Consider the following 55,891-nt stretch of genomic DNA (forward strand, 5'->3'; position numbering starts at 1 on the left):
TACTTGTCGGTGGTGATCGTCCATTCGTATTGGGTCGGAGTTTCGTAGAGGATGCGGTAGTTTTTCAGATTGATCGTCGAAGAAGTGGTATTGTAGAGTTCTACAAACTCAAACGCATCCGGCGTACCGGTCCCGCCGCCTACCGTTTTGCTGTCGGGCGTCACCTCGGTAATCAGCAACTTCGGCACGGAATACGTGTTGGCAGAGGCCGAGTGGATCGTCGGCGTCACAAGCGGTAGGGCGAGCAGGACAGCGCAGAACCGGAACATGGATTTTGAAATGAGTTTCATATATGCTCCTCCTTTTTTTATCTATTATCGTTTGAATTGTGTAAAAATGTCAAAGGAGGAACCCCTGTGACGACTCTTCATTGGCAGGATCATCACACGCATCTCGTGCTCCCGACACCGCCGGAATTTCGTTTTTCCGCCGTTCTTGGGTACCTGACCCGTTCGACGAACGAGTGTTTGTTTCATGTGGAGGAGGAGAAGGTGTACAAACTGTTGCCGCTGGAGTCTGAGGACGTGCTGGTGGAAGTGAGCCACAGCGCGACAGACTCCGGGCTGCTCGTCCGCTTTTTACATAAGAACCCAAACGAACCGGAGCTGCGAGAGCAGACCGCTCAGTATGTACGAGAGTGGTTTGATCTGGATCGTGACCTGCAACCGTTCTACGATCTCGCGGAGGACGACCCTGTTCTGCGCGAGGTCGTGCAGGAACACTACGGGCTGCGGATCGTCGGCGTGCCGGATTTGTTTGAAGCGCTGTGTTGGGCGATCCTGGGCCAGCAGATCAACTTGGCGTTTGCCTACACGCTCAAGCGGCGTTTCGTGGAGACCTACGGGCGCAAAGTCGAGTGGGAGGGGCGGACGTATTGGCTTTTTCCAAGGCCGGCCGATGTGGCAGATTTGACGGTTGACGCACTTCGCGACTTGCAATTCACAACGAAAAAAGCGGAGTACGTCATCGGCGTCGCCCATCTGATGTCCCAAGGCACGCTCTCCAAACAACACCTCCACCAACTCGACAACCTCCGTGCCATTGAAAAAGAGCTCGTGAAAATTCGCGGAATCGGACCGTGGACCGCGCATTATGTGATCATGCGCTGTCTGCGTCTCCCCGCCGCTTTTCCCCTTGAGGATGTCGGTTTGCACAACGCCATCAAGCACGTCCTCCATCTCGACTCCAAGCCGACTCGGCAAGAACTCCTCGACCTGTCGGAAGGCTGGGGCGAGTGGAAAGCCTACGCGACGTTCTATCTGTGGCGGATGCTGTATTAGAAAAAAAAAAGCGACATTCCTCCTCGCGAGGAATGTCGCTTTTTTTATCGCAAGAGAGGAGCCCGGAGAATAGTCTAGGCACAGAGACTATTTCGAAAGGAGTGTGTCCGAATTGACTATGCGTGAGCCTATCACTTACACCGTCAAATCAGGAGACAATCTGTTCGCCCTCGCTCAGAAATACCATACAACACCCGAAGGAATCATCCGCTTGAATCGACTGAGTTCCATGAACTTGGATGTCGGGCAGAAATTGAAGATTCCCGTCTATACCGAAGCGGTCGTCACCGGAGACCATGTGAACATTCACAACGTGCCGGGCGTGAAGGGAATTGTGATGGCCCAGATGGACCGCGGGGCGCGGTTGCCTGTCACCGGGGGAGACAGCGAGTGGCTGCAAGTTCGTTTGTGGAACAATCGCATCGGGTGGATCTCCCGCGAATTCGTGACGCTCGTCCCGCACGGGGGAGAAAAACCGTTGACGGAGATTCTCGGGTTCTTCACCGAGCGGGAAGGGCCGACGCTTCCGAGTTCGGATGCAGATTTCCGAAAAAACGTAGCGCAGATGTCAGACATTGCGATGTTCCATTTCCGCATCGACCGAGAGAAGTCGACGGAGGTCGAGAAGTTCTACGAATTCACCGACGACTACATGCGCGAAGTGGTGCAGTTTGGGCATCGACACAACATTCGGATGCTCCCGATCATCCACAACCTGCTCTACGAACGCGGCAACCAGAACGTCAACAAAGACGTCATCCGCGCGATGCTCGCCACGCCGCAGACCCGCGCCGCTTTTATCAACCATGTGATTGAAGTCGTGCGGCGCTACGGCTTTGACGGGGCGCATATCGACTTTGAAGATGTGCATTACGAAGACCGCTTCAAGCTCTCGGATTTCTACCGAGAAATGGGGCGTGCCATGCACGCGCAGAAGCTGTACTTCGTCGTCTCCACGCCGTCGCGCTCGTCCGATCAGCCGACGAACCCGTTCTCCGCACCGTTTGACTATGCGGTGATCGGCGAATCGGCCGACGAGTTCGTCGCGATGCTGTACAACGAGCACGGCTGGCCGGGCAGCGGACCGGGGCCGGTGGTTTCGATCGGCTGGATGGAAACGGTCTTGCGCTACGCCAGGACCAAGATGCCTGCGCACAAAGTCACGGCGGCGGTCTCGGTGTTCGGTTTCGACTTCAACCTGACCGCCAAGCGCAACACGTACGTCACGTACGGCATGGCGATGGACCTCGCGAAGAAATACGACCAAGACATCATCTTTGACGAAAAAACGCAGACCCCGATGTTCCGCTACACCGATGCCAAGGGCGACAAGCACGAAGTCTGGTTCGAAAACGCCGCGAGCATCCGCGCCAAAGTCAATCTCGCAGACCGTCTCGGCGTGCGGGGCTTGGCGTTGTGGCGACTCGGCATGGAAGACCCCGGCATCTGGCCGATGCTGGCAGCGGACTTTGTGGTGCGCAAGAGCGTGTATTAAAAAAGGAGACTCCCACGAACGATTCGGGGAGTCTCCTTTTTGCTTGATGCGTTCCGCACCCTTAGGTTTTTTGGACTTGAGAGCGCATTGCGGCTGCGTCGAGGATGCCTGCTTGGTACCCTTTGAAAGAAGTGAGCAAGGTGTCATAGGTAACAACTTCGATTGCTTTTGAATCTACGAGAACTCGATTGCTTCTCCATTGCAATCGGGCGAGTTCGTTGGAGTCCTGAATAAATCGGTCTCGACCGATGACGAGAATTCCCTTGAGCTTTAGGTTTTGGAACTGACCGAACCATGCGTTTTTGTCGGTGGGATTCATGTATTCCACACGCCAGAACCAGTCGGTGATTTGGCTGAATCCATGATTGTAGCGGTCAGCGAAGTCACGTTCTAGTTTTTTGCCAGAAAAAATACTGGAGGGCAACGCGTCTTCGAATTCTATAAAATAGATCGTATCTCCATTGAGAACGGTAAGATCAGGCCTCATCTGCCCGTAAAGAGGCAGTTCGAATCTATATAAATAGGGCCCGGTGGCCCAGGAGTTCCATGAAGGGATTAAGCAGGACAGAAGTGGAGCCGATCTTTTGAAAAAAGGCAAGATGTCGACTTGTTCATGCAACACCCCGCCTTCGTTTTTGATAAGCAATTGCTCGTACTGTTTGATTTGGGTGTCGAGTGCGTCTATATCCAATGTGATTTTTGTATATCGGTTCGCATGTTGTTGGGTATTAGACTGCAACGACCTCATCCTCTTTTACAATTGATAGGAAATTGTATCCGCAGGGTTCTTTTCGAAAACACAGGTAGTAGCCATTGAGGTGAACTGTGATTTTTTCGGGCTGATCCAGAACCGTCCCCGTGCGGGCAGAAGAGGTGGAAATCTGTTCCGCTGGCAAGCCCAGTTCCATTTCATACACGACGTCGCGAACTGCACGTTGATCTACCTCGTTTAGAAGTCTCATTCTCGAATTGGCAAAAGCACTATAAACAATCGTCATGAGGGACACCTCCTGAGTGTATTGTACGATGGAGTTATATAGTAAAACAATATATTGCTAGGTTTAACTAGAGGGTTGCGAAGGGCTTAAAGGGGGAGCGGTAGAATACTCTACACAGAATGATATTCTTGTGAGTTACATATTGTAACATACCTCGAAAGGAAGATCCTCCATGAAAACGACGGCGTGCCGGATTTTGGACACGATGAAGATTCGCTATACGTTGCATGAATACACGGTGAACGAAGACGAACTCGATGCGGTGACCGTGGCGCACAAAGTAGGATTGCCTCCGGAGCAGGTGTACAAGACGCTGGTTCTGCGCGGGGACAAGACCGGGGTGGTCATGTGTTGCATTCCGGGCAACGGCGAGCTCGATTTGAAAGCCCTCGCGAGCGTCTCCGGCAACAAAAAAGTCGAGATGGTCCCCGTCAAGGACATCCAAGGTCTCACCGGATACATTCGCGGCGGCGTTTCGCCCTTGGGCGTGAAGAAACGCTATCCGTTCTACCTCGAAGCAGCCGCGCAAGAGCTCGACGTCCTCTCCATCTCCGCCGGCAAACGCGGTCTGCAAATCTTCCTCAGCGGCACAGACCTTTCCCGCGCGACGGATGCCAAACTCGTCAACATCACACGATAAAAGAGTCCAAGCCCACTACGCATGGGCGGACTCTTTTTTTCTTGACCCGAAATATATGTTAGGCATATAATTGTTGTGACAAGTAAAAGGAGCGACTCCAACTATGGATGCATCGATCGGCTTCCTCATCTCTCAAACGTATCGGAAAATCACCCAATTGCTCACCTTGCGCCTGCGGGAGTACGACATCACGCCGGAGCAGTTTTCGGTTTTGTTTCGCGTCTGCGAGTATGACGGTCTCAACCAAAAGGAACTCTCCCTGCGCGCCGCCAAGGATCAACCCACCACGGCCCGCATCCTCGAAGCCCTCGGCAAAAAAGACCTCATCGAAAAACAAATGAGCCCGTCCGACCGCCGCGCTTTTCTCGTTTTCGCAACCGACAAAGGAAAAGCGCTGGTTGAACTAACCGCGCCCATCGAAGCGCAAGTCATCGCCGACGCCGTGCAGGGCATCGACCCGGTACACCTCGATCTGTTCACACAATGCCTGTCCCAAATCAGACAGAACGTAGAAAAACATGAGAAAGAATAGGGTGATACCGCTTGAATGAAACTACCATAGAAACCAAACACACCGCAGAAAAACTCTGGACTTCTCCCTTCATCGTCCTCACACTTTGCAACTTGCTGCTGTTCATGAACTTGCAAATGGTCTTGCCCGCGTTGCCGTCGTATGTCAAAGGAGTCTTCCACGCAAGCGACGTGATGGCGTCTCTCGTCACGACGTTGTTTGCTCTCTCCGCCATCATCACCCGTCTGATCGCGGGCAAAGCGTTGCAACGAGGCAAGCGCAATCTCGTGCTGTTCCTCGGATTGAGTGTCGCTTTGCTTGCCACCCTGGGCTATGCTTGGTGCGGAACGCTCGCGATGTTTCTCCTCATGCGCGTCTTCTACGGAGCCGGGTTTGGGATGGCGAGCACGACGTTCCCGACGATGACTTCAAACGTCGTCCCGCTCAAACGCATGGGCGAAGGTATGGGCTACTACGGTCTCTCCACGTCGCTTGCGATGTCACTCGGGCCGTCGATCGGCCTCTCGTTGTTGGCAAGCGGTTTTGGTTCGCTGGTCACGGGGGCGACGGTGATGCTCGCTTTGATTCTGCCGATGCTGTTCCTCGTCAGATCCCAGCTCCGTCAACCGGCCGAAGTCGCACCCGCAACTCCTGAGTCGAGCAAATTGTTCGACCGCAAAATTCTGCTGCCGTTTCTCTTGAACTTTTTACTCTCCATCGTCTACGGCGGTCTGTTGAGTTTCATGGCGCTGTTCGGCAAGGAAGTGGGCATTGCGAACGTCGGGGTGTTTTTCCTCGTCAACGCCGTGTCGGTCGTGTTGGTTCGTCCGCTGTCAGGCAAGATTTTTGATAAAAAAGGCCACGGTGTGCTGATGCTCCCCGGTGCCTTGCTCGTCATCGCCGGACTGCTGATTGTGTCTTACTCCACAGGTCTGGGGATGCTCGCCGCCGCCGCTCTGCTTTTCGGCGCAGGTCTTGGCATCTTGCAACCGTCCTTCCAAGCGTGGATGATCAAAGTCGTCACTCCGGAACAACGCGGGATGGCAAACGGGATGTACTTCAACTCCATCGACCTCGGCGTGGCGCTCGGAGCCCTGTTGCTCGGAACGATCGCGATGAACACGGGGTATGCGATGATGTACCGTCTCGCCACTTTGGTCATGGTCGTGTTCATCCTCCTCTACACCGCAAGCCAAATCTCCAGAAAAAAAACCTCGCTCCGGACTTCGTAGCGAGGTTTTTTTCTGAATGACTCTTTTTTTAACAAGTCCCAGTAAATACCTGAACATATTTGCCTCAATTCTGCATTTATTCTAATTGAAGCCAATCCGCAACTACCCTATAATGGTAGTTAGTAGCATCGTTTATTAGGTTAAAACAATAGATGTGTAGCGGAGGGGTACGGGTTGAATAAGCATTGGAAAAAGTGGTTGATCACGACGATTGTTCTGACGACAGCGGTGGCACCGAATGCATATACATCTGCACATGCAAGCACGGGGGCGACTTTTGGGGACTTGCAGCAGGCGAAAGTCAACAAGCAAGAAGCGATTCAACAAGCGGCTGAACTCGGCCTGATCTCCGGCGATCCGAACGGGCAGTTCCGCCCGACCGATTCGGTGACCCGCGAAGAGTTGGCGGTGCTGATCTCTCGTGCTCTGAAATTGCAACCGGGCAAGGACGGTTCTTTTGCAGATGTGTCGAGCAATTTGTACGGACAAACGTATATCCAAGCGATGCAAGCGGCCGGACTGATGGCGGGGGACGAGGACCACAAGTTCCGTCCGAGCGATTCGATTACTCGTGAAGAACTGGCGACCGTATTGGTTCGTGTGATGGACGGTTTGAAGATCCAAGGCGGGACCGCAGGGTCTGTCTCTGACAACGGACAAGTCAGCGGCTGGGCGCAAGACTATGTAGATTCGGCTCTGCGTCTCAAACTGGTTCCGACCGACGGAGCTGCGTTCAACCCGCAAGGCAACGTGCAACGTCAAGACATCGTCGACGTCTTGCTCGACCTCTTCCAACCGAAGCAGAAAACGGCGACGATCAATTCGGTCAGCGGAGATCTCGTGACGATTGACGGCGTTCCGTACTTGGCGACGGGCTCTCTCAAGAAACTGCTCAGCGAGAACAACGCAGCGGCTTTGACGGGGGCGAAGATTCAATTCGATACGATGACCCGCGGGATCAATCAACTCGGCGAGATGTCGATTGTACAAAGCGGCGACGCAGACCATCCGCTGAACCTCGACTTGGGAGGAGCTACGCTGAACGGCCCGCTGACGATCTCGGGCGACCACGTGGCGATTACGGGAACGGCTTCGATTTCAGAGCTGGTGCTGGACGGTGCAGCCAAGTCTGTGAAAGTTGATGCCAACGTAAACAAGTTGAACGTCAAGGCAGACCATGCGGTTGATCTGCAAGGCAAGGGCAAAGTCGGCGAACTTCTCGTAAGCAACGACAAAGCATCCCTCAGCCTTGGCAAGGACGTGAAAATTGACAAGCTCACCCTGCCGGACAACACCGACCCCTCCAAAGTGATCTCGAATTACACGGACGTCGTCGGACAAATCGGCAAAGTCAACGATCACGAGCCGCCGAAACCGGAGCCCAAGCCGACGCCTGCTCCGACCCCTGTCAATCATAAACCGGTGGTCGATCAGTCTGTAGAACCGATTGAAGTCACACTGGGCGACGACTTGAACGCGATCCCGCTGAGCCAAGTGTTCTCCGACCCGGATCATGACAAGTTGACCTACGAAGTCTCGACTTCTGACGCAGATACCGTTGGATTTGAGTTGACGGGCGTCGCTCTGCATCTCTATCCGCACCAAGCAGGGACGGCGACGATCACCATCACCGCCAAAGACACGTCAGGGGCTTCTGTGCAGACGAAATTCACCGTAACGGTAAAAAATCCGGTGACCCCGCCTGTCAACAACGCTCCGACCATCGCAAACCAAATTGCGAACCAAACGGTTACGTTCGGCGAGGGTATCGCTCCGATTTCGCTGGCGACCGCTTTCCAAGATGACGAAGACGACCTGACTTTGACGGTTGATTCGGACAATCTGTCGGTTGTGAATCCGACGATTGACGCGCAGAACAACTTGATTCTCAACCCGCTCGCAGACGGCACGGCGACGATTACCATCCATGCGAACGACGGTCACAATGACCCGGTCGACATGACGTTCACGCTGACGGTCAACGCTGCGACCCCGTCCAACGTGGCACCGACGGTTGTCGGATCGTTGGTTGACAAAACCATCATGTTTGGCGATACCATTGCTCCGATTTCGGTTGCAGGTCTGTTTGCAGATGCGGACGGCGATGATCTGACGCTGACGGCTGATACGGAAGTGGCAGGAGTTGCGACTCTTTCCATCGATGCGCAAACGAATTTGCTGTCGATCACTCCGATTGCAGCGGGCACCACGAAAGTCTCTGTAACAGCAGATGACGGGCACGGACATACTGCAGAAACGAAGTTCATCTTGACGATCAACGAAGCTCCGGCAGCGAACCACGCGCCGACCACCGTCGGTTCACTGGCTGATCAAACCTACACCCTCGGCGACACGGTAGATGCGATTGAAGTTGCAGGTTACTTCCAAGACGAGGACCAAGACGTTCTGCATTATCAAGTGAATTCGGACCACCCGGAAATCGCGACGGCAACGGTCTCTGACAGCGGCCAATTGAGCATCACTCCGGTTGGCGCAGGCACAGCCACGTTTACGTTGACGGCCAGCGACGAAGTGAATGGGAATGCACCGGCGACGTTGACCTTCACCGTGACGGTTAATCCGGCTGTGACCAAGTCGGCATTCATCTCGGAAGCGAACTGGGGCGCAGATTTCAACCAAGCGTTTGAAATCTACAACCCGACGAATGCTCCGATTTCCTTTGACTCGATCCGACTCGTCTGGGACGGCGGTGAATACACGCCGGGCAGCGGCGGTGGTGGTGGCATCCCTGGCTTCGCACCTTCTTCCGTGCCTACCGAAATCCCGGCAGGCGGGACGATGGTGTTCGCCGATGCGTTGGGTGATCAATATGAGAACGCCCCGAACTTCATCCTTGCCTCCTTCGGATTCGACATCGAAACGTTGGACGCATTCCCTGTCTCCCTGTACATTGACGGAGTGCTGGTCGATACGATCTTGTACACTCCGCACCAAACGTTGAAGCGCAACACCTCCACCACACACGGCGAGACGACCTATGACAGCTCGCAATGGACTGTGGCTGGTGAGGCTGACGTTACGGATCTCGGCTCGTTCCCGACGGCACCTTAGAAAACGAAGAACTCTTCGCAGATTGCGAAGAGTTCTTTTTTTTCATAAAGCTCGACTCTTCCCAATCGTGGTATACTAAGCGGTACAAACTTGGAGGGAGTGTCCGAAGCTCGTGATTCGAATCGACTATCCGACGTTTTTGCTTCCGGCTTTGGTGCTCTGGATCTTCTGGAGGCGCAACAAGTACCACGACGTAGGGCGGGAGTTGTGGGTGAACTTGTTTTTCTTATACGGGTTGGGCGTTGCGTACGTGACGTTTTTCCCGCTTACGATTCGGGTCTCCACGCTGCGGCATGTGAACCTGATTCCGTTTGTGGAGATGAAGTGGTTGCTCTACCGCCCGATTGTCGCCGTCATGAATTTGGGCGGCAATGTCGTGATGTTCGCCCCGTTGGGCTTTTTCCTGCCTCTGTTAGGGGGACGTCGATTCCAAAGTTTCGTCAAAACAACAGGCGCGGGTCTGCTCCTCTCCGTGGGCATCGAGTTTCTGCAATACTTGACCGGAGCTCGGGAAGCGGACATCGACGATGTCATGCTGAACACGTTGGGAGCGGCGCTCGGCTATTGGCTGTATCTCCTCTGGCAGAGACGCACCACAACTCAAGAAAAGAGACCCTGACACGCGCGTGTTGCGTGCAGGGTCTTTTTTTTCGTTTACAGGGTCTTGCGCAGGACATCGAAGTCTCCCAACTCGTGCAGAGTTTCAAACCCGGCTTCGAAGTACATCGCGGGATGGCCGTGGTAGTGCTCTTGGATGGTGCCGTCTTCTTCGTGGCGCGGGTAAGCTTCGAGGTAGGTGAAGCCGTCCTGTTTCAACTGCTCGAAGGCCGCGTGCAAAATCTGCGTGGCGATGCCTTGGCGACGGTGCTCCGGCGAGACGATGAAGCACGCGATGCTCGCCGTGCGGTGCTCAGGATCGGGCTTGGCGATCTCCTCGGGGAGGTAGCCGAGCGAGAGGTTGGCTTTGTCGTTCGCATGACACCAGCCGACCGGTTCGCCGTTCAGAAATGCGAGGAAGCCGTTCAGACCTTCTGCGTCCATCCACTTCGAGCAGGCTTGACGGTTGTCGGCCGCCGTGCGGGTCTCCCACTCGCCCTCTGCCCAACTCTGGCTGTAGAAGTAGCAATAACACGAGGACCAACGCGGGTTGTCTGTGAACGCCACGTTGTCGAAAAAGTGGAAAAACGACTCTGCCAATGCGGGCGTCAATTTTTGGATGGTGAGGCTCATGGTGAATCCCTTCCTTTACAGGTTGCTACCCATCGAGTTCCCGTTCGGAGGGAGAGATTCCTGCTGGGAGAACCATCGTTTCGCAGGTTTCAGGAGGAAGACCAGAGAGAGGATGCCTGCGAGGAGGGTGATGCTTTCGAGGAGGAACACGTTGACTTCGAGTTTGCTAAGCAGCGCCACCACAAAGTCAAGCGCGGCGTGCAAGAGAATGGCATACAGCAAGAAGACTTTGCGCCCGGAACGAACGCCGTAGAGCACGACCAGCGAGAGGGCGATGTGGAACAGCACCGCCGGGATGCGTTCGAAGCCGCCGAGCAGGTAGTAGGCGAAACCGTGTTCCAAAAGACCCGACTTGATTTGTGCCAGTTGATCGGCGGGAACCTTCCCTCCCAGTTGGGACTCGAACGTCCCGGCGTTGATCATCGTCATGTACACGAGATTCGTCGCCACCATCGAGACCATGATCAACACGGCCTCGACGCCGCCGTGACCCACTCCGTAGGCGATGCCGTCGTTGTACGCACGCTTGCCTTTCAACCAATAGCGGAACCCGATCCAGCGCCCGACCTCCTCGAACACACCTGCGGCGAGACCGCCGTAGAGGGCGTAGTAGAACGGAGTTTTCAAAAGCTCCACCGTCGTCTGGTTGAACTGCAAAAAGTAGACGTGCATCGCTTTTTCCAACACTTGCGAGAACAGAATCCACACCAAAGCCCCGACGCCAATCGCTTTCCACGATATTTTCTGCGTGCGGCGGTAGTACACCAGCAGGATGATCGGGAACGCAATGCCAAGCAGAGCACCGAGCAAGATGCCGACAATCGTTGAGGTCGAAATCATGAGAGAGCCTCCTACGCATAGAATTTAGAGAATTAGATAATTAGTCATGTGTCTAAATAAAAGATACTGCCAACTCCTTCCTTTTGTCAACACGAACGAGAACGGGTCGGAGTCCACCGCAAGCAATCGGTCGTAAAAAAAGACTCTGCCACAAGCGTGGCGGAGTCTTTTTTGCTCAAACAGGCTTCGTCGGCGTCAGAGGTTGCACTGTCGAAGTTGGGCCGAAACTTCGTCGATGTCTTCGCGAATTTCACCCTCTGGTCGTCCAAAACTTTTCCCGAGGTGCGCACGGACGTGACCGTTGCGCTCATGACCTACCAATTCCCCTTCCAGACCTTCCATCTTCGCCATCAGACGATCGACCGATTCGCGGGAACAGTTGTTGGGTTGGTTCATTCGTATGACCCCCTCTTTGGAAAGTGGATGCCGCGCGAAGCCGAAGGTAGTATGTGCATTACACGTCCAGATCATTCGAGATCTCGATCAAGTTCTGATCCGGGTCGCGCAGGTACACGGAGAGAATCGGGCCGGTCGCTCCGGTGCGTTGGATCGGGCCTTCGAGGAGGGGGACTCCGCAGGATTTCAGGTGTGCGATGACGTCTGAGAGCGGTTCCGATGTGATCAGACAGAGGTCGATTGCACCGGGTGTCGGGTGCAGGGCTTTTGGTTCGAATTCGTTGCCTTTCTGGTGCAGGTTGAATTTTTGATTGCCGAACTTCAACGCTTTGCGGTCGCCGAGGAACGTTTCCACTTCCATCCCGAGTACACGAGTGTAAAACTCTACGGTCGTCGGAATATCCTGTACGGTCAACACGAGATGATCCAGCCGGTCGATTTTCATAAGCTCTCCTCCTGTGCGAAAAAGGAATTCTGCCTGCTCTCCTCGAATTGTACTAGAAGATTCTGTAAGTTTTCAATAGGGGAATCAATCTGTTTCATTTTGCTTCAGATATGAACATTCTGTGAGGGTTGGCGATATGGATTGACGTTGCCGACGGGATGACCTACGATTACAGTACACAAGTATCGTTATGGAGAGAGAGGGAGAGCCTTGAAGCCGGAAACCAAAAAAAATATTTTCGAGTGGGTCCGCACGATCGTCATCGCTGTGGTCCTGGTCTTCTTGTTCCGACACTTCGTTGCCGAAGCGTTCTACATTCCGAGCCAATCGATGGAGCCGACGCTGAAAGTGGGCGACCGCTTGTACGTCGAGAAGGTCTCCTACAAATTCGGAGATATCAAACGCGGCGACATCGTCGTGTTCACCCCGCCGCCGAGCGCGAAAGTTCCGGCGGACGAAGACCATCTGATCAAGCGCGTCATCGCTCTTCCGGGTGAGACGGTCAAAGTCGAGGACGGCATCGTCTACGTCAACGACAAAGCGCTTGACGAGCCGTATGAAGCGGAGAAACCGACGATGGAGTACAAACCGTTCACCGTTCCGGACGGTCAAATCTTCGTCATGGGCGACAACCGCAACAACTCGTACGACAGCCGCTACTGGGGCACGCTCCCGATCGAGAACGTAGTCGGCAAAGCGTTCGTGCGCTACTACCCGTTCTCCCAAATGTCCGGCCTCTACAACAAATAGACAGATGGATAAAAAGAATCCCCATTCGCCTCGGCGAGTGGGGATTTTTTTCGTGGACGTACATCTCTTTACTTCTGTCCTGCAAACAGCGCGGCGCGGTACTCATGCAGCTCGGCACTCATGACGCCAAGCTTCACCGCCGGGTCGTTTTCCATGATGGCGCGGGCTTCTTCGATGGATTCTGCCTTGAAAACGGTGATGCCCATCGTTCGATCCAGGCACGGGCCGGCGAGGAGCAAAGTGCCTTTTTCCAGCAGGTCTTTCAAGTATTCAAAGTGCTGTCCCATGACCTCCATTTCCTCAGGAAGCACCTCTTCGATAAATCCAGATCGGATTGGTCGGATTATGTACACAAATTCGGGAAGATTTGACATTTACAAGACCTCATTTCGATGTTAATATGACCTTGAAATCAAAAAGCATTAATTACGAAAGGCGGAATTTACATGAACGAATGGCTTCGTAACAGCAAAGTAGCAGCAGCATTGCTCGTACTCGTCCGCATCTATGTCGGGTGGAAGTTCCTCGACGCAGGCTGGCACAAAATCACGGGGGCCAAGGCGTTTGATGCCTCCGGTTTGTTGAAAGGCGCAGTCGCCGGCTCCACCGCGGCGAAACCGACGGTTCAAGCTTGGTACGGCAGTTTCGTCGACAGCTTTGCATTGCCCAATGTCGGTCTGTTTAACTTCCTCGTGCAATGGGGCGAACTGCTGGTCGGCATCGGCTTGATCCTCGGCGTGTTCACCACGTTTGCCGCCCTGATGGCGATGTTCATGAACTTCAACTACCTGTTCGCCGGTGCGATCTCCACCAACCCGAACTTGATCTTCTTGAGCATCTTCATCGTCGTGGCCGGTTTCAACGCAGGGAAGTTTGGCGGCGACTACTTCGTCATCCCGTTCCTGCGCGCTCAACTTCAGAAGTTGAGAGGCGAACGGCGAGTGGCAGGGATGAACGCGTAGGGTCTAAAACGGTTTGAACGGCGAAAACGGACGCTGTGCTTCTGCAAGCGAGCTCAGCGTAGCGAAATCGGCGATCTGACCCATCTCTTCCCAGAGCACTTGGACGTTCGGGTTGGAGTGTGCGAGGTCGGCCGCTTCGAGGGATGTCCACTCGAAGACTTCGATGAAGGAGCCGTCCTCGGCAACGGCGACGGTGACCGGACGGTCGGTGATCAGACCTTCTGCACGCAGGGTCGGAGCGTGCTTGCGCACGATCTCGGCGAGTCTGTCCGCTTGACCAACACGCGGGCGATAGACGGAGATTACTACAGTTGTGCTTGCATCTTTCCAATTAGACATGGAAGGCCTCCTGATTCTGGGGGGGCTTTTTTTGTTGAAGCTCTTGCGCCCACTCTTGCGTACGAGAGGGCAGGTTCAGTTGGATATGCACGTGGTGCCAGCGTTCTTCCATCTCCGGTGCATAGAGGAACGGAACGAATCGCAACTTCAAATACGTTTTGATCGCAGGCAGGCGATGGTCTTCCATGCCGGTCCAGATCGTGCGGTATCCACCGCGAATCAAACGACGCAGGGCGACGGCGGACACGAGTTCGCCGAGTTTCTTGCCTCGATGATCGGGATGCACCACCACATAGCCAATCGATCCGCCAAACGGGAACCGGAAGTGACCGCCCTGCGGGTTGTGCAACGCGGAACCGGTGGCGACGAGGGTGCCGCTCTCCCGTTCGACCACGACGAAAAGCCCGTCGGGCAAGCAGTGGTTCAGAAAATCCAGAAACTTCGCTTCCTCCAAGTTCCAGCCTTCCTCCGCCAAGAGCGTTGTCAGCGCAGAGGCGTCCTCGTCGCGGTACGGGCGCAAGAGATAACCCTGGGGCACGGATACCTCAGGCGGATACGACAAAAGCGATTCAGGAAACAACATGTAGAGCGGCTGTTTTCGTTCTGTCATGGTCACGTCTCCCTTTGGTTTGAAATCTTATCTCATTATAAAGAAAAAAGCACCGCACTGCACGCGGCGCTTTTTTCAACAGAAGCTGGGTTATTGCAGGCTTGAGCCCGGGTCCATCGGACGGTCGGTGCGCAGATCGTCGGTGCCGTCGTAGAGATGAGTCATCCCGCGGGTGAGGGTATCGTCCTCCAAATTGCTGTACAAATGGTAGCCGAGATCTTCGCGGTCGACGAGGACTTCCTCCAAGACTTGCACGGTGCCGTGGTCGCCGAGCTCCTGCGCACGAGTAATTTGTTGGCGAAGCATCTGCTGGATTTTCAACTCGTGTTCGAGGTCGTTGCGCAAGTAATCGCGCATCGTGTAGCGGCCTTCCACTTCGTGCTTGATGTACGACAATTCATGTTGTGTGACCGGGTGGGCCGTCGGAACACCGCCCAGTCGTGCAACGCGCTCTCCGATGTCGTCGATGTGCTTGTTGGTTTTCTCGATATGCTCGTTGAGCAGTTCGTGGAGCGAGAGGAACGCTTCTGCGCCCTCGGTTAACCAATGGTGCTTGGTATATTGATTGCGCGCAACGCTCAGGGCGCACTGGTGGTCATCGAGCATGAGCGCCATTTCCAGACGCACTTCATAAGGAAGCGAGATGCCGGCGCCGATTTGCTTCACGGTGCGCGGCGGTTGACGGAGCACCATCTGGTCGAGGTGGTTGGTGGAATGCCCCGGCATGTTCGGGTCGAAGCCGGACTTCTCTAAATTGAAACGACCTTCGAAGTTGTTGACGTTGGCAAAGACCACTTGAAGGTCGGAGGCCGGTTGGTGAGCAGACGGCGGCAAGTTCAACGGATTGTTCATGTCCAAAGTGGGTACACGCTCCTTCATTTGCATTTCCGTTGAGTAGTATGCCCGCTTCGGCAAAGAATATCTGGCAGTGGAGTTCCTTTTTGTGTATCATGGTTGTAAAATGATTGTATAACTCGAAAGGGAAAGACGTGGGATCATGTATAACATAAAATCGGTCTCCAAATTGCTCGACATGCCGCCTGTGACGATCCGAGCGTGGGAGCGGCGGTACAACGTCGTCTCACCGATTCGGTCGGAATCGGGACATCGGCTGTACACGGAACAGGACATCGAAGACCTGCGCTGGTTGAAAGTGCAGACGGAGGAGAAGGGCGTCAACATCTCGCAAGCGGTGAAGTTGCTGGAGAAGATCCGGGAGCAACGCCAAGGAGTTCCCAAGGAGCCCGAGCACGGCGAATTTCGTGTCGGCGAGAGTTACGAGTCCCTTCGCGAGCGGTTGTACGAAGCGTTGACGACGTTTGACGTCGAGCGGGCCAACCAGTTGATGAGCTTGGCGTTTTCGATGTTTCATTTTGAAGATGTGTTTCACGATGTGCTGGCACCGCTGCTTCATCGGATCGGCGATGAGTGGGAGAATCACAAAGTCACGGTGGCTCAGGAGCACTTTGCGAGCTTGTTCGTGAAGCAGAAGTTCTCGCAGTTTTTCAACGTGTTCGGAGTGAATCCCGCCATGCCGAAAGTGTTGGCGTTCTGCCCGTCGGGGGAGCAGCATGAGATCGGGCTGTTGTTGTTCACGCTGTTTTTGCGACGACACGGGGTGGAGGTTATTTATTTAGGAACGAACACGCCCAACGAAGGGTTGGAGTTGTTGATTGAACGTCACCACATCGAGTATGCGTCCCTGTCGCTGACAGACCCGAAGTTGTTGCCGGGTGTGGAAACGATGATCGCCACCTTGCAAGGGGTCTTCCCGCAACTCCAATTCGTGCTCGGCGGGCCGGGTTTCCAAGAGGTGAGCGAAGCGTTTCGACCCTTGCTCCTCGGCGGTGAGTTGGGGACGTGGAACTCTTGGTTCAAATCTCTCGTGAAGCGGGGGGAGAATGCCTAGATGAAGATCGCAGATGCTGCATTCCGGCAACGCCTCGAAATCCGTCGTGCGCAGGTTCTCCAAGACCTGCGCACTCTCCAAGCCGGAGCCGATACGGTCACGAGGTTAGAAGAACTCTGGTACACTTGCAAATTCGTCGTCCTCGAAGGCGACCCGGCGTCGTACTTCCGAATCCGCGAGCTGTTCAACCGCTACCGCAAGCACGAGATGGAGTTTGCCGAGTTAAAAGACGGCGTGTTTCACGCCTTTTTCACCGCGCTTACCTGTGAGATTGAGGAGACCAATCTCGTCAACTTGCTCACCCACATCTGGGGCTTTCTCAAGAAGCACGTCGACGGAGAAGGAGACCGGGCACAGGCGCTCGACCTCATCGGAACGCTCTCGGCGGGCGATCTATCGGTCGTTCCCACCCTGTATGAACACTTGGATTCTCTGCACTTTAAATACGGAAAAACGAACTTACTTAACCCTAAACTTCAGTAAAAGTCAAAAAGAGGTCCCTTTTTTTCAAAGGGGCCTTTTTTGTTGCAGGAAATTGTCGAGAATTGGCGAATTTTTCGGCTAGAATGGGGTTGTTTCAACAAGATAGAGGAGGACAACAAAGTGTGGAAATGGGTGAAAGAACGCTGTTTTTCGGGTCTTGAACAAATTGAACGACGCAACAGTTTGTTAATGTTCATCATTTGGTTCAGCTATGCGTTGGGGATTGTGGAAATCGCGATGACGGCACCGAATTCGGTGTTTGACATGCCGTATCCGATCTATCTGATCGGTGGGTTTGTGTTGACCGTAACAGGGTCGGTGTTCTCGAATATTAAAAAACTGAGGGATGCATTTAAGTATGTGATCATGACTCTGCTCGTGGGGATGGCAGGGCTGTTGTTCTTCCTGTTCAACCACCATGCGCCGATTTTTCAAATCTTGTATTTCATCCTCGGCGTTTCGGTCCTGTACCTGAACGGCCGAGTGGTTTGGTACACATGGGGGCTCTCGACGCTGTTGACGGTGCTTGGCTACACGGTTGGCAAAGGCATCCTGTTCACGACGAGCTCGATGAACGACCTGCCGACTCAACTCTTGCTCTTGCTGATCACCACGCTTGCACTGTGGGGCGTGGCATCGATTGGACATACGTTGATGGGTCGCTTGGCTTTGGAAGCGGAAGCGACGAAGGAACAAGCGGAGGAACTCAAAGTCACGCAGCAATTGATCGTGGAAACGGTGCAAGAATTGCAAGCGAACTTCTCTCTGCTCCTGCACAACATGACTACCTCGCGCGAATCGTCCGCCGAAATTCGCAACGCGTTCCAAGAAGTCGCCGCCGGCGCGCAATCGCAAGCGGAGAGCATGAACCACTCCATGTTTGAATTGCAGTCGATGGAAGTGGCGATGAAGGAACTCGTCGGGCAAGTGCAAGACGCGGCGGTCAACGTCACGGAAAGCCATGCTCTGTCGCAGGAGAGCCGCCAGACGATCGAGCAGTTCGGCAAGCACATGCGGACGTTGGACGTTGTGATGGCCCAGTCGGTCTCCGTCATTCGCGAGTTGCGCGAACAAGCCAATCACATCAACGAGATCGTGGAAGCGATTACGGGAATTTCCAACCAGACCTCGTTGCTCGCATTGAATGCAAACATCGAAGCGGCTCGTGCGGGGGAGCATGGCCGCGGGTTTGCGATCGTCGCGGACGAAGTGCGCAAGTTGGCCGATCAGTCGCAAACGTCGGCGAAGCGCATCCAAGACATTCTCGCCCGCATCTACGAGCAAGCGGTCACCGTCGAGGAGCAAGTTCTGCGCGGGGAGAGTGTCCAGATCGAGAACGGGACTCGACTCGGGGTCGTCTTGGGTAACGTCAACAATCTCGGCGAGTTCATCACGTCGATCGATACGTTGATGAAGCAATTGCTGCAACGCCAAACGCAGTTCGCGTCCCAAGCGTTGCAAGTCGTCGAGGAAGTCACCACCGCTTCCTCCGTCACCGAACAGACGTCGGCCGCGACGCAAGAAGTGCTGGCTTCCGTCGAGGACGAAGCGATGCGTTTGCACGAATCGATGAAAGCGCTCGACAACGTACAGAAGCAAGTCGAGCGACTGGCTGAGATTCTCAAACACTAGGGGTTTTCACAAAAAGAGACCGTGTTCGCCGGGGGGCGAACACGGTCTTTTTTTCTTACCACGTTTCATGGTGGATCAGGGAATCGAAGTTGGTGCGCTTGGCCCAGCCTGACTCTTCGAGGATCGGACGCTTGGGGTAGTGGTCCGTGTAGCCGAAGGAAAGCAGGGCAACCGGTTCGACGTGCGGCGGGATCGCGAGGATGCGGCGGACGTCGCTTTTTTTGTAAAAAGAGACCCAGCCCATCGCGATGCCCTCGGCGTAGGCGGCGAGCCACATGTTCTGGATCGCGCAGGCGACGGAGAGGATGTCGGTCTCGGGGATCGAGTTTCGGCCGAGCACATGGTCACCGCCTCGTGTCGGATCGCAGGTGATGCAGACGGTCAGCGGCGCTTCGCGCAAGCCTTCGACTTTGAGTTGCAGGAACTTGTCATCGCGTCCTTCGGCGGCGAAGTGGATGGCGAGTGCCCGGCGTTCTTTGTCGGCGGCGAGGGCGAGGGCTTCCTTTTGACTTGACGACGAGATGAGGATGAAGTCCCAGGGTTGCATGAAGCCGACGGACGGCGCATGATGTCCGGCGAGCAGGATGCGTTGGACTTTGTCTTCCTCAAGTTCCGTGGGGGAAAATTTGCGAATGTCGCGGCGGTTGTGGATCGCTTCGTAAACGGCGGCGCGTTGTTCGGGTGTGAAGTTCATGGGAATGATACCTCCTGTTCCCTTGATCTTACCAGATTGTACGCGCGACCCTTTACTTTTTGTGCACGGTCAAATTGCCGGAGACCGTTTCGACGTTGACGGCCGTTGCGCCGGAACCGACGGTGCCTTTGTGCTCGTGGTTGGTATTCGTCATGTTGTTCATGGCAAAGTTGGAGTTGAAATCACCCGACGCGGATTTGTGGTGCAAGTCGAACGACGAATCGTTCGGCAAGTCTACGTTGACATCGCCGGAAGCGGTGTAGGCGGTAAGCGTTGCGCTCAATTTGTCGTAGTCGAGGTTAATGTTGCCCGACATGACGCGGGTTTTGATTTCTCCGGTCAGGCCGCCGAGGTTGATGTCGCCGGATGCGCAGTCCGCGCTGATTTTTTTCCCTGTCAAGCGGTGGCCGGTGATGTTGCCCGATGCCGTTTTCAGATCGAGGGTGGCGGAGGTGTTCTCGACGTTCAAATCACCGGACGCTGTGTCGAGGGCGAGGGTGTCGGATTGGACGTTGGAGACGTCTTGGTTGCCGGAGCCGGTCGAGGAGAGCAAGGCTTTGGCTTTGAGGTCTTGGAGATGGATGTCGCCCGAGGCGGTGTTCACGGTCAGTCGGTCAAAGTCTCTCTGCGGGATCACGACATCGAGAGTTAGGGAATTGGAGCCGAAGTTCCACTGCTGGTCGGGATGGTCGATGAGGATGTGCAGCGTGTCTCCGTTGGTTTGCATCTTGAGACTGTACACATCGGAGCGGCCGTAACCGTGAAAATGTGCCGTCGCTTGGGAGTCCGGTCCGGGGGTGACGTTGACGTTGGCGGCGTATCCCTCGATGTCGATGATTTGGATGCCGGATGTTTCAGTCGATTTGGTTTCCTCGTAGTTCTGGCTGGACATCGTGGGGAGGGCGTAGAAGCCTGCCGCCCCGATGCCAACGACGAGAACGCCCAGCAGGGCGAGGTTGCGTTTCCATTCTTTCATCGCCGATCGCTTCCTCTCAGGGGAGATTGTTGCTGTTATAGACGAGAGGTTGAGGGGGAACCCTTCAAACTTTTTTGACAAAATTTTCGAGGGGGCTTAGAATGGGGGCACAATAGGTGCCTCGTCTGACGAGGTGAAAAGGGAAGCGTGAGACGCGCGGGCCCGCCACTGTGGTCGGGGACTGTCCGAAGCCACTGGCCTTTTTTTCGAGGGCTGGGAAGGCGAGGAATTAGGGATGATCCGACGAGCCAGGAAACCTGCCTATTGGGGAAGAACCTTATTTTGGGTCTGGACAATCCAAGCTTCTTTGCGGAGCTTGGATTTTTTTGCTTGTCCGGGCGAAATTCATTTCGGGGAGAGGATGAGAGAGATGTTGAAAACTGTTGAGGTACAAGTACGAGGTCTGGATGTCGAGGTCATGGAAGAGGCGCGCGGTCGGTGGGATCAATTGACGAAACCGTTGGGCAGTCTCGGAAAATTGGAGGAGATCGGCATCCGGCTTGCAGGTATACAAGGCACGGTGTTGCCGTCCGTTGAACGTCGGGCGGTGGTGGTGATGTGCGGAGACCACGGGGTGACGGCGGAGGGAGTTTCGGCGTATCCATCGGCCGTTACGGGATTGATGATGCAGAATTTCTCGAACGGGCGAGCGGCGGTGAATGTGCTGGCGCGGCAGATGGGCGCAGACGTTCATGTCGTGGATATCGGGAGTGCTTGTGAAGACGACATTCCAAACATCGTGCGGGAAAAAGTGAAACCGGGCACCGACAATATGGCGGTGGGTCCGGCGATGACGCGCGAAGAAGCGGTGCGTGCTCTGGAAGTGGGCATGGGCTTTGCTCGAAAGTTGAGCTCCGAGGGCGTGCAGGTGATTGCGCTCGGCGAGATGGGAATTGGGAACACGACTCCGAGCAGCGCGATTGCCTCTGTGCTGACGAGCCACCCTCTGGCCGAATTGGTCGGGCGCGGGACGGGGATTGAAGAGTCTGTTCTCCCGCACAAGGGCCACGTGATTCAGCGGGCGTTGGAGGTAAACCAACCGAACCCGGACGATGCGGTTGATGTGCTGGCGAAAGTCGGCGGTTTGGAAATCGCCGGGCTTGCGGGCGTGGTGTTGGGAGCTGCATCGGAGGGAGTGGCCGTGCTCGTGGACGGGGTGATTGCAGCGGCGGCGGCGTTGGTTGCGTATCGAGTGGAGCCGAAAGTCGGTCCCTATCTGTTCGCATCGCATCTGTCGCAGGAGCCTGCGCATCGAATTCTCTTGGAGGCGATGGAGTTGTCGCCGATGTTGCATCTTGAGATGCGTTTGGGCGAGGGAACGGGAGCCGTTCTGGCCATGCCGTTGCTTCAATCGGCAACTCGTTTGGTGCAGGAGATGGCGACATTTGCAGACTTGGGTCTGTAGACAGCTAGATTTATTTGGTATATAGTTTTGGAAGACTTCATAGAATTGAATAACAACAAACCACAAGGTGCTCGCGAGAGCTGAAAAGGGAAGCCGGTTAGAGTCCGGCACGGTCCCGCCACTGTATGTGAGGAGCGACCTCCAAGTTGCCACTGTACCCCGTTTTTGGGGAATGGGAAGGCGGAGGAAGCGTTGATTCACAAGTCAGGAGACCTGCCTCTGTGTGTATGTCCATCACTTCTTACGGGAGATAGGAGGTATGGCGGTCACGTGACTTTTGGTTGTTCGTGCGCAGGCTTTGGTGCTGTGTGCGGATGTAGAGAGGATAACGGAGGCGCCTTCCTATCGGGGAAGGCGCCTTTTTTTGTTGCGTTGGTTTGGTTTTTTTGGAGAGGAGAGACGGGATGACGACGAGAGGGAAGTTGCTGGTTATCGGTTTTGGGCCGGGGAGTTTCGATCATATCACCGACCGGGCACGGACGGCGATTCAGGAGTCGGATGTGATCATCGGGTACAACACGTACGTCGATTTGATTCGCGGGCTGTTGACCCATCAAGAAATTGTGCGCACGGGGATGACGGAGGAAGTCTCTCGGGCGATTGAAGCGGTTCGCCAAGCCGAGTTGGGGAAAAAAGTCGCGGTGATCTCTTCGGGAGATGCCGGGGTGTACGGGATGGCCGGGTTGGTGTATGAAGTGTTGATCGAGCAGGGCTGGACGGAAGCGACAGGTGTGGAGGTTGAGGTCATTCCGGGGATTTCGGCGATCAACTCCTGCGCGTCGTTGCTGGGAGCGCCGGTGATGCACGATGCGTGTACGATTTCGCTGAGCGACCATCTGACTCCGTGGGAAGTGATTGCAAAACGAGTGGAGGCCGCCGGGATGGGGGACTTCATCGTGGCGTTGTACAATCCGCGGTCGGGTCGCAGAACGCGGCAGATCGTGGAGACGCAACGGATTCTGTTGAAGTACCGTCCGGCCGAGACGCCGGTGGGCTTGGTGAAAAGTGCGTATCGTGCGAGTCAGCAAGTGGTGCTGACGACGCTCGGCGAGATGTTGGAGCATGACATCGGGATGCTGACGACGGTCATCATCGGGAACACGAGTACGAAAGTGTACGACGGCAAGATGATTACTCCACGGGGTTATCAGCGGAAGTACACGCTGGATCGCGCCGAGCAGCCGATTCGCATGAACGAGCGGTTGAAAGAAGAGCACGAGCCGTGGGCGTTGCACGGCGGGGTTTCGGAGGTGCGCGGGAACAAGCAGGCGGAGAGCATTGTGACTGCGGGTGTTGCAATGACCTCGGGAGTTGCAGTGCCTTCGAGCGCGGTGGCTTTGGCAGAAGCTCCGGTTTCGCGGAGCTCGGCAGCTTTGGCGATGGAGGCTGTGTCGCTTTTGGTGAATCGCGGGGTCTTGGAGACGTCTGTGGTGGAGCGCGACGCACGCGTGCAAGGGGCGCTTTTTTCCCAGCCGTTGATCTTGGAAATTGCGGTGTCGCCGGGCGTCGGCAACAAAAAACTGACGCCTAAGCAAATGGCAGTGATGTTAGACGTGGTCGGGGAGGACGGCGAAGTCGAGTACACCCCGCACCATTACGTGATTCTGCGCGTGCCGACCCGCGACCCGGAGTTCGTCTCCGAAGTACTGACCCACGCCGGCATGATCGTCCAACCCATCGGCGACGTCGTCCAACTTAAAGCCTGCGACTTCTGCAACTTGGAAAAAACGGAGTCCCTCCCGCAAGCGGAAGAACTCCTGCAACGCTTCGGCGGCCTCTCCGTGCCCAAAGAGCTGAAAATCGGCTTCGCAGGTTGCGGCATGGCCTGCTACGGTTCGGTCAACGAAGACATCGCGATGGTCTACCGCCGAGGCAAGTTCGACCTCTTTCTCGGAGGCAAAGCGATCGGACGCAACGCCCACCCGGCGCAACGAGTGGCAGAAGGCTTGGAACCGTCCGAACTGCTCTCCGCCGTCGAAGAGATTCTCGCCACGTACAAAGCCAAGGGACATCCCGACGAGCGCTTCCATAAATTCTTCAAACGGGTCGGTGACGTCGCAGGCTTCCACCACGAAGACTACCAAGCACCGCTCGTCATCGAATCCATCTGCGGAGATTGAGAAAGGGGACGGACTTCATGAGTCATGCAATTCTATTGGTCGGACACGGCAGCCGTGTGCAGGAGGGCAACTCCGAGTTGCTCGCTTTTGCCGGTCGCGTACAGGGTCGTCTCGGGGAGAAGTACCCAATTATCGAGACATGCTTTCTGGAATTGACCACGCCGACGATTCCGCAGGGGATTGCCGCCTGTGTCGAGCGCGGAGCAACACGGGTGACGCTGGTGCCGATCATTTTGTTTGGCGCAGGGCACTCCAAAATTCACATCCCGCATGCGATTGACAACGCACGCGAGCTCTACCCGCACGTTGAATTCTCGTATGGAAAACCGATTGGCGTGCATCCGAAAGCGTTGGACATCTTGACAACGCGTGTAGAAGAAGCGGGGTTGGAGCGGGGTCGTCGTGAGGGCGAGCCGCGGACGGACGAAGCGATTCTCATCGTCGGGCGCGGGAGCAGCGATCCCGATGCGAACAGCGACCTTTTTAAAGTGTCGAGGTTGTTGTGGGAACGGACGCCTGTGAAGCACGTGGAGACTTGCTATATCGGCGTGACCGACCCGAACTTTGAAGACGGGTTGAAACGGTGCTTGGCGTTGGGAGCGAAGCGGGTGTATGTGTTGCCGTACTTCCTCTTTACAGGTGTATTGATCAAGCGAATTGAGGATTTCATGGATGTGTTTCGGACGACGTATCCGCAGGTGGAGTTGCGATTGGCGGAATACTTCGGCTTCCACGACGCGTTGATCGATCTGGTGCAAGAGCGGGCCGAAGAAGCGGCGCAGGGCGATGTGAAGATGAACTGCGACCACTGCCAGTTCAGGCTGATGGCGATGGATGAACATCACCACCATCACGACCATGATCATGAGCACGGACATCACCACCATCATGAGCATGAACACGATCATGACCATCACGATCACGAACCTATTCACGCTCATGAGGAGGCCGTAAAATGATCCTCCATCTCGCCGGAACCTCCGACGCCCGCGAACTCGCGGTCCAATTGCGCGAGTCGGGATTTGACTTGACCGCCTCGGTCGTCACCGACAGCGCGGCTCAATCTCTTCAGGAAGCAGGCGTCCCTGTCCGCGTCGGCCGCTTAACCTCCGACGAAATGGTCGCCTACATCCACGAGCACAAAATCCGTGCCGTCGTCGACGCCGCCCACCCGTTCGCAGAGGAAGCTCACAAAAACGCGATGATCGCCACCGAAACGTGCGGCATCCCCTACCTTCGCTTCGAACGCGAAGCACTCACATTCGCCGACAACCCCCTGCTCCACTACGTCGACGACTACGCCCAAGCAGCAGAAAAAGCGGCTGAACTCGGTGGCAACGTCCTGCTCACCACCGGCAGCAAAACCCTGCAAATCTTCACCCAACGCTTGCTCGGCACCCCCGGCGTGACCCTCTACGCCCGGATGTTGCCCCGCCTCGACAACATGGAAAAATGCGCCGAACTCGGCGTCGAACAAAAACACATCATCGCCATGCAAGGCCCTTTTTCAAAGGAACTCAACATCGCCCTCTACCGCAACTTCGCCATCGACGTCGTGGTGACCAAAGAGAGCGGCAAAGTCGGCGCCGTCGATGACAAAGTGGAATCCGCCCTCGAACTCGGACTCCACATCATCCTCATCGGTCGCCCCGGACTTGCGTACGGCACCGTCTACTCGGACTTCGAACCCCTGCTCCACCATCTAACCCACCTGCGAGGAGAGCTGACTCATGGAATTTAACACCGACTTCAAACCGTTGACCGTCCAACCGCAAGAGATCGAGAGCTTGAGTTTTGAAATCATCACCTCGGAGATCGGCGAGCACCCGTTCACCGACGAGCAATACCCCGTCGTCCAACGCGTCATCCATGCTTCTGCCGACTTCGATCTCGGCCGCAGCCTCGTGTTCCACCGCGAAGCGATCACGGCAGGGATTGCGGCGATTCGAGCGGGCAAGCCCGTTTTTGCAGACGTGCAGATGATTCAATCGGGCATCTCCAAACCGCGCATCGAAAAATTTGGAGGCAAGGTCGAAGTCTACATCTCCGACGCAGACGTTGCCGCCGAAGCGAAAAAACACAACCTCACCCGCGCCATCATCGCCACCCGCAAAGCGGTCGCCGAATGTCCGGACGGGATCTTCGTCATCGGCAACGCGCCGACCGCCCTCTTGGAACTGATCCGTTTGGTAAAAACGGGAGAGGCACGCCCCTCGCTTGTCATCGGCATGCCGGTTGGCTTCGTCTCGGCGGCTGAATCCAAAGAAGAACTCGCGAAACTGATCGACGGCGACGTGCCGTTCATCACCAACATCGGACGCAAGGGCGGCTCCCCCGTCTCTGTCGCCGCTCTGAACGCGCTCTCCCTCCTCGCCGAACGAGCATGACCATGAAAGACCCGGAAAAAGACCCGTCGCAGATGCGGCGCGGCTACACCACGGGAGCCAATGCAACCGCTGCGACGAAAGCCGCGTTGCTCGCTCTGATCACACAGGAGCCGGTGCTCTCTGTCGAAATTCTCCTGCCCATCGGCGAGAGAATCGAATTTCAGATGGTGAGCTGCGGCGTAGAAGAACAACGCGTCGTCTGCGGTGTCATCAAAGACGCAGGGGACGACCCGGACGCAACGCATCGCGCGCTCATCCTCGCCGAAGTCTCGTGGGCAGACGGCCACGGCGAAATCGACCTCGACGGGGGGATCGGTGTCGGGCGTGTCACCAAGCCCGGTTTGCCGGTCCCCGTCGGAGAAGCGGCGATCAACCCCGTTCCTCGGCGCATGATTCGCAAAGTGGCCGCCGATCTGCTCAACGAGTACGGCATCACCCGAAGTGTACGCATCGTGATCTCCGTCCCTCAGGGCGTGGAGATCGCCAAAAAAACGCTCAACGAACGCCTCGGCATCGTGGGCGGTATTTCCATTCTCGGCACGAAAGGGATCGTCGTGCCTTTTTCCACAGCGGCGTATCAAGCGTCTGTCGTGCAAGCGATCAAAGTGGCACGGGCGAGCGGTTGCGACCATCTCGTACTCACGACGGGCGGCAGTTCGGAGAAGTACGCGATGAAGCTCTACCCCGAACTCCCGCAGGAGGCGTTCATCCAGATGGGCGACTTCGTCGGCTTCTCCCTCCGTCATGCAAAAAGGCAGGGTGCCGCGCACATCTCGCTCGTCGGTATGATGGGCAAGTTCTCCAAAATCGCCCAAGGCGTGATGATGGTGCATTCCAAATCGGCGCCCGTGGATTTTGACTTCCTCGCAAGCATTGCCGAGAGTTGCGGCGCAACGCCTGAGCTTCTGGATGAGGTCCGTGGGGCGAACACCGCGTCTCTCGTCGGGGACCTCATGCTGGCGGCGGGCCACGAAGATTTTTTTGAAAAACTGTGTCGCCACGCCTCGCGTCACAGTCTCGACGAGGTCGGCGGCGGCCTCCTGGTGGAGACGGTGCTGACGACGATGAAAGGCGAACTGTTAGGAAGGGGTGGCATTGATGAACGAGATTCATGTGATCGGAATCGGGGATGACGGCGCGGCCGGCCTGTTCCCGGCACAGCGAGAGTTGGTCGAGAAGGCCGGTTTGTTGATCGGAGGGGCACGGCACCTCCGTTTTTTCCCGGAGTTTGCGGGGGAGACCTACATCATTACCGGCAAACTGACCGAACTGGTGGACGTCCTCCACGAAAAACGCGCGCAGAACATCGTCGTGCTCGCATCCGGCGACCCGATGTTCTACGGAATCGGAGCGTACTTGAGCAAAAAAGTGCCGGGCCTCACCGTCCACCCGCACTTGTCTTCGATCCAATTGGCCTTCGCCCGTGCAGGTCTCGGTTGGCAAGACGCGCACATCGACTCCCTGCATGGAAAAAGCATCAAGGGCCTCGCCCAACGTCTCGACGGCAAGCCGAAGGTGGCGCTTTTGACAGATGACACCAACACGCCCGCGACGATTGCGTGGTACTTGCAACATTACGGGATGACGGAGTACGAGATGGTCGTCGCCGAGAACTTGGGTAGTGGCGACGATCGAGTGCGCACATTCAAGGACCTGCACGAAGTCGAAGGGCAGGAGTTCTCACCGCTGAACGTCGTCCTCTTGCTGCACAAGCGGGAAGCCCGCGTCCCGCGCTGGACGCTTGGCATCGAAGACGAAGACTTCGCCCAGCGAAAACCGGACAAAGGGCTGATCACCAAGCGCGAAGTCCGCGTGCTCTCGCTGTCTGAACTCAACCTCCGCCCCGACAGCATCGTCTGGGACATCGGCACCTGCACGGCATCCGTTGCCATCGAAGCGGCCAAACTTGCGAATCTCGGTCGCGTCTACGCCATTGAGAAAAACGAAGCCGACCTTGAAAACGCCGAACAGAACGCCCAAAAGTTCCGCACCGATTTGCACCTCTACCACGGAAAAGCGCCGGAGTTTCTCGATACGTGGCCTGACCCGGATGCTGTATTTATCGGTGGCAGCGGCGGCGAAATGTCGGAAGTGCTCCGTCTCGCCTCGGAGCGTTTGCGTCCGCAGGGTCGCATCGTTCTGAACGCCGCGACGATTGAGACTCTCTACGACGCCACGCAGACGTTTGCCAAACTTGGCATGACATTCCGCGTTACACTTTTACAGACGGCGAGAAGCAAGCCGATTCTCAACATGACCCGATTTGAAGGGCTGAACCCGATCTACATCATCACCGCTTGGCAGACTGAAGTTCAAGAGAAGGAGGGAGACGCATGACCGGCACGACGACTGCAACCAAACTCGGCCGCCTCTACGGTCTCGGCGTGGGCCCCGGCGACCCGGAATTGATCACCGTCAAAGCGTTCCGTTTAATGAAGGAAGTCGACGTAATCGCCTACCCCAAGAAACGCATGGGCAGCAAAAGCTACGCGCATCAGATCATGGAAACGTACATCCAACCGGGGGAGAAGGAATTGCTTGGACTCGTCTTCCCCATGACCAAGGACGAGGATGTCCTGAAAGCAAGTTGGGAGAAAACCGCGACGACGATTTGGGAGCATCTCGCCCTTGGCCGTGACGTTGCGTTCGTTACAGAGGGCGATCCGAATCTCTACTCAACTTGGATTCACATGGCGCGCACGATGAAGTCTCTGCATCCCGAAGTGGAGATTCACTCCGTGCCGGGCATCTCGTCCGCACTGGGAGCTGCGTCGCGACTTGGACTGTACCTCGCAGACGGTGACGAGCATTTTGCGATCATCCCCGCCACGGAAGACCGAGAGACGATGCGTCGAGCGCTTGAGAATCACGACACCGTCGTTTTTATCAAAGTGGCGAAAGTCATCGACCTCATGATCGACCTGCTCTCCGAACTGAACCTTGATAGAAACGCCTCCGTCGTCACCAAAGTGACGTCCGGCGAAGAACAAGTCTGGTTGGACATCCACGAGTTGAAAGGGCAGGAGTTGAACTATCTCACCCTGTTGGTGGTGCGCAAATGACCCTCGAACCGAAAGTGTACATCGTAGGAGCAGGTCCCGGCGATCCTGATCTGATCACCGTGAAGGGCTTGAACATCCTGCAAAATGCCGATGTCGTCCTCTACACCGACTCCCTCGTCAACGACGAACTGATCGCCCGCGCCAAACCGAGCGCCGAAGTGTTGAAAAGCGCCGGCATGGACCTCGACGAAATGGTCGCCCTGATGATCGACCGCGTGCAGCAGGGCAAAAGCGTTGCTCGCGTCCATACGGGGGACCCGGCGATCTACGGCGCGATCATGGAGCAGATGAGTTTGTTGAAGGGGGCGGGGGTGTCGTATGAGATCATTCCGGGCGTCTCTTCCGTCTTCGCATCGGCGGCCGCGTTGCAAGCGGAGTTGACGATTCCCGAACTGACCCAGACGCTGATCCTCACCCGTGCAGAGGGACGGACTCCCGTGCCGGACTTGGAAAAACTCACCGACCTTGCCAAGCACAACTGCACCATCGCGTTGTACCTCAGTGCGACGCTGACGAAAAAAGTCATGGGCGAGCTCTTCGAGGCCGGTTGGACGGCAGACACGCCGATCGCGGTCGTGCAACGAGCGACTTGGCCGGATCAAAAAATCGTCCGCACGACGCTCGGCGAACTCGACAATGCGATGCGCGAACACAACATTCGCTCGCACGCGATGATCTTGATGGGCTGGGCGCTCGACCCGACGCTGGTCGATCAAGGCGGACACCGCTCCAAACTGTATGACAAGGAGTTCACCCACCGCTTCCGCAAAGGGGTGTCGTCCAATGTCTAACCCCTACGCCATCGTCGCCATCACCAAGCACGGGGTGGAAGCGGCACGCAAGTTGCAGGAGAAGTTGCCCGGTTCGGACCTCTATTATATGAAGAAATTCGAACAGGGCGATGAGGGGGAGCGTGGCATTCAGCTCTTCGAAGGTTCGGTGCGGCTGATCTTGCCCGACCTGTTTCAGCGGTACACGGGGATCATTCAATTCATCTCGCTCGGGGCTGTCGTTCGGATGATCGCCCCGATCTTGCAAGATAAAAAAACGGACCCCGGCGTCGTGGTCGTCGACGACCGCGCGCAATTCGCCATCTCCGTTCTCTCGGGGCATCTCGGCGGAGCGAACGAATTGACGCGCATCGTGGCAGACTTGCTCGGAGCAACTCCTGTCGTCACCACAGCGTCCGACGTGCAGAAGACGATCCCCGTCGATCTCTTCGGTCGGCAGTTCGGGTGGCAGATTGAGAGCTTTGAGCGAGCGACCCCCGTTTCGGCAGCGGTGGTCAATGAGGAGCCCGTTGTGATCGTGCAAGAGTCGGGGGAGGAGAATTGGTGGAGTTTTGACAAGCCGCTGCCTGACCATTTCCGAGTCGTAGGCTCGGCAGACGAAGCGCTTGAACTTCGCACAGAATGGCCGTGGAACGCGGCGTTGGTCGTGACACATCGCCTGCTTTCCACCGAGCAAGAGTTGGCACTGCTCGCAAACGGCGTCCTCTACCGCCCGAAGAACATCGTCCTCGGCATCGGTTGCAACCGTGGCACGTCGCTGGAAGAGATCGAGTCTGTCATCACCGACACGCTCCAAGAACTGAACTTCTCCCCAAAAAGTGTCCGCAACATCGCGTCCATCGATCTGAAAAAAGACGAGCAAGGACTCCTCGATCTCTGCGCCAAATACGGCTGGGGCTTCGACACGTACACGCCCGCTGAGCTAAATGAAGTTCCACTGGCGAACCCGTCAGATACGGTTTTCAAATTCACGGGAGCTTACGGAGTCAGCGAACCTGCGGCACGCCTGTCCTCAGGCGCTTCGGAGTGGGTGCTTGAAAAACGGAAGTCGGGCAACGTCACCATTTCTGTAGCCATCGTGCCAAGCAGTCCGATTACCTCGCAACTCGCAGGAGGTGTCGCCACGTCATGACGCAAACTCAACTTCACCACCGTCCGCGTCTCGTCATCGGCGGCACGGGCAGCGGGGTCGGCAAAACGACCGTCACACTCGGCCTGCTCGCCGCTTTTAAGAGACGGGGTCTCCACGTCCAAGGCTTCAAATGCGGCCCCGACTACATCGATCCGAGCTACCACACCGCCGTCACAGGCCGCCCGTCGAGAAACCTCGATACGTGGATGACGACGCCTTCGATCATGCGCGAAGTGTTTCTGCGCGGTTCCCAAGACGCCGACCTCTCGATCATCGAAGGCGTCATGGGCTACTACGACGGCAAAGACCCGCGCACCAACCAAGGCAGCACCGCTGAAATCTCCATGCTTCTCCAGGCCCCGACGATTCTGCTCGTCAACATCGCGAGCATGGCACGCTCCGCCGCCGCCATCGTCAAAGGCTTCTGCACCCTGACCGAAGGCGCACCCATCGCAGGGATCATCGCCAACCAAGCGGGCAGCACCGGACACATTTCGCTCGTGCGCACCGCCATCGAGCAAGAATGCGGCATCCCCCTGCTGGGAGGCTTCACGAGAACGCCGGGCATCGAAATCCCGGAACGACATCTCGGTCTCATCCCCGCCGTGGAGCGCGGCGAACTGGAGCCGCTTTTTCAAAAACTGGCCGACCTCGTCGAAGAGCATCTCGACCTCGACCGAATTCTCACCATCGCCCAAAGCGCACCGCCGCTTGCTGAACCGGAGGCTCCGCACCTCTTCACAACGCCCGCCGCGAGCACGGTAAAAATCGCCGTCGCCCGCGACGCCGCGTTTAACTTCTACTACGCGGAGAACTTGGAGTTGTTGGAGCAGTTGGGAGCACAGCTTCACTTTTTCTCCCCGCTTGCCGGAGAAAAAGTTCCCGCGGACGCCGATGCTCTCTATCTGGGCGGAGGCTTCCCCGAGGAATTTGCCCGCGAGTTGCACCACCACGCAGAGGTTCGTGCCGACCTCTACACCCGAATTTCAGACGGACTCCCGACCCTCGCCGAGTGCGGAGGCTACATGTATCTCTGCAACTCGATCACCGACCGCGCGGGAGAATCCTACGAAATGGTCGGCCTGATCCCGTCCGACGTGCAGATGCAAGACCGTCTCGCCGCACTCGGGTATCGAGAAGCGGCGGCCGCCACGCAGCACTTTTTATTGGAAGCGGGGGAGCAGGTGCGTGGACATGAGTTCCACTACTCCACCTCGACCGAATCGGCACCCAAAGCCTACGTCACCAAAGGCATGCGCGGACAAAAAGAGGAGGGCTACACCACTGCCAACCTCGTCGCCGGCTACACGCACCTCTACTTCCCGTCGAACCCCGGCGTCCCGCGACGCTTCGTAGAAGCCGCGACCACGTACCAAACAAGGAGGGCCTAACCGCATGGATCGCACTCGACGACGGGGCATGACCCTCGTCTACACAGGAGATGGCAAAGGAAAAACCACCGCCGCCCTCGGTCTCTGCCTCCGAGCTGTCGGACGGGGCTACAAAGTGCTCGTCCTGCAATTCATCAAAGGCCCGCAACGCACCTACGGGGAAAAAGAAGCCCTCGCCGCCCTCGGCGTTGACATGCGCCAACTCGGCATCGGCTTCACTTGGACGAAAACGCCGGAGGAGCACCGAACCGCGCTGGCGGAGGCTTGGCGAATCGTGCAAGCGGAAGTCCGTTCCGGCGACTACGACGTGGTGGTGCTCGACGAACTGAACAACGCGCTCGCCATCACGAAGTTTCCCATCGACGACGTGCTCCCGCTCCACGAAGTTCTCGACCTGATCCGCACCCGCCCGTCCTACACGCATCTGGTGATCACGGGACGCGATGCAAAACCCGAAGTGAAAGAACTGGCCGACTTGGTCACGGAGATGCAACCGCTCAAACATTACTACGACGAGGGCATCCCTGCGGTGTACGGAGTCGAGTTTTAAGTGAAGAGGAGGAGAAACGAAGCGTGACCCAGTCTGAACCCATCGAAACATTCGGCCACGGCGGCGACCTCTGGACGGCCGAGAAGCGCTTGGGCGTGCCGCGTGAGAAGTTGTTGGATTTCAGCGCCAACATCAACCCGCTCGGCCCGCCACCCTCGGTCTGGCAAGCGATCCACGACAACCTCGCCACGATCACAGCCTACCCCGACGCCAAATCCCGCGAACTCAAGTCGGCCCTCGCCGCCCGCTACCACCAATCTGTGAAAAAAATCTCGGTCGGCAACGGCGCCGCCGAGATTCTCTATGGCATCCTCCGTACCTTGCTCCCGAAAACGGTAGGGTTGGTCTATCCCTGCTTTTCCGAATATGCAGAGTCGGCCGCTGTCGTCGGAGCGAAGTTGCACGGCGTGTATGCCCGCGAGGAGGATGATTTCGTCCCTTCACGGACGGAATTGCTGGCAGCGTGTGAGGAAGTGGACGTGTTCATCGTGGGACATCCGAACAACCCGAACGGTCGATTGGTGCCGATGGAGTGGCTCCGGGAGATGGCGGTGCGATTGCGGGAGCGGGAGCGTTTTTTGCTGGTGGATGAAGCGTTTCTCGATTTTGTACCGGAGGCTCCGACTCTGTTGCAGGAGTTGGAGGAGTTTCCGAATGTGATCTTGTTGCGCTCGATGACGAAGTTTTTCTCGATTCCGGGTCTGCGGCTTGGATTTGCTTTTGCATCGCCTGAGCTGACGGAGCGCATCGAGCGGGAACTGCCTCCTTGGCGTGTGAATGCTCTCGCGCAGGGAGTTGGCATTGCGGGAGTGCAGGACCATGACTTTGAAGCGAGGACGGTCGAGTGGTTGCGCGAGGAACGGCCATTTTTACGAAATGAGTTGGAGGCGTTGCCGGGCGTGAAGACCTACGGAGGTCTGGTGAACTTCGTGCTGTTTCGCTGTGAGACGCCGGATTTGCAAGAGAAAGTCGGGCGGCTCGGCGTGCTGATCCGCAATTGCGCGGGGTATCCGGGGCTTGGCTCGGGGTATTATCGAGTGGCGGTGCGGTCGCGCGAGGAGAATTTGCGCTTGTTGACCGCTTTGCAGCAGGCAATGCTGGAGGAGGTTCCGACATGCCCTACACCCTAATCACAGGCGGCGTTCGTTCTGGAAAAAGCGCCTTTGCCGAACGTCTGGCAGGCTTGTCACGACGGGTGCTCTACGTCGCCACGGGTCAAGTCTGGGACGGGGAGATGGAGAAGCGTATCGACTTGCATCGAGAGCGGCGTCCGGAAATTTGGGGGTTGCTTGAAGTGCAGGAGTCTCTGGTGGAGCCTGTGCTGGCAGAAGTGGAGGCGGGCCGGTGGGAAGCGGTGCTCGTCGACGACCTCTCCACATGGGTGAGCACGATCTTGCTCAACTTGCCGGAGGAGGAGTGGCGGTCGGAAGCGACTCGGGAACGCCTATTTAATGAAGCGCGACGATTGGCAGAGGCGTTACAGGCAAGTTCTGTCCTTACTGTGCTCGTCACCAGTGAGACGGGGTTGGGTGGAGTGGCCCTGACTCCGCTGGGTCGTGCCTTTCAAGACTTGCTTGGCGAGGTCAACCAGATCGTGGCGGCGAAGGCAGAGGACGTCTATTTCGTCATTTCTGGACGACCGTTGAAGCTCCCGCAGTTGGAAGAGGCGGTGGAGCATCGTTCCTCGGGCGGGGGGTCGGTCGTATGAATGCCTTTTTTCATGCAGTCGGCTTTCTCACACGATTGCCTGTCCCGAAGAACCTCAAAACGGAAGCGTGGAGCAAGAGTCCACCGTGGTATCCCTTCGTTGGGCTGATCATCGGGAGTTTGCTTGCTTGTATCAGCTACTACCTTCCCTTCATCGCTCCGCCCGCCGTGACCGCGTTGTTGCTCCTCTCACTCTGGGTGTTTCTCACAGGAGGCTTGCATCTCGACGGATTGATGGACACGGCGGACGGGTTTGGCAGTTATCGGAGCAAGGAACGAATTCTCGAGATCATGAAGGATTCGCGAGTCGGGGGAATGGGCGTGCTCGCCGCGATCTTGGTGCTCGGCAACAAGGCAGCGGCGCTTTTTGCTCTGCAAGGGCAGGGTCAGTTCCTCGTCATCGCGTTGGTGGCGGCTCCGCTGATGGGACGGTTAGTGATGATGATGGCGTTGTACGGATTCAAGTACGCTCGTGAAGACGGCTTGGCGCAAAGTTTGCGGACGGAGTCGCGGGTGGAGGGTTGGGTGGTTTTCTTTTTCACACTGATCGTGTGCTTGCTGGTCGGAGGTTGGGCAGCCCTGCTCGTGTGTGCGGTGACTGCAAGTGCCTGCGGACTTCTGATTTCTTCCTCTCTTCGCAAGATCGGGGGACTTACGGGAGATGTATACGGGGCTCTGTGTGAAGTGACGGAAACGGTCGTCCTGCTCACCCTCTCCGTTGTGGGGCACTGGACATGACGCACGTACTTTTCGTCCGCCACGGTGAAACGGACGGCAACGCCCGCCGTCAGTACATCGGGCGTACAGACCTGCCGCTGAATGAGAAGGGCGTTGAGCAGATTCAACGTCTGCAAGAGAAGCTGTCGTTGGAACTTCGCGAGGTGGCTCAAGTGTTTCACAGTCCTTTGATGCGCACGACGCAGACAGCGGCGCTTTTACTCGGGAACGACTTGCTTGCTCATGCAGACCCTCGACTGGCAGAACTCGACTTCGGGGAGTGGGAAGCGAAGTCCTACAACGACCTCGAAGCTGAGTACCATGACCACCTCTGGCGCTGGTACGACGATCCTTGGAACGTCGCCCCGCCGAATGGCGAAACTTTGCAAGACCTTGACGCCCGACTGACTGCTTGGCATGAATCCATCGTTCGCTCCATCGGCACAACGCTCGTCGTCTCGCACGGCGGACCGATTCGCTTGTGGTATGCGAAGTACGTTTTGCAAGAGTTGACCCGCTTTCACTCCCTGCACCTCCCGCCGGGCGGTTTCGTACACGTGCGCCGCACGGGGGATGGATGGCAGCTCGTACAAGGAGAGATCACGGCCCCATGAAACAAATTCAAGCACTCATGATCCAAGGCACCTCGTCGGACGCCGGCAAATCCCTGCTCTGCACGGGATTGTGCCGCATTTTAAAGGAAGACGGGCACAACGTCGCCCCCTTCAAATCGCAAAACATGGCGCTCAACTCCTACATCACCTCCGACGGCGGCGAAATCGGGCGGGCGCAAGGTGTGCAAGCGGAAGCGTGCGGGTTGGAAGCGACGGTGGATATGAACCCGATTCTGCTCAAACCCAAAGCGGAGATGACGTCCGAAGTCATCGTACACGGCAAGCACTTCGCCGATCTCGAAGCGTTCACGTACCGCAACGAGTACGTCCCGCGCGTGCTCCCGAAAGTGCAAGAGTCGATCGACCGGCTCGCCGCGCAATTCGACGTGCTCATCGTCGAAGGAGCGGGCTCCCCCGCCGAAATCAACCTCAAAGACCGCGACATCGCCAACATGCGCATCGCCGACATGCTGGACTGCCCGGTTTTGTTGGTGGCCGACATTGAGCGCGGGGGTGTTTTTGCTTCGTTGGTCGGGACGCTGGAATTGCTCGACCCGCACGAACGAGCTCGCGTGAAGGGCTTTCTCATCAATAAATTCCGGGGGCGCAAGGAACTGCTCGACTCCGGTCTGGAGTGGTTGGAACAACGCACAGGCATTCCCGTTCTCGGCGTAATTCCGCACTTTGATCATGGCATCGACCCGGAAGACTCGCTCGCTCTGGAATCCTTGCGACTCAAAGCGCGAGACCGCACAGATGCCGACCTCGACATCGCGGTGATCAAACTCCCGCGCATCTCGAACTTCACCGACGTCGCCCCGTTGCAAGAGGAACCGGGTGTCAACGTCCGTTTCGTCTCGTCGGCCCGCTCCCTCGGCAAGCCGGACTTGATCCTCCTCCCCGGAAGCAAGAACACGGTGGAAGACTTGCTCTGGCTCCGACACACAGGTCTCGCCGATGAGATTCTCTCGCGTCGCAAGGCAAGCGTCGTCGGCATCTGCGGTGGATTCCAGATGCTCGGTGAAGTTCTGCATGACCCGGAAGGCGTGGAGTCTGTGCATGCGCAAGTGCCGGGACTCGGCTTGTTGCCTCTGGAAACCACCTTTCTCGCGGAAAAAAAGACGATCCGCAACAGCGGTCGCCTTTTAGCAAAAGCCTTCTCCGAGCACGAGGTGGAGGGCTACGAAATCCATCTCGGTCGCACGTATCGCAAATCGGGGGAGCCGTTCTTGCAATTCCAATCGGGCGAGTACGACGGCGCGGTTTCTACAGACGGTCGCGTGGTTGGCACCTACTTGCACGGTCTCTTCCAAAACCGCGCTTTCACCCGCGACTACCTCAACCACCTGCGCGTGAAAAAAGGTCTCGCCCCGCTCCTCGGAGCTGTCGAGACCGAATCCCAGCGTCGGGAAAAAAGCTACGCGGCCCTCGCCGCGCATCTTCGCAAGCATGTGGACCTGGAGCGGATCTACGAGATCATCGGAGGTGCGCATGTCTTGGATTGATCGAACGGTGAAGGACGGTGCGCTGATTCTCAGCGGACAGCGGCCTTTTTACACGCTGAGTTCGTCGTTGCTCGGCGGGGGGCTGAGGGAGAAACGGTATCTGCTGAATGTGCAAGTGCCGCACGGGTACATGTCGGACGATCCGTGGTTGGATTTGCAAGGCAAGGTGGAGGGATTGGGATTGCCACTGGAAGAAACCGTCGCGATGATGACCGCGGCGGATGTGGATCAGGTCGTGGAGTGTTTCGCGGTGGGGTCGGAGTTTCAAGTGCGGGTCTTCGTCACGGCGGGAGTTGGCAATGCGGCACGGGCCGGGGTGAAGCGCAAGACGTATCCCGGCTACCGTGCGGGGACTATCAACATCATCGTCGCGATGGACGCCCGACTGACAGACGCCGCGCTGGTGAATGGCCTGATCACCACCACAGAAGCCAAAGCGGCGGCCCTGCAAGACCTCGGAGTCACCGACCCTCAGGGAAACATTGCGACCGGCACGACGACAGATTCAGTCATTCTCGCGACGACGCAAAACCCTGAGTATAACGGCATCCACCAATACGCCGGCGTCGCAACCGAACTTGGCAACGCCATCGCCGTCTGCGTCTACGATGCGCTGACCGCCTGCCTCTCGCCAAGAGGGGAGTCAGTCGAATGAGCACCACGGTTCTTTTTTCTAGAAGGGAGGAGGTCCGATGAGTACCACTGTCCTTTTTCCTATCGTGATTCTAGGTCTTGCCTATCTCGTTGACCTTCTGGTGGGCGACCCTGGTTGGTTTCCGCATCCGGTTGTGATCATTGGGAAGTTCATCTCTCGCCTCGACCGCTTGCTGCGACGTTCGTCTGACAGCAAACTCATCGCCCGGCTCAAGGGCTGCCTGTTCCCGCTCTTGATCGTCGGCGGCACGTACTTCATCACGTACGAACTGCTTCATCTCGCCGCACTTCTCTCCAAGTGGCTTGCCTACGCGTTGGAAGTCTGGTTGATTTCCACCACCATCGCCACCAAAGGTCTCGCTGCAGCAGGACGGGGCGTGTACGAAGCATTGAAATCGGGCGACCTGCCCTTGGCACGCCAACGACTTTCTTGGATCGTCGGTCGCGACACCGAGCACCTCGACGAGGGCGAAATCTCACGCGGAGGCATCGAAACCGTCGCCGAAAACATCGTAGACGCCGTGACCTCCCCGCTTTTCTACGCATTTCTCGGCGGGGCTCCGCTGGCGATGGCGTATCGAGCTGTCAACACCCTCGACTCCATGGTCGGCTACAAAAACGAAAAATACCTCCATCTCGGCTGGGCCTCCGCCCGCCTCGACGACCTGGCCAATTATCTCCCGGCGAGGCTGACGCTCCCGTTTCTCGTTGCCTCCTCTCTTATTCTGAAGTATAATGGTAGGAATACTTGGTTTATAACGTTGCGCGACGCAGCCAAGCATCCCTCCCCGAACAGCGGAATCGCAGAAGCGGCCGTCGCAGGTGCTTTGGATATACAGCTTGGCGGACACAACACATACGGAGGTGTCACTTCGTTTCGGGCCAATATGGGAGACCGAACGGTTGACATCGCGCCCACACATATCTTGCAGACCATTCGTCTGCTCTACCTCACGACGGCGTTGTACCTCATCGTGTTGCTGGCGGTGAAGGGGCTCCTCTGGTAGACCGAGATGAACAGGAGTATAGGAGGAGGAATCCCAATGGCAGGAAAAGTCTACTTGGTAGGCGCAGGACCCGGTGACCCGAAACTGATCACCGTGCGCGGCATGGAATGCATCCGAGAAGCGGACGTGATCGCCTACGACCGACTGGCGAATCCGAAACTTTTAGAATACGCAAGACCCGACGCCGAAGTGATCTACGTCGGCAAACTGCCCGACCGCCACTCGCTCCCCCAAGAGGAAATCAACGCCCTGCTCGTGAAAAAAGCGCTCGACGGCAAAATCGTCACGCGCCTCAAGGGCGGAGACCCGTTCGTTTTCGGACGCGGCGGCGAGGAAGCGACGGAACTCGCAGAGAACGGCATCCCGTTTGAAGTCGTTCCCGGCGTCACAGCGGGAATTGCAGCGCCTGCCTATGCCGGAATTCCGGTTACGCAACGCCATGTGGCGTCCTCCTTTGCAGTCGTTGCCGGACACGAATGCCCGGGCAAGGAGCAATCGAGCATCCGCTGGGACAAAATCGCGACGGCGGTCGACACGCTCGCTTTTTACCTCGGGATCAAAAATCTGCCGCTGATCTGCGAGCAGTTGATCACCCACGGACGCGACCCGGAGACGCCGGTTGCGATCATCCACTGGGGCACGATGCCGGAGCAACGCACGGTCGTCGGGACGTTGACGACCATCGTGGACATCGCACGTGACCAACAAATTGAGAACCCCTCGATCATCCTCGTCGGCGAAGTCGTGAACGTCCGCGAGAAGATTCGCTGGTTTGACACGAACTAATTTTTAAAATACCAAGCTCAGCGCAGAGTTGCGCTGAGCTTTTTTTCAATACCCGCATACACTGAAGAGAACATGTGAGGTGTATGCCTATGCAATTTACGATCATCCCCGACAATCTCTACGGGGCAACGGCGAGGGTCAATGGGAAGTGGTTGGGCCTCGTGGACGCACGCCCGATTACATTCACCATGCCGGACCAGGGCGAGTTTTACCTGCTGCTGGAACTCACTCCGCTCCAACCCGACCCGTCCGGCGACGTCTTCGTTCTGCCCATCACACGTGTCGTCCACATTCGCGACGGTGAACTGCTTGCACCTGCCACCGAGCCCGACGGCTATCTGCACTTGCGCCGCACCGCCAAGGGCACCGAAATTCACTACATCTACCCCAAACTCGACGCCCCTCTGCGCAATCTCGAAACCCTCCCGCGACCTGTGCAGATCGAATCGATCGACCTCGACCATGACGCCCGTCTCGACGCCGTCGAAATCTACGCCACCAACCGAAGCGGCCACATCCGCATCCGACTTGCCGACGGACAACTTCTGTACGAAGACGTTGTGCCCGATCCGAAACTGCGCGTCGAACTCGCCGATCTCAACCGCGACGGACGACCGGATGTGCTGATGTTCTGGACCGACCCGGAGGAGCAAGACCCGCTCCTCGCTCCCAAACTCCAGCTGTGGGAATCGCCGGAGGGGAGCCTCGACATTTTTACCGGATTCACGGGCGTGAAGCGGATTGGCGGGGGAGACGTCCTGTTGGAACGTACTCGCACGACGCCATTTCTCGCAGTCACCGACCTGATGCGCTACACCCGCCAACCAACAGAATCGGCGCACTTCGTCCCCGTCCGCCGCGAAGAGCAATGCCTGCAACGCGCCACTTCTATAGAAGAAACTGCCGAAGCCTACCTCACCGCCCTCGAACTCCAAGACGAGATCGGTGCCGAACACTACCTTTCCCACGGCACCAAACCGAAACTTCACCCCTTCTACGCCCACCACATCGACGGCGTCAAACACTCCACCCTCCAAGCCACCCTCTACCACTGGATCTACCCCAACTTCTACGACGGGGAAAAAAAGCTCCACTTCGAGTTCGCCCACCATCCCGACAAATGGAGCGACTGGAAAATCACCCGCGTCGTATCAAGCACATAGAAAAAAAGGTCCTCTCCACGAATGGAGAGGACCTTCTTTTTTACAGCCTGTCCCTTACGGAGCCGAGATGAGCGCCGGAATGAAGAGGTTTGCTTTCGGCGTGCCGTTCCCGGTGACGAGGTCGTAGCCGACCAGCGCCGGGTTGCCGTTGGAGCCGGTGGTGACGTCGTTGTAGTTTGCAGCGCCGATCGTGTACAGGTCGGTGATCGCTTGCGTGTTGGACAACTTGTTCGTGCGGGATTGGTCAGCCAGCGCGATCAGAGCGGAAACCATCGGAGCGGACAGCGAGGTGCCGCCGACTTGGAACCAGCCGCTTTGACCTTGGTCGCGAGTGGAGGAGTAGACTGCTGCACCGGAGTTCGGGTCAGCATCCATGCCGATATCCGGAATCCCGCGTTGGGTGCCGACGACGCCCGTTACGTTGGATTGGTAAGACGGACGAGCTACGTATTGAGAAAGGCCGCCGCCGGAGGAAGTCCAAGCGGATTCGCCGAGGTAGTTGCCTGCGGTGTCGTAGGAGAGCTTGGTGCCGCCGACCGACATGATATACGGGGAAGCAGCCGGCCATTCGCGTTGACCGCCGGTGTCACCGGCAGATGCTACGTAGACGACGCCGTTTGCTTGGAAGTGCGAATCATAAGAAGCTTGCGTGGAGAACTCGGAAGAACCCCAAGAGTTCGAAACGACGACAGCGCCGTGTTGGGTTGCATAGTCTTCTGCAGCGATCAGGTCGGTGAGGGAAGCGGACTTCGCTTCAACCAACATGATGTTTGCTTTCGGAGCCAGAGCGTGAGCCCACTCGACGTCGAGTGCGGTTTCCAGCGCCCAGCCGCCGTCCGTTTTCGCTACGCCCATGTCCACCACGTTCACGGTGGAGGAAGCGATGCCGAATTGTTGGGAGAATACGTTCAAGTCGTTTTGAATGGTCGGAGAACCATATGCATCCACGATTGCGATCGTTTGACCGGAACCGTCGTTTGCGAGCTGGTCAATGCCATATGCATGACGCATTTGTTGCGGAGTAACGCCGGATGTGTAAGTCGAAGATGCGTTGTCTTTGATCTTGATGTTGGTGTGAGCCAGAACCATCGGTGCGAGGGTCTTGGATGCATCGACAACCGGAGCAGCGCCGGCCATCAGCGGCAACATCGACAGGGCAGTTGCACTCATTGCGACATTTGCGAGAAGCTTTTTCATTACGGTAGAACCTCCCTTTATTTATGAGAATTTCGGGACGCGTCATTAATTTCATTACATCGCGTCCTTGAACTCATAATAGCAAGGAGTTATGAGGAAGTCAAGAATTATTCTGAAAATTTTTTAATTAAAGTTCTCTTTTTGTTTAATATACGTTTTTGTATTCCTAAAAAAACAGCTCGACGTTTCGGTCGAATGAGTGCGTGTTTTCTTTCCTTCATTGGTGGTAAAAATGGGATTGTGATATAATTGCTAGATATCAATAGAATGAGTTGCCTTTTTAGAAAAGGGTTTTCATAAATGGAGGTGTTCTCATGAGCATCACAGTGAAAGAAGTTGAACATATCGCCCATCTGTCCCGTCTGGCGCTCACGGATGAAGAGAAAGTCAAGATGGCGGACACGCTTGGCAAGATTCTCAACTTTGCCAACGAATTGCAAGAATTGGACGTTGAAAACGTGGCTCCGACGACACACACGCTTCCTTTGAAAAACGTCCTGCGCGAAGACGAAGCGCGCACGTGGATGACACAGGAACAAGCACTGTCTCACGCACCTGATCAAGAACACGGTCAATTCAAGGTTCCGGCCGTGATGGAGGGTTGATGATGTCACTTCTAAACGCTTCGATTCGCGACTTACATAAGAAGATTCAAGACCGTGAAATCAAACCGTCCGAGCTGGTCAGCGCTTCTCTTGAGCGCATCTCGGCGACCGACGTGAAAGTCCGCGCGTTTCTCTCCGTTCATGGAGACGTTGCACTTCAACGTGCCACGCAACTCGATGAGGTTCCGGTCGATGCAGGTCTGCTCTATGGCATTCCGAGCGCAATCAAAGACAACATGAACACCAAGGGCTTGCCGACGACCTGCGGGTCGAAGATCTTGGAGAACTACGAGTCTGCGTATGACGCGACCGTCATTTCCAAATTGAACGACCACGGTTCGGTGGTTGTCGGCAAAGCGAACATGGACGAGTTCGCGATGGGGTCGTCCGGCGAAAACTCCGGCTTCTACCCGACGCACAACCCGTGGGACCTCTCCCGCGTGCCGGGCGGGTCTTCCTCCGGTTCGGCTGCAGCTGTGGCGGCGGGACAAGTTCTTTTTTCGCTGGGTTCTGATACGGGCGGCTCGATTCGTCAGCCGGCTTCGTATTGCGGGGTGGTCGGTCTCAAGCCGACGTATGGCCTCGTGTCTCGATTCGGCCTCGTTTCGTATGCGTCTTCGTTCGACCAGATCGGCCCGTTGACGCAGAACGTCGAGGACAACGCGATCGTTCTCCAAGCCATCGCGGGTCATGACAGCTACGATTCGACGTCTGCAAACGTCTCGATCCCGGACTACCTCGCCGCTTTGACGGGCGACATCAAAGGTCTGCGCATCGCGCTCCCGCAGGAATACTTCGGAGAAGGCATGGACGCAGGCGTTCGAGAGCAAGTGGAAAAAGCGATCAAAACCCTCGAAGGACTCGGGGCAACCGTGGGCACCGTCTCACTGCCGCATTCCAAGTACGCCGTTGCGGCTTACTACTTGCTCGCACCGGCGGAAGCATCTTCGAACCTCGCCCGTTTTGACGGAGTTCGCTATGGGCTGCGCGTGGAAGGCGAGAACTTGATCGACATGTACAAGCGCACCCGTGCGGAAGGCTTCGGCGAAGAAGTGAAAAACCGCATCATGCTCGGCACCTATGCGCTGTCTTCGGGCTATTACGACGCGTACTACCTGCGCGCCCAGAAAGTTCGTACCTTGATCAAACAAGACTTCGACCAAGTCTTTGAAAACTATGACGTCATCCTCTCCCCGACGGCGCCGACCACGGCGTTCCCTCTGGGTGTGAAAAATGACGACCCGGTAACGATCTACCTCAACGACATCTACACCATCCCGGTCAACTTGGCGGGCATCCCGGCGATTTCGGTTCCGTGCGGGTTGGCGGACGGTCTTCCGGTTGGTGTGCAATTGATCGGCAAAGCGTTTGACGAATCCACGCTGCTGCGCGTCGCCCATGCTTTCGAGCAAGTGGCCGGCTTCACGGCACGTGCGAGCTTGTAAGGAGGGAAGCGACCTATGACGACCACCACGTCGAAGTACGAAACCATTATCGGTTTGGAAGTTCACGTCGAGATGAACACGAAGTCGAAGATTTTCTGCGGTTGCTCGGCGGAATTCGGCGCACCTCCGAACACCAACGTCTGCCCGATTTGCCTCGGGTATCCGGGCGTGCTCCCGGTGCTCAACCGCGAAGTGTTGAACAAAGCGATGAAAGCCTCGCTTGCTCTGAACTGCACGATCACCCCGGATTCGAAGTTCGACCGCAAAAACTACTTCTACCCGGACTCTCCGGATGCGTATCAGATTTCGCAATTCGATAAGCCGATCGGTCAACACGGTTGGGTGGAGATCGAAGTGGACGGGTATACCAAACGTATCGGCATCAACCGCGTTCACATGGAGGAAGATGCAGGCAAGTCCACGCATGCTCAGGATGGACTCTCCACGCTCGTCGACTTCAACCGCGCCGGTGTTCCGCTGATCGAGATCGTCTCGGAGCCGGACATCCGCACGCCGGGGGAAGCCAAAGCGTATCTGGAAAAACTCAAAGCGATCATGCAATACTGCGAGATCTCCGACTGCAAGATGGAGGAAGGCTCGCTTCGTTGCGATGCCAACATCTCGTTGCGCCCGTGGGGGCAGGAGAAATTCGGCACCAAGCGCGAGTTGAAGAACATGAACTCCTTCAACAACGTCAAAAAAGCGCTGGAGTACGAACAAGCCGCGCAGGAAGAAATCATCGAGTCGGGCGTCCTCATTGAACAAGCGACGCTTCGTTGGGACGATGCTGCCAACAAAACGCACGTCATGCGTTCCAAGGAAGACGCGCACGACTACCGCTACTTCCCGGAGCCGGACCTCGTGCAATTGGAAATTGACGAGGCTTGGATTGCCTCTGTGCGTGCGACGATCCCGGAACTTCCGGCTGAGCGTAAGGAACGCTACCAGAGCGAGTTCGGGTTGCCGTCCCACGATGCGGAAGTCCTGACCGCGTCCAAGCGTGTCGCGGACTTTTTTGAAGCCACGGTTTCCAAGGGTGTGGAAGCGAAGACCGTGTCGAACTGGATCATGGGCGACTTGCTTGGCTATTTGAACTCGAACAACTTGGAGCTCACCGAAGTGCCGCTCAAACCGGAACAGCTCGGTGCGATGATCAAGATGATCGAGGGCGGGCAGATCTCGACCAAGATCGCGAAGGACGTATTCAAAGACATGCTCCAAACGGGCAAGGACCCGGACGTCATCGTGCAGGAAAAAGGCCTCGTGCAGATTTCCGACGAGGGCGAGCTGCTCAAGATCGTGGACGAAGTGCTCGCCAACAACCCGAAAATCGTCGAGGACTTCAAGGCCGGCAAGGAAAAAGCGCTCGGTGCGCTCGTCGGCCAAACGATGAAAGCCACCAAAGGCAAGGGCAACCCGGGCCTGCTCAACAAGCTGATCCTCGAACGTCTGAACGCGTAACCGCATGACCGAAAAAACCCCAAGCCCGGCTTGGGGTTTTGTTACGGTAAGTCACAGGAGGTGTCGCACCATGCGACCACGTGCACGATTAATATACAACCCGTCGGCAGGCAAAGAAGCCCTGCTCCATTCGGTTCCTCACATCTTGGATTATCTCGAGCAGGGGGGACTTGAAGTCTCAACTTCTATGACGCACGGACCCAACGACGGCGTGGCGGCGGCGAAGCAAGCGTGTGAGGAAGGATTCGATCTCGTGATCGCGGCCGGTGGAGACGGCACGATCAACGAAGTGATCAACGGACTGTCCCAGATGGAGAAACGCCCGACGCTTGGCATCTTGCCGGGCGGGACCACCAACGACTTGGCGCGTGCCTTGCGTTTGCCGCGCGACTTGCGCAGTGCGTGTGAGATTATCTTGCAAGGCCATCGCGTGCCGCTCGACGTCGGTCGAGTGGGGGATGGTTTTTTTATCAACATCGCAGGTTGCGGGCGCTTGACGGAGATCACGTATGAAGTGCCAAGCAAGCTCAAGACGCACTTGGGGCAGTTGGCGTACTATGTGAAGGGCTTGGAGAAGTTGCCGTTTCTGAAACCGATTGAGATCGACATCGACTCGCCGGACTTTGCGTATGAGGGCAAAGCGATGCTCTGCCTGATTGCGAACTCGAATTCGATCGGCGGATTTGAGAAGTTGGCGCCCAATGCGAGCTTGCACGACGGCGTTTTTGACGTAATCATCGTGAAGCCGTGCAAGATGCCGGAGTTGATTCGCCTCGCGACACTCGCACTGCGGGGAGAGCATCTGAACAGCGACCGTGTGATCTACTTCCACACAGACCGCTTGACGGTGTCTTCGCCGGAGGAAGTGGAGTTGAACTTGGACGGGGAGTACGGCGGCCCGTTGCCGCAGGAATTCGCCTGTCTGAAACACCACTTGGAAGTGCTGGTCGCCAAGCCGGAACTGGAGGCGTAGAAGGATGAGTGAACAACCTCGTTCCCGCGCAGGTCGTTTCGTCGACGAACCGTTCCCCGAGCTCTGCGATTGGGTGGCACATCCCGATGTGCCGAGCCCGGCCGGTGGCACGGTGACAGCTTGTTGCGCCGCGCTTGCCGCTTCCTTGGCAGAACTCATCGCCCGCGTGACTCGGAATCGTCTGGCACGTCAGGGACAAACTGATACAGAGATGGAAAAAATCCTCGCCGAAGCCAACAGCTTGCGTTCGAAGTTGTTGGAGTACGGCGAAGGGGACGTCTATGCGGCTGCGAAGATTATCAAAGGAGACCTCGCAGCTTGCGTGCGCAAGGACGTTGGCAGCCCCGCGAAGATCGCCGGCACGACCGTGAAGTTGTTGCGGTTGCTGGATGGCTTGGGGCTGAAAGTCCCGAAGCACTTGCACAGTGATTTACGAGTGGTGATGTTTCTGTCGCATGCCTGTGTGTTTGCGATCTGCGAAATTGCAGAGGCGAACATCAGGATGGCAGGCGGGGCGGACGACGCCCTGCAGGAACGAATCGACCGCTGGCGTCAAGAAGCGAACGACTATCGAGACCGCGTTCTCGCGCAAACATAAGGAGACCGACACATGGCCAAACCGAAAACTCCCGTACCCGTTCAGAAAAACGAATACTACGAGATCGACATCACCGGGCTCGGACACGAAGGAGAGGGCGTCGGGAAAGTCGATGGCTTCACCGTTTTTGTCCCGAAAGCGTTGCCGGGTGAGCGGGTGAAAGCAAAGATTACGAAGGTGCAGAAGACTTATTCGTACGGGCGTTTGATTGAGACTTTAGTTTCGACGCCGGACCGCGAAGAGCCGCCGTGCCCGATTTACCACCGTTGCGGTGGGTGCCAGCTTCAACATCTGTCGTATGAGGCGCAACTGCGTCACAAGCGGCAGACGGTTGTGGATGCACTGACCCGGATTGGGAAGTTGGAGGGTGTGACGGTTCACGAGACCCTGGGGATGAGCGATCCGTGGGCGTATCGGAATAAAGCGCAGGTGCCGCTGGGTGAGATTGACGGGCGTCTTGCGGTGGGGTTCTACGCGCCGCGTACGCATGAGATTATCGAGATGCAGGGGTGTGGGATTCAGCATCCTTATAATGATGAGATTGTACATACGACGAAAGAGATTTTGCAGGATCTGGGGATTACGCATTACGACGAGCAGACGCATACGGGGCTTGTCCGTCATATCATCGGGCGCGTCGGGTTCAATACCGGCGAGACGATGGTCGTGCTGGTGACCAACGGCCGCAAGATCCCGCAGGTGGAGACGCTGGTGGCGAAGATTCGCGAGCGCATTCCGCATGTGGTGAGCATCGTCCAGAACGTGAACAAACAGCAGACGAATGTGATTTTCGGCCGCGAGACTGTGACTCTGTGGGGGAGCGATACGATTACGGACACGATCGGGGATATCAAGTTCGATATCTCGGCGAGGTCGTTCTTCCAGGTCAATCCGGTGCAGACGGAAGTGCTGTATGGCAAGACGTTGGAGTACGCGCAGTTGGATGGCAGCGAGACGGTGCTGGATGCGTACTGCGGGATTGGGACGATTTCGCTGTTCCTCGCGCAGAAAGCGAAGGCTGTGTATGGGGTAGAGGTTGTGCCCGAGGCCATTGAAGACGCGAAGAAGAACGCGGCGCTGAATGGGTTGGAGAATGCGCACTTTGAGGTCGGTGGGGCGGAGGTTGTGATCCCGCGCTGGCATGAAGAGGGCGTGAAGGCTGATGTCATCGTCGTCGACCCGCCGCGCAAGGGCTGTGAGGAAGAACTGCTGGCTGCGATCGCGGAGATGAAGCCGGAGCGGGTGGTGTATGTGAGCTGCAACCCGGGGACGTTGGCGCGGGATCTTCGTTATTTGGAAGACCACGGGTTCCGCACGGTGGAAGTTCAGCCGGTGGATATGTTCCCGCATACGTTCCATGTGGAGTGCTGTGTGTTGCTCATTAGGAAGTAGCCTTTAATGCCGCGTTCACCGGTACCGTGGTCATGCCGCGATCACCACAATGGAGCAGAATTTAAGATCAAGGATTTCGCGGATTCATGGTTTTTCCGAATGGACAGACGGCATCGCGGCGAGAATGATAGTACAGCCGCGGTGAGTAGATGTAAGACCGGTGGAAAGGCAGATGAAGAAGATGACTCAGAAAACATTGAGCGGAGTATATGCCTTGGTTAGCGGAGCCTCAAGCGGGCTGGGCTATGCCATGTCGGAGGCTTTGCTGGAAGCTGGAGCTTCCGTTGCGTTAGCCTCCCGAAAAGGGCCGCTGCTGGAACAAGCGGTAGCCGGTTTTCAGAAGCGAGGCTTCGACGCGCACGCCCTGCCGATGGATGTCCGTTCCGAGGAATCTGTGAATCAGGCAGTTGAATGGGTAGAAAGGGTATGGGGCCGGCTTGATGTATTGGTCAACAATGCCGGAATCGGGATGAGGACAGTGAACCCCGAATTTTTGACTGAGCCTCAGCCCTTTTACCAGGTAACGCCGGAAGGATTCCGCGAATTGATCGATACCAATTTAACCGGATACTTTCTTGTGGCGAGAGGCTTCGCCCCCATGATGGTTCGGCGGGGCAAAGGAAGGATTATTAATATTTCGATGAATCACGAAACGATGAAACGAAAAGGATTCGTTCCGTACGGCCCGTCCCGTGCCGCCACCGAGTCTCTCTCTTACATTATGGCCGAAGATCTGAAAGATCATGGAGTGACCGTGAATATGCTGCTTCCGGGCGGAGCGACCGTGACCGGAATGATTCCCGATGAGTTCAGGAGGAAAATCGAATCGAGTGGATCCCTGCTGGACCCGCGGATCATGGCGGAACCGATCGTGTACCTTGCCTCAAAGGAGGCGGAAGGAATTACCGGTCAGCGCATTGTTGCCGCCGAATTTCACAAATGGCTTGCCGACCGTCGCCTTTTGCCGAATACCTAAAAACTCATCTCACATGAAAAAGACACGGTGCCAGGCACCGTGTCTTTTTCTCTTAGACGACTTTGGCCCCGGGGTCCCAGGTGGTGTAAAAATACTACGATTTAACAAAGAAAGATCCACTGTAGTGTAAAAAAAAAATCCTATTGACTGAATTAACGGAATCTAATATAGTATAAGTAACAACACCACTTGATTAAAAACGATAACTTTATCAATTGTCCACTTGGATGGAGAGTGGCTCCGTGAGCTTCAAGAATCGCAACTTCGTTTGGATCTTTCTAGCGGGCTTCGTTTCGGCCTTGGGCGACACGTTCTATTTTTTGACCCTGTCCTGGTTGGTGGTCGACCGGTTTCACTCGGGAACGCTGATGGGAACCATTATGCTGATCGTGGGCACCATTCGCTTTCTCTTCGGGATGCTTGGGGGAGGCATCGTGGATCTTATTGGACCCAAGCGGGTGCTGATTCTCTCCAACGTGTTTCGGGCCGGCGTGATGGCCGCGATGTTTGCGGCGCTGACGATCGGGGAAGTCGAGGTCTGGTATCTGCTGGTGCTGGGCGTGCTGTTTGGATTCGTCGACTCGCTCTACTGGCCGGCGTCCAGCGCGTTGCAGCAACGGGTGCTCCTGACGTTCGGCGAGTTGAATCAGGCGAACAGCATGCTGTATACGATTTCGCGGTTGCTGACTCTGTTCGGTCCGGCGCTGGGTGCCTACCTGTTGCTGGTGGCTTCCTACTCCACGATCATGCTGGTGATCGGCGCGGCGTTTCTCGGATCGGCGTTGCTCATTTCCTTCATTACGGTGCGGGAGGATCAGCCCGAGCCCACGCCCCGGCCGCAGAGCAAGTCCGCCGATAATCCTTTGAAAACGCTTCGCTCCAACCTGCGCGAGGGATACGGGTTTCTGCTGACGAACCGCGTGTTGCTCACGATGGTGCTGACGATTTTCTTTGCGAACATCGGGGCCAACGGCGTGATGGTGCTGTTTCCCTTTCTCGTCAACGATCTCGGCTGGGGAGGTAACGGTCTGGGGATCTTGCAGGTTTCGACGGCGGCGGGTTCGATTCTTTGCGGGTTCGTTTTCTCCGTGCGTCCCTTCAAGACCGCTTCGATCTACATCCCGATGATCGGATTCTTCGGGCAAGGCGCCATGCTGGTGGTGATCGCGCTCCAGCATCATCTCGGCGGCGTGTCGGCGTCGCTTTTCGTGCAAGGGATGTTCACGGCGCTGATCGGTGTCATGATCCCGACGATCGTTCAAACGTTGGTGCCCAAGCACATGATGGGACAAGTCGGCGGGATCATGATGACGATTTCGATGGCGAGCACGCCTTTTTCCCAATTCTTGTTTGGGACGTTGACCGACTCGTTTGGTTCCCAGTCCATGTTTTGGATCGCCGGGTGTTTGGAAGTGGCGACGGCGATGGCGGCGATCCTGTTTTTGAAAAAGTTGAGAATCCCGTATTCGTTGCAAGTCAGTTCTGAAGGAGTGTCACAATGAAGCTGTTGATTGGAGTCACCGGGTCTTCCGGCGTGATGGAAATTCCGCTGTACCTGCGGGTCTTCCGCGAGAAGCTGAATGCGCAGATCAAACTCGTTGTCTCGCCCAGCGTGAAAAATTTCGTCAATCCGAACTTTCTCGCCAAGTATGTAAACGGAGAACTCTACGAAGACATGCACGTTGGACACGGCGACATCATCACGCCGCACTCCGATCTGTCAAACTGGGCGGATCTCTACATCGTCTTGCCCTGCACGGCGAACACGTTGTCAAAAGCCGCCGCAGGGGCGGCCAGTGACCTGATCTCCATGCTGATTCTCGTCTACCGGAAGCCGGTCGTCTTTTTCCCGAACATGAGCCCTTGGATGTGGGAGAAAGCCTCGACGCAACGCAATGTCAAAACGCTGCTCGAAGACGGGCACCGAGTGGTGCAACCCAGCGGCAACGGGTGGATCACGGCGACAGGGATTCCGCAAGAGAGCGGCCATATGCCGCCGCCGCAAGCCACGGCTGAGTATCTCCTGAAATATTTTGAGGCTCTGCAAGCCCGGGAGAATTCGTAGTAGAAACGAAAGATGAAAGGAGGTGAGCCCAATGGAAAAAATGATCGATCTCGCTCCGACGCTTGATGTGTTGGACGGCAACCTCGATGATCTCTTGAGCCTTTCGGATGTGGATAACGAAAACGGCAACTGCCACATTTGCTAATCGTGGACGGAGGGGAATATCCCCTCCCTGTTTTCTCACCATGCCCGGTGGAGGAGGGGAATCAATGGAACCGTTTATCAAGTTGGAGCAAGAGGAGAAGCAGTTGGTCACCAACCGGTACAAAGCTTCGCGTTTCAATATGCTGGCCACGGAGGATGACGGCAGCCTGTATCTCTCGAATACGATGACGGGCTCGTTTATCGCTGTTCCGGCTGAGACCGTCCCCGAAGTGAAATCGCTTTTGCGACTCGGATATGAAGGTGAAGCGGAGGGGCTGGTCCAACAGTTGGTCGACCGTGGTTTTATGGTCAAAGAAGAAGTCAATGAGTTGTTCCGCGCCCGGATGCTGCACGAAATCGTCGGCCGTCGCTCGGACACGTTGCAATTGATTTTCTTGACCTCGGAGCAGTGCAATTTCCGCTGTGTGTATTGCTATGAGAAGTTTGAAAAAGGCAATATGCAACCGGAAGTTCGGGAGGCTGTGAAAAAGTATGTGCAAAAGCAAGCACGTTTCTTGAACTCCTTGAACATTCATTGGTTTGGCGGCGAACCATTGCTGGCTTTGGACACCATCGAAGATTTGTCCCAGGAATTCTTGCGGATCTGCGGGGAGCAGGGCATTCGCTACCACTCTGCGATGACCACGAACGGGTACTTGTTGACACCGGACGTCGCGACCCGCGTGCTGGACTTGGGTGTGAAGACCTTCCAGATCACGCTCGACAGCGATGCCGAGCAGCATGACAAACACCGGCACTTGGCCGGCGGGCAACCGACTTTCCAGAAGATCTGGAACAACCTGCTGGAGTTGAAAAAACTGGATCGGCAGTTCTTGTGCCGGATCCGCGTCAATTTCGACCAAGCGAATTTGCCGAACATCCCGAATTTTATTGAGACGCTCAGTGAACATTTTGGGAAGGACCCGCGCTTTTCGGTGAATTTTTTCCCGATTGGCCAGTGGGGCGGCCCCAATGACGATGAACTTCCGGTACTGTCGGAAAAACAAGCGTTTACACAAGCCCTCAGTCTGTGCGAAACGGCGATGGACAAAGACTTGAACAACGCGCTGGAAAACCGCTTGAAACCGGGTGGCTACGTCTGCTACGCGGCGCGTTCAAACTCTTTTGTCATCGGTTCCGACGGGATTCTCTATAAATGCACCGTTGCGCTCTACAACGAGAAAAACATCGTCGGCAAACTGCAACCGGACGGCACCATGAAGCTGAACAAAGACAACCTCGCGCTCTGGATCATGAACGACGAATCGGAGGACACCGGTTGCAAAACCTGCTTCTTCCGCCCCGCTTGTCAAGGGGCCTCGTGTCCGTTGGTTCGGATTGAGTCGGGCAAGGCCCCGTGTCCCCCGGAGAAGAAGAACATCCAGAAGGTGATCCGCATCGTGGGGAGAGAGATGAAGAAAAGGTATTTGGCGACGAACAGGTCATGAAAAAAGGACGGTGCCGGAAGGGTCGGCACCGTCCTTTTTTGTGCGCGGGACGTTTTTCGCCTAAAATGGTGTCATACGAACAGCAAGGAGGCAACACATGTCCAATCAATGGGAAGTCTATCTCACCCGCTTTGACGACCACGTGGCGTCGGTGAGGGTCAATATGGCACATACCAATCCGGAATTCCGTCCGGACTTTCTCAATACGCTGCTCTACGTCTGGGTCAAACTGCAAACTCCGACGGCGGACGGGTTGACGACGGACGAGGAGGCACAGCGCCTCTATCAGATCGAAGACCGCCTCGACGAGTTTCTCGGTGCGGAGTATGGCGCGGTTCCGGTGGGGATGGTGACGACCGAGGGACGGAGGGAGTTTTACTTCTATGCGGAGTCGGGCGATCACTTGCATGAGGAGTTGGAGCCGGTCTTGGCTGAATTCCCGGACTATGCGTTCCAATTCGGGGACAAGTCGGACCCGGAATGGCAACACTATTTCGGCTATCTCTTCCCCTCGCCGACAGAATTGCAGTGGATGCAAGACCTCAAAACCGTCACCCAATTGGAAGAACACGGAGACCCGCTCACTCCGCGACCTGTGCAACATTGGTTCTACTTCCGCACGGCAGAGTCCCGCGACCACGTCAAAGCCCTCCTCATCGTGGAAGGTTTCGAAGTCGACCACGAACCAGATGTCGAAAACGCTTTCGGTCTCGTTCTCCTGCGCACAGATGCCGTCGACCTCGACTCTATCCACAGAGTCACCGCGCCGCTGACCCGACTCGCGATGGAGCATGACGGCCAATACGACGGTTGGGAGACGATGGTGATCCAAAAGTAGCCGACTTTCCAGTATAATAGAGGGCGTCTTCATCATCGATTCGGGAGGAACCTCTGTGAAAGCCCGTCGCTTTTTTACGTACTTTATGATCTTTCTCGCGTCAACGTGGACGCTGCATACGATTACGAACAACTTGATCGTAGATCCGCATCTGGACAAGTTCCTCGTGCATAAGTCGCTTGGCGAGGCGTTCAACCAATCGCTGTGGCTCGTGTTTTTACGTGTTCACATCGTCACCGCGTGCCTCGTTCTCGTCACCGGCCTGCTCGGTTTTTCCGGTCGGATCTTGAAAAATAACCGTCGCTTCCATCGTCGCAATGGACAAGTCTACATGGTCTCGGTTCTGCTGAGTGCTCTGACGTCGATCTATCTGATCAAGGATGCAACCGGTGGCGTCATTTCGAGCCTCTCGTTCTCCTTGCTCGAAGTCGTCTGGCTCTTCGCGACGTGGCAAGCCTATCGCACGATTCGCCGCAAAGACCTCGTCGGGCACCGTGCGTGGATGATTCGCAGTTTCGCGCTGGCATTTTCCAATACGACGATCCACCTCTACACGCTGCTCATGAACTCCGTGTTCGGCATCGACTACACGCTCGCCTACACCATCGCCGTCTGGGCGAGTTGGACAATCAACACGTGCATTGGGGAACTCGTCGTGCGCAACCCCAACCTGTTTCAGCAAAAAGCGGGTGTGCCCGCATGATTCGCCTCGGCCTCACGGGGTGGAACGGGCACCGCGGGTTGGACGGTCTGCAAGGATACTCCGCGCAGTTTTCCATCGTGGAAGTGGACTCTTCGTTCTACGCCATGCAACCCGCCCGCAATTATGAAAAATGGGCTCGCAACACCCCCGACGATTTCGGATTCGTCGTGAAAGCCTACCAAGGCATGACCGGACACCAACGCGGAGACGTGCCGTTCGCCAGCAAACGCGAGATGTTCGCGGCGTTTCTGAACTCGATCCAACCGGTACGAGATGCGGGCAAGCTCAAAATGGTGCTGTTCCAATACCCGCCGTGGTTCGACTGCACTCGCCCGCACGTCGACGTCCTGCGCTACACCAAGGAAAAAATGGGCGACCTCCCGCTCGCCCTCGAATTCCGCCACCAGTCGTGGTTTTCGCCTGAGATGCAGGAGCGGACGCTCTCGTTCATGAAGCAAGAAGGCTGGATTCACAGCATCGTCGACGAGCCGCAAGTCAATCCGGGGTCTGTGCCGATCGTCTTGCAACCGACAGACCCGCAGTTGACGTTGATTCGCTTTC

At 56.4% G+C, this 55,891-nt stretch carries 60 protein-coding genes and 2 riboswitches (2 of these 62 running past the window's edge); of the genes, 46 read left to right on the plus strand and 14 right to left on the minus strand.

Annotated elements, in window-relative coordinates; translation table 11 throughout:
* Positions 1–290, minus strand: partial view of a lamin tail domain-containing protein gene (locus JJB07_RS03885; protein WP_201631279.1) — the start only. The gene continues 1,594 nt to the left of window position 1, outside the view; 290 of the gene's 1,884 nt are visible here — the first part of the coding sequence; it begins with the start codon at positions 288–290; the stop codon falls past the left edge of the window.
* 66 nt (positions 291–356) lie between these two features.
* Here JJB07_RS03885 and JJB07_RS03890 point away from each other — a divergent pair, with 66 nt between their 5' ends.
* Together JJB07_RS03890 and JJB07_RS03895 are read left to right on the plus strand one after the other, a co-directional pair.
* A complete protein-coding gene (locus JJB07_RS03890; protein WP_201631281.1) occupies positions 357–1,280 on the plus strand; it encodes a DNA glycosylase in 924 nt (307 codons plus the stop codon).
* Positions 1,281–1,398: 118 nt separating this feature from the next.
* Positions 1,399–2,775, plus strand: a complete 1,377-nt coding sequence (locus JJB07_RS03895) for a glycosyl hydrolase family 18 protein (RefSeq protein ID WP_201632717.1) — start codon at positions 1,399–1,401, stop codon at positions 2,773–2,775.
* Between the two features lie 61 nt (positions 2,776–2,836).
* Here the strand turns inward: JJB07_RS03895 and JJB07_RS03900 are convergent, their stop codons facing one another.
* The gene (locus JJB07_RS03900; RefSeq protein WP_201631283.1) at positions 2,837–3,514 is read right to left on the minus strand and encodes a Shedu anti-phage system protein SduA domain-containing protein; all 678 of its coding nucleotides are present in this window, start codon (positions 3,512–3,514) and stop codon (positions 2,837–2,839) included.
* Complete coding sequence (locus tag JJB07_RS03905; RefSeq protein ID WP_201631284.1) at positions 3,504–3,773, minus strand: hypothetical protein; 270 nt, start codon at positions 3,771–3,773, stop codon at positions 3,504–3,506. The genes JJB07_RS03900 and JJB07_RS03905 overlap by 11 nt, the downstream gene beginning before the upstream one ends.
* Positions 3,774–3,945: 172 nt before the next feature.
* Here JJB07_RS03905 and ybaK point away from each other — a divergent pair, with 172 nt between their 5' ends.
* The 5 genes from ybaK (at position 3,946) to JJB07_RS03930 (ending at position 9,847) form a co-directional block, all read left to right on the plus strand.
* Positions 3,946–4,413 carry a Cys-tRNA(Pro) deacylase gene (gene ybaK, locus JJB07_RS03910; RefSeq protein WP_201631286.1) on the plus strand — a complete coding sequence of 156 codons (468 nt, stop codon included), beginning with the start codon at positions 3,946–3,948 and terminating at the stop codon, positions 4,411–4,413.
* 103 nt (positions 4,414–4,516) lie between these two features.
* The gene (locus tag JJB07_RS03915; RefSeq protein WP_201631288.1) at positions 4,517–4,945 is read left to right on the plus strand and encodes a MarR family winged helix-turn-helix transcriptional regulator; all 429 of its coding nucleotides are present in this window, start codon (positions 4,517–4,519) and stop codon (positions 4,943–4,945) included.
* Positions 4,946–4,956: 11 nt separating this feature from the next.
* Positions 4,957–6,156 (plus strand): MFS transporter, encoded by a 1,200-nt coding sequence (locus JJB07_RS03920; RefSeq protein WP_236587594.1) that lies wholly within the window; start codon positions 4,957–4,959, stop codon positions 6,154–6,156.
* 174 nt (positions 6,157–6,330) lie between these two features.
* Positions 6,331–9,228: an S-layer homology domain-containing protein gene (locus JJB07_RS03925; protein ID WP_201631290.1), complete on the plus strand. Its 2,898-nt coding sequence runs from the start codon at positions 6,331–6,333 to the stop codon at positions 9,226–9,228.
* A gap of 112 nt (positions 9,229–9,340) precedes the next feature.
* Complete coding sequence (locus JJB07_RS03930; RefSeq protein ID WP_201631292.1) at positions 9,341–9,847, plus strand: VanZ family protein; 507 nt, start codon at positions 9,341–9,343, stop codon at positions 9,845–9,847.
* Between the two features lie 35 nt (positions 9,848–9,882).
* Here the strand turns inward: JJB07_RS03930 and JJB07_RS03935 are convergent, their stop codons facing one another.
* From JJB07_RS03935 to JJB07_RS03950, 4 genes are all read right to left on the minus strand, one after another.
* On the minus strand, positions 9,883–10,458 hold the full coding sequence (locus tag JJB07_RS03935) for a GNAT family N-acetyltransferase (protein WP_201631293.1): 576 nt from the start codon (positions 10,456–10,458) through the stop codon (positions 9,883–9,885).
* Positions 10,459–10,473: 15 nt separating this feature from the next.
* Positions 10,474–11,298 (minus strand): YhfC family intramembrane metalloprotease, encoded by an 825-nt coding sequence (locus JJB07_RS03940; protein WP_201631294.1) that lies wholly within the window; start codon positions 11,296–11,298, stop codon positions 10,474–10,476.
* A 195-nt stretch (positions 11,299–11,493) separates the two neighbouring features.
* A complete protein-coding gene (locus tag JJB07_RS03945; RefSeq protein WP_201631295.1) occupies positions 11,494–11,694 on the minus strand; it encodes a hypothetical protein in 201 nt (66 codons plus the stop codon).
* Positions 11,695–11,752: 58 nt separating this feature from the next.
* Entirely contained in the window at positions 11,753–12,139 is a 387-nt protein-coding gene (locus tag JJB07_RS03950) for a VOC family protein (protein WP_201631296.1), read from the minus strand.
* A 210-nt stretch (positions 12,140–12,349) separates the two neighbouring features.
* Here JJB07_RS03950 and lepB point away from each other — a divergent pair, with 210 nt between their 5' ends.
* A complete protein-coding gene (lepB, locus tag JJB07_RS03955; protein WP_201631297.1) occupies positions 12,350–12,889 on the plus strand; it encodes a signal peptidase I in 540 nt (179 codons plus the stop codon).
* A 68-nt stretch (positions 12,890–12,957) separates the two neighbouring features.
* On the opposite strand, the gene JJB07_RS03960 is transcribed toward lepB, so the two are convergent.
* Positions 12,958–13,263, minus strand: coding sequence for a YciI family protein (locus JJB07_RS03960; RefSeq protein WP_283809041.1), 306 nt, complete (start codon positions 13,261–13,263; stop codon positions 12,958–12,960).
* 72 nt (positions 13,264–13,335) lie between these two features.
* On the opposite strand from JJB07_RS03960, the gene JJB07_RS03965 reads away from it, so the two are divergent.
* Entirely contained in the window at positions 13,336–13,851 is a 516-nt protein-coding gene (locus tag JJB07_RS03965) for a DoxX family protein (protein ID WP_201631299.1), read from the plus strand.
* A gap of 3 nt (positions 13,852–13,854) precedes the next feature.
* On the opposite strand, the gene JJB07_RS03970 is transcribed toward JJB07_RS03965, so the two are convergent.
* The 3 genes from JJB07_RS03970 to JJB07_RS03980 all read right to left on the minus strand — a co-directional run bounded on the left by JJB07_RS03970 (position 13,855) and on the right by JJB07_RS03980 (position 15,652).
* Positions 13,855–14,190: a hypothetical protein gene (locus JJB07_RS03970; RefSeq protein ID WP_201631300.1), complete on the minus strand. Its 336-nt coding sequence runs from the start codon at positions 14,188–14,190 to the stop codon at positions 13,855–13,857.
* A complete protein-coding gene (locus tag JJB07_RS03975) occupies positions 14,183–14,800 on the minus strand; it encodes a GNAT family N-acetyltransferase (RefSeq protein WP_201631302.1) in 618 nt (205 codons plus the stop codon). The genes JJB07_RS03970 and JJB07_RS03975 overlap by 8 nt, the downstream gene beginning before the upstream one ends.
* A 90-nt stretch (positions 14,801–14,890) precedes the next feature.
* Complete coding sequence (locus tag JJB07_RS03980; RefSeq protein ID WP_201632722.1) at positions 14,891–15,652, minus strand: ferritin-like domain-containing protein; 762 nt, start codon at positions 15,650–15,652, stop codon at positions 14,891–14,893.
* A 145-nt stretch (positions 15,653–15,797) separates the two neighbouring features.
* Between JJB07_RS03980 and JJB07_RS03985 the strand changes: the two genes are divergently transcribed.
* The 3 genes from JJB07_RS03985 to JJB07_RS03995 all read left to right on the plus strand — a co-directional run bounded on the left by JJB07_RS03985 (position 15,798) and on the right by JJB07_RS03995 (position 18,824).
* Complete coding sequence (locus JJB07_RS03985; protein WP_201631304.1) at positions 15,798–16,709, plus strand: MerR family transcriptional regulator; 912 nt, start codon at positions 15,798–15,800, stop codon at positions 16,707–16,709.
* Positions 16,710–17,192, plus strand: coding sequence for a DUF1722 domain-containing protein (locus JJB07_RS03990; RefSeq protein ID WP_201631306.1), 483 nt, complete (start codon positions 16,710–16,712; stop codon positions 17,190–17,192).
* A 120-nt stretch (positions 17,193–17,312) separates the two neighbouring features.
* Positions 17,313–18,824 carry a DUF4077 domain-containing protein gene (locus JJB07_RS03995; protein ID WP_201631308.1) on the plus strand — a complete coding sequence of 504 codons (1,512 nt, stop codon included), beginning with the start codon at positions 17,313–17,315 and terminating at the stop codon, positions 18,822–18,824.
* Positions 18,825–18,879: 55 nt separating this feature from the next.
* Here the strand turns inward: JJB07_RS03995 and bluB are convergent, their stop codons facing one another.
* Both bluB and JJB07_RS04005 read right to left on the minus strand, forming a co-directional pair.
* A complete protein-coding gene (gene bluB, locus JJB07_RS04000) occupies positions 18,880–19,518 on the minus strand; it encodes a 5,6-dimethylbenzimidazole synthase (protein ID WP_201631310.1) in 639 nt (212 codons plus the stop codon).
* Positions 19,519–19,570: 52 nt separating this feature from the next.
* Positions 19,571–20,494: a DUF4097 family beta strand repeat-containing protein gene (locus JJB07_RS04005; RefSeq protein WP_201631312.1), complete on the minus strand. Its 924-nt coding sequence runs from the start codon at positions 20,492–20,494 to the stop codon at positions 19,571–19,573.
* Positions 20,495–20,591: 97 nt separating this feature from the next.
* Positions 20,592–20,773, plus strand: a riboswitch (cobalamin riboswitch).
* A 91-nt stretch (positions 20,774–20,864) separates the two neighbouring features.
* Between JJB07_RS04005 and cobT the strand changes: the two genes are divergently transcribed.
* From cobT to JJB07_RS04110, 21 genes are all read left to right on the plus strand, one after another.
* Complete coding sequence (gene cobT / locus JJB07_RS04010; protein ID WP_236587596.1) at positions 20,865–21,899, plus strand: nicotinate-nucleotide--dimethylbenzimidazole phosphoribosyltransferase; 1,035 nt, start codon at positions 20,865–20,867, stop codon at positions 21,897–21,899.
* Positions 21,900–21,947: 48 nt separating this feature from the next.
* Positions 21,948–22,135, plus strand: a riboswitch (cobalamin riboswitch).
* A gap of 168 nt (positions 22,136–22,303) precedes the next feature.
* Entirely contained in the window at positions 22,304–24,019 is a 1,716-nt protein-coding gene (cobJ, locus tag JJB07_RS04015) for a precorrin-3B C(17)-methyltransferase (protein ID WP_201631316.1), read from the plus strand.
* A 17-nt stretch (positions 24,020–24,036) separates the two neighbouring features.
* The gene (locus JJB07_RS04020; protein WP_201631318.1) at positions 24,037–24,978 is read left to right on the plus strand and encodes a sirohydrochlorin chelatase; all 942 of its coding nucleotides are present in this window, start codon (positions 24,037–24,039) and stop codon (positions 24,976–24,978) included.
* Complete coding sequence (cobK, locus tag JJB07_RS04025; RefSeq protein WP_201631320.1) at positions 24,975–25,760, plus strand: precorrin-6A reductase; 786 nt, start codon at positions 24,975–24,977, stop codon at positions 25,758–25,760. The genes JJB07_RS04020 and cobK overlap by 4 nt, the downstream gene beginning before the upstream one ends.
* Positions 25,750–26,406 (plus strand): precorrin-8X methylmutase, encoded by a 657-nt coding sequence (locus tag JJB07_RS04030; protein WP_201631322.1) that lies wholly within the window; start codon positions 25,750–25,752, stop codon positions 26,404–26,406. The genes cobK and JJB07_RS04030 overlap by 11 nt, the downstream gene beginning before the upstream one ends.
* Positions 26,407–26,408: 2 nt before the next feature.
* Complete coding sequence (locus JJB07_RS04035; RefSeq protein WP_201632725.1) at positions 26,409–27,539, plus strand: cobalt-precorrin-5B (C(1))-methyltransferase; 1,131 nt, start codon at positions 26,409–26,411, stop codon at positions 27,537–27,539.
* A complete protein-coding gene (gene cbiE, locus JJB07_RS04040) occupies positions 27,505–28,743 on the plus strand; it encodes a precorrin-6y C5,15-methyltransferase (decarboxylating) subunit CbiE (RefSeq protein ID WP_201631324.1) in 1,239 nt (412 codons plus the stop codon). The genes JJB07_RS04035 and cbiE overlap by 35 nt, the downstream gene beginning before the upstream one ends.
* A complete protein-coding gene (cobI, locus tag JJB07_RS04045; RefSeq protein WP_201631326.1) occupies positions 28,740–29,468 on the plus strand; it encodes a precorrin-2 C(20)-methyltransferase in 729 nt (242 codons plus the stop codon). Before cbiE ends, cobI begins: the two co-directional genes overlap by 4 nt.
* The gene (gene cobM / locus JJB07_RS04050; RefSeq protein ID WP_201631328.1) at positions 29,465–30,259 is read left to right on the plus strand and encodes a precorrin-4 C(11)-methyltransferase; all 795 of its coding nucleotides are present in this window, start codon (positions 29,465–29,467) and stop codon (positions 30,257–30,259) included. Before cobI ends, cobM begins: the two co-directional genes overlap by 4 nt.
* On the plus strand, positions 30,252–31,391 hold the full coding sequence (locus JJB07_RS04055; RefSeq protein WP_201631330.1) for a cobalt-precorrin 5A hydrolase: 1,140 nt from the start codon (positions 30,252–30,254) through the stop codon (positions 31,389–31,391). The genes cobM and JJB07_RS04055 overlap by 8 nt, the downstream gene beginning before the upstream one ends.
* Positions 31,388–32,782, plus strand: coding sequence for a cobyrinic acid a,c-diamide synthase CobB (locus JJB07_RS04060; protein WP_201631332.1), 1,395 nt, complete (start codon positions 31,388–31,390; stop codon positions 32,780–32,782). The genes JJB07_RS04055 and JJB07_RS04060 overlap by 4 nt, the downstream gene beginning before the upstream one ends.
* 4 nt (positions 32,783–32,786) lie before the next feature.
* Positions 32,787–33,332 carry a cob(I)yrinic acid a,c-diamide adenosyltransferase gene (cobO, locus tag JJB07_RS04065; protein ID WP_201631333.1) on the plus strand — a complete coding sequence of 182 codons (546 nt, stop codon included), beginning with the start codon at positions 32,787–32,789 and terminating at the stop codon, positions 33,330–33,332.
* 23 nt (positions 33,333–33,355) lie between these two features.
* On the plus strand, positions 33,356–34,462 hold the full coding sequence (cobD, locus tag JJB07_RS04070; protein WP_201631335.1) for a threonine-phosphate decarboxylase CobD: 1,107 nt from the start codon (positions 33,356–33,358) through the stop codon (positions 34,460–34,462).
* Positions 34,447–35,040 (plus strand): bifunctional adenosylcobinamide kinase/adenosylcobinamide-phosphate guanylyltransferase, encoded by a 594-nt coding sequence (locus JJB07_RS04075; RefSeq protein ID WP_201631337.1) that lies wholly within the window; start codon positions 34,447–34,449, stop codon positions 35,038–35,040. The genes cobD and JJB07_RS04075 overlap by 16 nt, the downstream gene beginning before the upstream one ends.
* Positions 35,037–35,777, plus strand: a complete 741-nt coding sequence (cobS, locus tag JJB07_RS04080) for an adenosylcobinamide-GDP ribazoletransferase (RefSeq protein WP_201631339.1) — start codon at positions 35,037–35,039, stop codon at positions 35,775–35,777. The genes JJB07_RS04075 and cobS overlap by 4 nt, the downstream gene beginning before the upstream one ends.
* The gene (locus JJB07_RS04085; protein WP_201631341.1) at positions 35,774–36,370 is read left to right on the plus strand and encodes a histidine phosphatase family protein; all 597 of its coding nucleotides are present in this window, start codon (positions 35,774–35,776) and stop codon (positions 36,368–36,370) included. Before cobS ends, JJB07_RS04085 begins: the two co-directional genes overlap by 4 nt.
* Complete coding sequence (locus tag JJB07_RS04090; RefSeq protein ID WP_201631343.1) at positions 36,367–37,875, plus strand: cobyric acid synthase; 1,509 nt, start codon at positions 36,367–36,369, stop codon at positions 37,873–37,875. Before JJB07_RS04085 ends, JJB07_RS04090 begins: the two co-directional genes overlap by 4 nt.
* Entirely contained in the window at positions 37,862–38,530 is a 669-nt protein-coding gene (locus JJB07_RS04095; RefSeq protein ID WP_201631345.1) for an adenosylcobinamide amidohydrolase, read from the plus strand. The genes JJB07_RS04090 and JJB07_RS04095 overlap by 14 nt, the downstream gene beginning before the upstream one ends.
* 37 nt (positions 38,531–38,567) lie before the next feature.
* Complete coding sequence (gene cbiB, locus JJB07_RS04100; protein ID WP_201631347.1) at positions 38,568–39,536, plus strand: adenosylcobinamide-phosphate synthase CbiB; 969 nt, start codon at positions 38,568–38,570, stop codon at positions 39,534–39,536.
* A gap of 36 nt (positions 39,537–39,572) precedes the next feature.
* Complete coding sequence (gene cobA, locus JJB07_RS04105; protein ID WP_201631349.1) at positions 39,573–40,322, plus strand: uroporphyrinogen-III C-methyltransferase; 750 nt, start codon at positions 39,573–39,575, stop codon at positions 40,320–40,322.
* A gap of 89 nt (positions 40,323–40,411) precedes the next feature.
* Positions 40,412–41,485 (plus strand): FG-GAP repeat domain-containing protein, encoded by a 1,074-nt coding sequence (locus tag JJB07_RS04110; protein ID WP_201631351.1) that lies wholly within the window; start codon positions 40,412–40,414, stop codon positions 41,483–41,485.
* A 54-nt stretch (positions 41,486–41,539) separates the two neighbouring features.
* Here JJB07_RS04110 and JJB07_RS04115 read toward each other — a convergent pair whose 3' ends face one another.
* Entirely contained in the window at positions 41,540–42,682 is a 1,143-nt protein-coding gene (locus JJB07_RS04115) for a S53 family peptidase (RefSeq protein WP_201631353.1), read from the minus strand.
* Between the two features lie 314 nt (positions 42,683–42,996).
* Here JJB07_RS04115 and gatC point away from each other — a divergent pair, with 314 nt between their 5' ends.
* The 13 genes from gatC to JJB07_RS04180 form a co-directional block, all read left to right on the plus strand.
* Positions 42,997–43,287, plus strand: a complete 291-nt coding sequence (gene gatC, locus JJB07_RS04120) for an Asp-tRNA(Asn)/Glu-tRNA(Gln) amidotransferase subunit GatC (protein WP_201631355.1) — start codon at positions 42,997–42,999, stop codon at positions 43,285–43,287.
* A 2-nt stretch (positions 43,288–43,289) separates the two neighbouring features.
* Positions 43,290–44,732, plus strand: coding sequence for an Asp-tRNA(Asn)/Glu-tRNA(Gln) amidotransferase subunit GatA (gatA, locus tag JJB07_RS04125; RefSeq protein ID WP_201631357.1), 1,443 nt, complete (start codon positions 43,290–43,292; stop codon positions 44,730–44,732).
* A 15-nt stretch (positions 44,733–44,747) separates the two neighbouring features.
* Positions 44,748–46,193 carry an Asp-tRNA(Asn)/Glu-tRNA(Gln) amidotransferase subunit GatB gene (gatB, locus tag JJB07_RS04130; RefSeq protein ID WP_201631359.1) on the plus strand — a complete coding sequence of 482 codons (1,446 nt, stop codon included), beginning with the start codon at positions 44,748–44,750 and terminating at the stop codon, positions 46,191–46,193.
* Positions 46,194–46,263: 70 nt separating this feature from the next.
* Positions 46,264–47,166, plus strand: coding sequence for a diacylglycerol kinase (locus tag JJB07_RS04135; protein ID WP_201631361.1), 903 nt, complete (start codon positions 46,264–46,266; stop codon positions 47,164–47,166).
* Between the two features lie 4 nt (positions 47,167–47,170).
* Positions 47,171–47,764 carry a cyclodeaminase/cyclohydrolase family protein gene (locus JJB07_RS04140; RefSeq protein WP_201631363.1) on the plus strand — a complete coding sequence of 198 codons (594 nt, stop codon included), beginning with the start codon at positions 47,171–47,173 and terminating at the stop codon, positions 47,762–47,764.
* 12 nt (positions 47,765–47,776) lie between these two features.
* Positions 47,777–49,156: a 23S rRNA (uracil(1939)-C(5))-methyltransferase RlmD gene (rlmD, locus tag JJB07_RS04145; protein WP_201631365.1), complete on the plus strand. Its 1,380-nt coding sequence runs from the start codon at positions 47,777–47,779 to the stop codon at positions 49,154–49,156.
* A gap of 172 nt (positions 49,157–49,328) precedes the next feature.
* The gene (locus JJB07_RS04150) at positions 49,329–50,132 is read left to right on the plus strand and encodes an SDR family NAD(P)-dependent oxidoreductase (protein WP_236587598.1); all 804 of its coding nucleotides are present in this window, start codon (positions 49,329–49,331) and stop codon (positions 50,130–50,132) included.
* 242 nt (positions 50,133–50,374) lie between these two features.
* Complete coding sequence (locus JJB07_RS04155; protein WP_201631367.1) at positions 50,375–51,634, plus strand: MFS transporter; 1,260 nt, start codon at positions 50,375–50,377, stop codon at positions 51,632–51,634.
* Positions 51,631–52,197, plus strand: coding sequence for a flavoprotein (locus JJB07_RS04160; protein ID WP_201631369.1), 567 nt, complete (start codon positions 51,631–51,633; stop codon positions 52,195–52,197). The genes JJB07_RS04155 and JJB07_RS04160 overlap by 4 nt, the downstream gene beginning before the upstream one ends.
* Positions 52,198–52,406: 209 nt before the next feature.
* On the plus strand, positions 52,407–53,789 hold the full coding sequence (locus tag JJB07_RS04165; RefSeq protein WP_201631371.1) for a radical SAM/SPASM domain-containing protein: 1,383 nt from the start codon (positions 52,407–52,409) through the stop codon (positions 53,787–53,789).
* Positions 53,790–53,886: 97 nt separating this feature from the next.
* On the plus strand, positions 53,887–54,627 hold the full coding sequence (locus JJB07_RS04170) for a DUF695 domain-containing protein (protein ID WP_201631373.1): 741 nt from the start codon (positions 53,887–53,889) through the stop codon (positions 54,625–54,627).
* A 55-nt stretch (positions 54,628–54,682) separates the two neighbouring features.
* Positions 54,683–55,330 carry a DUF2306 domain-containing protein gene (locus tag JJB07_RS04175; RefSeq protein WP_201631375.1) on the plus strand — a complete coding sequence of 216 codons (648 nt, stop codon included), beginning with the start codon at positions 54,683–54,685 and terminating at the stop codon, positions 55,328–55,330.
* On the plus strand, positions 55,327–55,891 hold the 5' portion of the coding sequence (locus tag JJB07_RS04180; protein ID WP_201631377.1) for a DUF72 domain-containing protein. The gene runs 263 nt beyond the window's last position; 565 of the gene's 828 nt are visible here — the first part of the coding sequence; its start codon is at positions 55,327–55,329; its stop codon lies beyond the right edge, outside the window. Before JJB07_RS04175 ends, JJB07_RS04180 begins: the two co-directional genes overlap by 4 nt.

Source organism: Tumebacillus amylolyticus (assembly GCF_016722965.1).
In the GTDB taxonomy this organism is placed as follows: Bacteria; Bacillota; Bacilli; order Tumebacillales; family Tumebacillaceae; genus Tumebacillus; species Tumebacillus amylolyticus.

Bases quoted from the DNA above. Each gene is read 5' to 3' on its own strand.
- JJB07_RS03990 (WP_201631306.1), top strand. From the start codon at position 16,710: ATGAAGATCGCAGATGCTGCATTCCGGCAACGCCTCGAAATCCGTCGT.
- JJB07_RS03940 (WP_201631294.1), bottom strand. From the start codon at position 11,298: ATGATTTCGACCTCAACGATTGTCGGCATCTTGCTCGGTGCTCTGCTT.
- JJB07_RS04005 (WP_201631312.1), bottom strand. From the start codon at position 20,494: ATGAAAGAATGGAAACGCAACCTCGCCCTGCTGGGCGTTCTCGTCGTT.
- JJB07_RS03960 (WP_283809041.1), bottom strand. From the start codon at position 13,263: ATGTCAAATCTTCCCGAATTTGTGTACATAATCCGACCAATCCGATCT.
- JJB07_RS03965 (WP_201631299.1), top strand. From the start codon at position 13,336: ATGAACGAATGGCTTCGTAACAGCAAAGTAGCAGCAGCATTGCTCGTA.
- JJB07_RS03950 (WP_201631296.1), bottom strand. From the start codon at position 12,139: ATGAAAATCGACCGGCTGGATCATCTCGTGTTGACCGTACAGGATATT.
- cobK (WP_201631320.1), top strand. From the start codon at position 24,975: ATGATCCTCCATCTCGCCGGAACCTCCGACGCCCGCGAACTCGCGGTC.
- JJB07_RS04020 (WP_201631318.1), top strand. From the start codon at position 24,037: ATGAGTCATGCAATTCTATTGGTCGGACACGGCAGCCGTGTGCAGGAG.
- cobT (WP_236587596.1), top strand. From the start codon at position 20,865: ATGTTGAAAACTGTTGAGGTACAAGTACGAGGTCTGGATGTCGAGGTC.
- gatC (WP_201631355.1), top strand. From the start codon at position 42,997: ATGAGCATCACAGTGAAAGAAGTTGAACATATCGCCCATCTGTCCCGT.
- JJB07_RS03915 (WP_201631288.1), top strand. From the start codon at position 4,517: ATGGATGCATCGATCGGCTTCCTCATCTCTCAAACGTATCGGAAAATC.
- cobS (WP_201631339.1), top strand. From the start codon at position 35,037: ATGAATGCCTTTTTTCATGCAGTCGGCTTTCTCACACGATTGCCTGTC.
- JJB07_RS04030 (WP_201631322.1), top strand. From the start codon at position 25,750: ATGGAATTTAACACCGACTTCAAACCGTTGACCGTCCAACCGCAAGAG.
- cobJ (WP_201631316.1), top strand. From the start codon at position 22,304: ATGACGACGAGAGGGAAGTTGCTGGTTATCGGTTTTGGGCCGGGGAGT.
- JJB07_RS04060 (WP_201631332.1), top strand. From the start codon at position 31,388: ATGACGCAAACTCAACTTCACCACCGTCCGCGTCTCGTCATCGGCGGC.
- JJB07_RS04035 (WP_201632725.1), top strand. From the start codon at position 26,409: ATGAAAGACCCGGAAAAAGACCCGTCGCAGATGCGGCGCGGCTACACC.
- cobI (WP_201631326.1), top strand. From the start codon at position 28,740: ATGACCGGCACGACGACTGCAACCAAACTCGGCCGCCTCTACGGTCTC.
- JJB07_RS04055 (WP_201631330.1), top strand. From the start codon at position 30,252: ATGTCTAACCCCTACGCCATCGTCGCCATCACCAAGCACGGGGTGGAA.
- JJB07_RS04150 (WP_236587598.1), top strand. From the start codon at position 49,329: ATGAAGAAGATGACTCAGAAAACATTGAGCGGAGTATATGCCTTGGTT.
- JJB07_RS04160 (WP_201631369.1), top strand. From the start codon at position 51,631: ATGAAGCTGTTGATTGGAGTCACCGGGTCTTCCGGCGTGATGGAAATT.
- JJB07_RS03945 (WP_201631295.1), bottom strand. From the start codon at position 11,694: ATGAACCAACCCAACAACTGTTCCCGCGAATCGGTCGATCGTCTGATG.
- gatA (WP_201631357.1), top strand. From the start codon at position 43,290: ATGTCACTTCTAAACGCTTCGATTCGCGACTTACATAAGAAGATTCAA.
- JJB07_RS03985 (WP_201631304.1), top strand. From the start codon at position 15,798: ATGTATAACATAAAATCGGTCTCCAAATTGCTCGACATGCCGCCTGTG.
- cbiB (WP_201631347.1), top strand. From the start codon at position 38,568: ATGAGTACCACTGTCCTTTTTCCTATCGTGATTCTAGGTCTTGCCTAT.
- JJB07_RS04170 (WP_201631373.1), top strand. From the start codon at position 53,887: ATGTCCAATCAATGGGAAGTCTATCTCACCCGCTTTGACGACCACGTG.
- bluB (WP_201631310.1), bottom strand. From the start codon at position 19,518: ATGAACTTCACACCCGAACAACGCGCCGCCGTTTACGAAGCGATCCAC.
- JJB07_RS04135 (WP_201631361.1), top strand. From the start codon at position 46,264: ATGCGACCACGTGCACGATTAATATACAACCCGTCGGCAGGCAAAGAA.
- JJB07_RS03980 (WP_201632722.1), bottom strand. From the start codon at position 15,652: ATGAACAATCCGTTGAACTTGCCGCCGTCTGCTCACCAACCGGCCTCC.
- JJB07_RS04090 (WP_201631343.1), top strand. From the start codon at position 36,367: ATGAAACAAATTCAAGCACTCATGATCCAAGGCACCTCGTCGGACGCC.
- JJB07_RS04075 (WP_201631337.1), top strand. From the start codon at position 34,447: ATGCCCTACACCCTAATCACAGGCGGCGTTCGTTCTGGAAAAAGCGCC.
- JJB07_RS04165 (WP_201631371.1), top strand. From the start codon at position 52,407: ATGGAACCGTTTATCAAGTTGGAGCAAGAGGAGAAGCAGTTGGTCACC.
- JJB07_RS03975 (WP_201631302.1), bottom strand. From the start codon at position 14,800: ATGACAGAACGAAAACAGCCGCTCTACATGTTGTTTCCTGAATCGCTT.
- JJB07_RS04085 (WP_201631341.1), top strand. From the start codon at position 35,774: ATGACGCACGTACTTTTCGTCCGCCACGGTGAAACGGACGGCAACGCC.
- ybaK (WP_201631286.1), top strand. From the start codon at position 3,946: ATGAAAACGACGGCGTGCCGGATTTTGGACACGATGAAGATTCGCTAT.
- JJB07_RS03935 (WP_201631293.1), bottom strand. From the start codon at position 10,458: ATGAGCCTCACCATCCAAAAATTGACGCCCGCATTGGCAGAGTCGTTT.
- JJB07_RS04115 (WP_201631353.1), bottom strand. From the start codon at position 42,682: ATGAAAAAGCTTCTCGCAAATGTCGCAATGAGTGCAACTGCCCTGTCG.
- cobA (WP_201631349.1), top strand. From the start codon at position 39,573: ATGGCAGGAAAAGTCTACTTGGTAGGCGCAGGACCCGGTGACCCGAAA.
- cobM (WP_201631328.1), top strand. From the start codon at position 29,465: ATGACCCTCGAACCGAAAGTGTACATCGTAGGAGCAGGTCCCGGCGAT.
- cobO (WP_201631333.1), top strand. From the start codon at position 32,787: ATGGATCGCACTCGACGACGGGGCATGACCCTCGTCTACACAGGAGAT.
- JJB07_RS03905 (WP_201631284.1), bottom strand. From the start codon at position 3,773: ATGACGATTGTTTATAGTGCTTTTGCCAATTCGAGAATGAGACTTCTA.
- rlmD (WP_201631365.1), top strand. From the start codon at position 47,777: ATGGCCAAACCGAAAACTCCCGTACCCGTTCAGAAAAACGAATACTAC.
- JJB07_RS03895 (WP_201632717.1), top strand. From the start codon at position 1,399: ATGCGTGAGCCTATCACTTACACCGTCAAATCAGGAGACAATCTGTTC.
- JJB07_RS04095 (WP_201631345.1), top strand. From the start codon at position 37,862: ATGTCTTGGATTGATCGAACGGTGAAGGACGGTGCGCTGATTCTCAGC.
- cbiE (WP_201631324.1), top strand. From the start codon at position 27,505: ATGAACGAGATTCATGTGATCGGAATCGGGGATGACGGCGCGGCCGGC.
- JJB07_RS04110 (WP_201631351.1), top strand. From the start codon at position 40,412: ATGCAATTTACGATCATCCCCGACAATCTCTACGGGGCAACGGCGAGG.
- gatB (WP_201631359.1), top strand. From the start codon at position 44,748: ATGACGACCACCACGTCGAAGTACGAAACCATTATCGGTTTGGAAGTT.
- JJB07_RS03970 (WP_201631300.1), bottom strand. From the start codon at position 14,190: ATGTCTAATTGGAAAGATGCAAGCACAACTGTAGTAATCTCCGTCTAT.
- JJB07_RS04140 (WP_201631363.1), top strand. From the start codon at position 47,171: ATGAGTGAACAACCTCGTTCCCGCGCAGGTCGTTTCGTCGACGAACCG.